The sequence below is a fragment of the Vibrio sp. 10N.261.46.A3 genome (assembly GCF_041472995.1).
Classification (GTDB): Bacteria; Pseudomonadota; Gammaproteobacteria; order Enterobacterales; family Vibrionaceae; genus Vibrio; species Vibrio coralliirubri.
This window is the reverse complement of sequence record NZ_JBFRRH010000094.1, coordinates 1-57671: the sequence shown is the minus strand read 5'-3', so window position 1 is coordinate 57671 and position 57671 is coordinate 1. Positions and strand designations below refer to the sequence as shown.

57 protein-coding genes and 1 pseudogene (1 of these 58 running past the window's edge) are annotated in these 57671 nt (G+C 44.1%); 45 read left to right on the top strand and 13 right to left on the bottom strand.

The window, feature by feature from the left end:
- A protein-coding gene (locus AB4484_RS20200; RefSeq protein WP_048608210.1) for an energy transducer TonB crosses the window boundary here: on the top strand, positions 1-389 show its 3' portion. 232 nt of this gene lie to the left of the window's left edge; 389 of the gene's 621 nt are visible here — the last part of the coding sequence; the start codon falls outside the window, past its left edge; the stop codon is at positions 387-389.
- The gene (locus tag AB4484_RS20195; RefSeq protein ID WP_372080047.1) at positions 386-1564 is read left to right on the top strand and encodes a tetratricopeptide repeat protein; all 1179 of its coding nucleotides are present in this window, start codon (positions 386-388) and stop codon (positions 1562-1564) included. The genes AB4484_RS20200 and AB4484_RS20195 overlap by 4 nt, the downstream gene beginning before the upstream one ends.
- A gap of 152 nt (positions 1565-1716) precedes the next feature.
- Here the strand turns inward: AB4484_RS20195 and AB4484_RS20190 are convergent, their stop codons facing one another.
- A complete protein-coding gene (locus tag AB4484_RS20190; RefSeq protein ID WP_017064552.1) occupies positions 1717-2037 on the bottom strand; it encodes a hypothetical protein in 321 nt (106 codons plus the stop codon).
- A 450-nt stretch (positions 2038-2487) separates the two neighbouring features.
- Between AB4484_RS20190 and AB4484_RS20185 the strand changes: the two genes are divergently transcribed.
- From AB4484_RS20185 to AB4484_RS20145, 9 genes are all read left to right on the top strand, one after another.
- A complete protein-coding gene (locus tag AB4484_RS20185) occupies positions 2488-3117 on the top strand; it encodes a PepSY-associated TM helix domain-containing protein (RefSeq protein WP_048612630.1) in 630 nt (209 codons plus the stop codon).
- A gap of 71 nt (positions 3118-3188) precedes the next feature.
- Complete coding sequence (locus tag AB4484_RS20180; RefSeq protein ID WP_372080045.1) at positions 3189-3707, top strand: DUF2271 domain-containing protein; 519 nt, start codon at positions 3189-3191, stop codon at positions 3705-3707.
- 111 nt (positions 3708-3818) lie between these two features.
- Positions 3819-4655, top strand: coding sequence for a DUF4198 domain-containing protein (locus tag AB4484_RS20175; protein WP_372080043.1), 837 nt, complete (start codon positions 3819-3821; stop codon positions 4653-4655).
- A 116-nt stretch (positions 4656-4771) separates the two neighbouring features.
- On the top strand, positions 4772-5107 hold the full coding sequence (locus AB4484_RS20170) for a hypothetical protein (protein ID WP_017079279.1): 336 nt from the start codon (positions 4772-4774) through the stop codon (positions 5105-5107).
- Positions 5104-5697 (top strand): DUF6162 family protein, encoded by a 594-nt coding sequence (locus tag AB4484_RS20165; RefSeq protein ID WP_372080041.1) that lies wholly within the window; start codon positions 5104-5106, stop codon positions 5695-5697. The genes AB4484_RS20170 and AB4484_RS20165 overlap by 4 nt, the downstream gene beginning before the upstream one ends.
- A 45-nt stretch (positions 5698-5742) precedes the next feature.
- Positions 5743-6678 carry a metal ABC transporter solute-binding protein, Zn/Mn family gene (locus tag AB4484_RS20160; RefSeq protein ID WP_050622351.1) on the top strand — a complete coding sequence of 312 codons (936 nt, stop codon included), beginning with the start codon at positions 5743-5745 and terminating at the stop codon, positions 6676-6678.
- Complete coding sequence (locus AB4484_RS20155) at positions 6678-7412, top strand: metal ABC transporter ATP-binding protein (protein WP_372080039.1); 735 nt, start codon at positions 6678-6680, stop codon at positions 7410-7412. The genes AB4484_RS20160 and AB4484_RS20155 overlap by 1 nt, the downstream gene beginning before the upstream one ends.
- Positions 7412-8287, top strand: coding sequence for a metal ABC transporter permease (locus AB4484_RS20150; protein ID WP_372080037.1), 876 nt, complete (start codon positions 7412-7414; stop codon positions 8285-8287). Before AB4484_RS20155 ends, AB4484_RS20150 begins: the two co-directional genes overlap by 1 nt.
- Before the next feature lie 2 nt (positions 8288-8289).
- Positions 8290-9213: an ABC transporter substrate-binding protein gene (locus tag AB4484_RS20145; RefSeq protein ID WP_372080035.1), complete on the top strand. Its 924-nt coding sequence runs from the start codon at positions 8290-8292 to the stop codon at positions 9211-9213.
- A gap of 115 nt (positions 9214-9328) precedes the next feature.
- Here the strand turns inward: AB4484_RS20145 and AB4484_RS20140 are convergent, their stop codons facing one another.
- The gene (locus tag AB4484_RS20140; protein ID WP_048608234.1) at positions 9329-9538 is read right to left on the bottom strand and encodes a DUF2986 domain-containing protein; all 210 of its coding nucleotides are present in this window, start codon (positions 9536-9538) and stop codon (positions 9329-9331) included.
- A 97-nt stretch (positions 9539-9635) separates the two neighbouring features.
- Between AB4484_RS20140 and AB4484_RS20135 the strand changes: the two genes are divergently transcribed.
- On the top strand, positions 9636-10151 hold the full coding sequence (locus AB4484_RS20135; protein ID WP_372080033.1) for a GNAT family N-acetyltransferase: 516 nt from the start codon (positions 9636-9638) through the stop codon (positions 10149-10151).
- A 2-nt stretch (positions 10152-10153) separates the two neighbouring features.
- Positions 10154-10549, top strand: coding sequence for a nitrous oxide-stimulated promoter family protein (locus AB4484_RS20130; protein WP_048612640.1), 396 nt, complete (start codon positions 10154-10156; stop codon positions 10547-10549).
- A gap of 127 nt (positions 10550-10676) precedes the next feature.
- On the opposite strand, the gene AB4484_RS20125 is transcribed toward AB4484_RS20130, so the two are convergent.
- Positions 10677-12074: an MATE family efflux transporter gene (locus AB4484_RS20125; protein WP_372080031.1), complete on the bottom strand. Its 1398-nt coding sequence runs from the start codon at positions 12072-12074 to the stop codon at positions 10677-10679.
- Positions 12075-12124: 50 nt separating this feature from the next.
- Here AB4484_RS20125 and AB4484_RS20120 point away from each other — a divergent pair, with 50 nt between their 5' ends.
- The 3 genes and pseudogenes from AB4484_RS20120 (at position 12125) to AB4484_RS20110 (ending at position 14008) form a co-directional block, all read left to right on the top strand.
- Entirely contained in the window at positions 12125-13018 is an 894-nt protein-coding gene (locus AB4484_RS20120) for a helix-turn-helix transcriptional regulator (RefSeq protein ID WP_372080029.1), read from the top strand.
- 84 nt (positions 13019-13102) lie between these two features.
- Positions 13103-13525: pseudogene (locus tag AB4484_RS20115) on the top strand (transcriptional regulator).
- Between the two features lie 147 nt (positions 13526-13672).
- Complete coding sequence (locus AB4484_RS20110; protein WP_048608244.1) at positions 13673-14008, top strand: winged helix-turn-helix domain-containing protein; 336 nt, start codon at positions 13673-13675, stop codon at positions 14006-14008.
- A 151-nt stretch (positions 14009-14159) separates the two neighbouring features.
- On the opposite strand, the gene AB4484_RS20105 is transcribed toward AB4484_RS20110, so the two are convergent.
- A complete protein-coding gene (locus AB4484_RS20105; protein ID WP_372080026.1) occupies positions 14160-15311 on the bottom strand; it encodes an MFS transporter in 1152 nt (383 codons plus the stop codon).
- On the opposite strand from AB4484_RS20105, the gene AB4484_RS20100 reads away from it, so the two are divergent.
- Positions 15283-15522 (top strand): hypothetical protein, encoded by a 240-nt coding sequence (locus AB4484_RS20100; RefSeq protein ID WP_050712709.1) that lies wholly within the window; start codon positions 15283-15285, stop codon positions 15520-15522. The two genes, AB4484_RS20105 and AB4484_RS20100, sit on opposite strands and share 29 nt — an antisense overlap.
- 57 nt (positions 15523-15579) lie before the next feature.
- On the opposite strand, the gene AB4484_RS20095 is transcribed toward AB4484_RS20100, so the two are convergent.
- Complete coding sequence (locus AB4484_RS20095) at positions 15580-16605, bottom strand: AraC family transcriptional regulator (RefSeq protein ID WP_048608247.1); 1026 nt, start codon at positions 16603-16605, stop codon at positions 15580-15582.
- A gap of 369 nt (positions 16606-16974) precedes the next feature.
- Here AB4484_RS20095 and AB4484_RS20090 point away from each other — a divergent pair, with 369 nt between their 5' ends.
- Together AB4484_RS20090 and AB4484_RS20085 are read left to right on the top strand one after the other, a co-directional pair.
- Positions 16975-18579 carry a long-chain fatty acid--CoA ligase gene (locus tag AB4484_RS20090; protein WP_372080024.1) on the top strand — a complete coding sequence of 535 codons (1605 nt, stop codon included), beginning with the start codon at positions 16975-16977 and terminating at the stop codon, positions 18577-18579.
- On the top strand, positions 18572-20221 hold the full coding sequence (locus AB4484_RS20085) for a GMC family oxidoreductase (RefSeq protein WP_372080022.1): 1650 nt from the start codon (positions 18572-18574) through the stop codon (positions 20219-20221). The genes AB4484_RS20090 and AB4484_RS20085 overlap by 8 nt, the downstream gene beginning before the upstream one ends.
- Positions 20222-20353: 132 nt before the next feature.
- Here the strand turns inward: AB4484_RS20085 and trxC are convergent, their stop codons facing one another.
- Complete coding sequence (gene trxC, locus AB4484_RS20080) at positions 20354-20788, bottom strand: thioredoxin TrxC (protein ID WP_004731082.1); 435 nt, start codon at positions 20786-20788, stop codon at positions 20354-20356.
- Between the two features lie 122 nt (positions 20789-20910).
- Here trxC and AB4484_RS20075 point away from each other — a divergent pair, with 122 nt between their 5' ends.
- From AB4484_RS20075 to AB4484_RS20055, 5 genes are all read left to right on the top strand, one after another.
- Entirely contained in the window at positions 20911-22008 is a 1098-nt protein-coding gene (locus tag AB4484_RS20075) for a ketoacyl-ACP synthase III (protein ID WP_372080063.1), read from the top strand.
- A gap of 22 nt (positions 22009-22030) precedes the next feature.
- The gene (locus AB4484_RS20070; RefSeq protein ID WP_372080062.1) at positions 22031-22495 is read left to right on the top strand and encodes a GNAT family N-acetyltransferase; all 465 of its coding nucleotides are present in this window, start codon (positions 22031-22033) and stop codon (positions 22493-22495) included.
- A 99-nt stretch (positions 22496-22594) separates the two neighbouring features.
- Positions 22595-23827 (top strand): glycosyltransferase family 4 protein, encoded by a 1233-nt coding sequence (locus AB4484_RS20065; RefSeq protein ID WP_372080020.1) that lies wholly within the window; start codon positions 22595-22597, stop codon positions 23825-23827.
- Between the two features lie 210 nt (positions 23828-24037).
- Positions 24038-24514, top strand: coding sequence for a YeeE/YedE family protein (locus tag AB4484_RS20060; RefSeq protein WP_372080061.1), 477 nt, complete (start codon positions 24038-24040; stop codon positions 24512-24514).
- Entirely contained in the window at positions 24514-24945 is a 432-nt protein-coding gene (locus AB4484_RS20055; protein WP_372080018.1) for a DUF6691 family protein, read from the top strand. The genes AB4484_RS20060 and AB4484_RS20055 overlap by 1 nt, the downstream gene beginning before the upstream one ends.
- Before the next feature lie 103 nt (positions 24946-25048).
- On the opposite strand, the gene AB4484_RS20050 is transcribed toward AB4484_RS20055, so the two are convergent.
- Positions 25049-25930 carry an endonuclease/exonuclease/phosphatase family protein gene (locus tag AB4484_RS20050; protein WP_372080016.1) on the bottom strand — a complete coding sequence of 294 codons (882 nt, stop codon included), beginning with the start codon at positions 25928-25930 and terminating at the stop codon, positions 25049-25051.
- Positions 25931-26233: 303 nt separating this feature from the next.
- On the opposite strand from AB4484_RS20050, the gene nrdD reads away from it, so the two are divergent.
- Positions 26234-28354, top strand: a complete 2121-nt coding sequence (gene nrdD, locus AB4484_RS20045; protein ID WP_048613547.1) for an anaerobic ribonucleoside-triphosphate reductase — start codon at positions 26234-26236, stop codon at positions 28352-28354.
- Between the two features lie 159 nt (positions 28355-28513).
- Positions 28514-28984, top strand: a complete 471-nt coding sequence (nrdG, locus tag AB4484_RS20040) for an anaerobic ribonucleoside-triphosphate reductase-activating protein (protein WP_050053060.1) — start codon at positions 28514-28516, stop codon at positions 28982-28984.
- 161 nt (positions 28985-29145) lie between these two features.
- Here the strand turns inward: nrdG and AB4484_RS20035 are convergent, their stop codons facing one another.
- Positions 29146-30573, bottom strand: a complete 1428-nt coding sequence (locus AB4484_RS20035; protein ID WP_372080014.1) for an MATE family efflux transporter — start codon at positions 30571-30573, stop codon at positions 29146-29148.
- A gap of 138 nt (positions 30574-30711) precedes the next feature.
- Here AB4484_RS20035 and AB4484_RS20030 point away from each other — a divergent pair, with 138 nt between their 5' ends.
- The 4 genes from AB4484_RS20030 (at position 30712) to AB4484_RS20015 (ending at position 35573) form a co-directional block, all read left to right on the top strand.
- Positions 30712-31548 (top strand): AraC family transcriptional regulator, encoded by an 837-nt coding sequence (locus AB4484_RS20030; RefSeq protein WP_050712720.1) that lies wholly within the window; start codon positions 30712-30714, stop codon positions 31546-31548.
- A 210-nt stretch (positions 31549-31758) separates the two neighbouring features.
- Positions 31759-32943, top strand: a complete 1185-nt coding sequence (locus AB4484_RS20025) for an amino acid aminotransferase (protein ID WP_372080011.1) — start codon at positions 31759-31761, stop codon at positions 32941-32943.
- A gap of 11 nt (positions 32944-32954) precedes the next feature.
- The gene (locus tag AB4484_RS20020) at positions 32955-33641 is read left to right on the top strand and encodes a RimK/LysX family protein (protein ID WP_050622371.1); all 687 of its coding nucleotides are present in this window, start codon (positions 32955-32957) and stop codon (positions 33639-33641) included.
- A 324-nt stretch (positions 33642-33965) separates the two neighbouring features.
- Positions 33966-35573 carry an ABC-F family ATPase gene (locus AB4484_RS20015; protein ID WP_372080009.1) on the top strand — a complete coding sequence of 536 codons (1608 nt, stop codon included), beginning with the start codon at positions 33966-33968 and terminating at the stop codon, positions 35571-35573.
- Positions 35574-35741: 168 nt separating this feature from the next.
- On the opposite strand, the gene AB4484_RS20010 is transcribed toward AB4484_RS20015, so the two are convergent.
- Both AB4484_RS20010 and AB4484_RS20005 read right to left on the bottom strand, forming a co-directional pair.
- The gene (locus AB4484_RS20010) at positions 35742-36266 is read right to left on the bottom strand and encodes a hypothetical protein (protein WP_048608275.1); all 525 of its coding nucleotides are present in this window, start codon (positions 36264-36266) and stop codon (positions 35742-35744) included.
- A 98-nt stretch (positions 36267-36364) separates the two neighbouring features.
- A complete protein-coding gene (locus AB4484_RS20005) occupies positions 36365-36742 on the bottom strand; it encodes a YgiW/YdeI family stress tolerance OB fold protein (RefSeq protein ID WP_048608277.1) in 378 nt (125 codons plus the stop codon).
- Positions 36743-37013: 271 nt separating this feature from the next.
- Here AB4484_RS20005 and AB4484_RS20000 point away from each other — a divergent pair, with 271 nt between their 5' ends.
- From AB4484_RS20000 to modC, 4 genes are read left to right on the top strand one after another with little or no spacing between them, the layout of a single operon-like run.
- Positions 37014-38480 carry a cobyric acid synthase gene (locus tag AB4484_RS20000; protein WP_372080007.1) on the top strand — a complete coding sequence of 489 codons (1467 nt, stop codon included), beginning with the start codon at positions 37014-37016 and terminating at the stop codon, positions 38478-38480.
- Between the two features lie 56 nt (positions 38481-38536).
- Entirely contained in the window at positions 38537-39295 is a 759-nt protein-coding gene (gene modA / locus AB4484_RS19995) for a molybdate ABC transporter substrate-binding protein (protein WP_372080005.1), read from the top strand.
- Positions 39296-39994: a molybdate ABC transporter permease subunit gene (gene modB, locus AB4484_RS19990; protein ID WP_372080003.1), complete on the top strand. Its 699-nt coding sequence runs from the start codon at positions 39296-39298 to the stop codon at positions 39992-39994.
- Complete coding sequence (gene modC / locus AB4484_RS19985) at positions 39991-41097, top strand: molybdenum ABC transporter ATP-binding protein ModC (RefSeq protein WP_372080001.1); 1107 nt, start codon at positions 39991-39993, stop codon at positions 41095-41097. The genes modB and modC overlap by 4 nt, the downstream gene beginning before the upstream one ends.
- A 312-nt stretch (positions 41098-41409) precedes the next feature.
- On the opposite strand, the gene AB4484_RS19980 is transcribed toward modC, so the two are convergent.
- Positions 41410-41847, bottom strand: a complete 438-nt coding sequence (locus AB4484_RS19980) for a DUF3069 domain-containing protein (RefSeq protein ID WP_017069091.1) — start codon at positions 41845-41847, stop codon at positions 41410-41412.
- A 152-nt stretch (positions 41848-41999) separates the two neighbouring features.
- On the opposite strand from AB4484_RS19980, the gene AB4484_RS19975 reads away from it, so the two are divergent.
- A complete protein-coding gene (locus tag AB4484_RS19975; protein WP_372079999.1) occupies positions 42000-42950 on the top strand; it encodes a diguanylate cyclase in 951 nt (316 codons plus the stop codon).
- Positions 42951-43028: 78 nt separating this feature from the next.
- Entirely contained in the window at positions 43029-44039 is a 1011-nt protein-coding gene (locus AB4484_RS19970; protein WP_048608286.1) for a Solitary outer membrane autotransporter beta-barrel domain, read from the top strand.
- A gap of 145 nt (positions 44040-44184) precedes the next feature.
- Here AB4484_RS19970 and AB4484_RS19965 read toward each other — a convergent pair whose 3' ends face one another.
- Positions 44185-45426, bottom strand: coding sequence for a GGDEF domain-containing protein (locus AB4484_RS19965; RefSeq protein WP_372079997.1), 1242 nt, complete (start codon positions 45424-45426; stop codon positions 44185-44187).
- Between the two features lie 477 nt (positions 45427-45903).
- Here AB4484_RS19965 and AB4484_RS19960 point away from each other — a divergent pair, with 477 nt between their 5' ends.
- The 9 genes from AB4484_RS19960 to AB4484_RS19920 all read left to right on the top strand — a co-directional run bounded on the left by AB4484_RS19960 (position 45904) and on the right by AB4484_RS19920 (position 54524).
- The gene (locus tag AB4484_RS19960; RefSeq protein WP_017060104.1) at positions 45904-46272 is read left to right on the top strand and encodes a late competence development ComFB family protein; all 369 of its coding nucleotides are present in this window, start codon (positions 45904-45906) and stop codon (positions 46270-46272) included.
- 39 nt (positions 46273-46311) lie between these two features.
- Entirely contained in the window at positions 46312-46593 is a 282-nt protein-coding gene (locus AB4484_RS19955; RefSeq protein WP_004731023.1) for an HlyU family transcriptional regulator, read from the top strand.
- Positions 46594-46893: 300 nt separating this feature from the next.
- Positions 46894-48441, top strand: coding sequence for a Re/Si-specific NAD(P)(+) transhydrogenase subunit alpha (pntA, locus tag AB4484_RS19950; RefSeq protein WP_048608291.1), 1548 nt, complete (start codon positions 46894-46896; stop codon positions 48439-48441).
- Positions 48442-48451: 10 nt separating this feature from the next.
- The gene (gene pntB, locus AB4484_RS19945) at positions 48452-49849 is read left to right on the top strand and encodes a Re/Si-specific NAD(P)(+) transhydrogenase subunit beta (RefSeq protein WP_372079994.1); all 1398 of its coding nucleotides are present in this window, start codon (positions 48452-48454) and stop codon (positions 49847-49849) included.
- 288 nt (positions 49850-50137) lie between these two features.
- Entirely contained in the window at positions 50138-51610 is a 1473-nt protein-coding gene (gene vxrA / locus AB4484_RS19940) for a sensor histidine kinase VxrA (RefSeq protein ID WP_048608294.1), read from the top strand.
- On the top strand, positions 51585-52244 hold the full coding sequence (vxrB, locus tag AB4484_RS19935) for a response regulator transcription factor VxrB (RefSeq protein ID WP_017060099.1): 660 nt from the start codon (positions 51585-51587) through the stop codon (positions 52242-52244). Before vxrA ends, vxrB begins: the two co-directional genes overlap by 26 nt.
- On the top strand, positions 52244-53131 hold the full coding sequence (locus tag AB4484_RS19930; RefSeq protein ID WP_048608296.1) for a DUF2861 family protein: 888 nt from the start codon (positions 52244-52246) through the stop codon (positions 53129-53131). Before vxrB ends, AB4484_RS19930 begins: the two co-directional genes overlap by 1 nt.
- Before the next feature lie 50 nt (positions 53132-53181).
- Positions 53182-54330, top strand: a complete 1149-nt coding sequence (locus AB4484_RS19925) for a conjugal transfer protein TraF (protein ID WP_050622381.1) — start codon at positions 53182-53184, stop codon at positions 54328-54330.
- A 41-nt stretch (positions 54331-54371) separates the two neighbouring features.
- Positions 54372-54524: a YoaH family protein gene (locus tag AB4484_RS19920; RefSeq protein ID WP_004731009.1), complete on the top strand. Its 153-nt coding sequence runs from the start codon at positions 54372-54374 to the stop codon at positions 54522-54524.
- A 750-nt stretch (positions 54525-55274) separates the two neighbouring features.
- Here the strand turns inward: AB4484_RS19920 and AB4484_RS19915 are convergent.
- Positions 55275-56543 (bottom strand): GGDEF domain-containing protein, encoded by a 1269-nt coding sequence (locus AB4484_RS19915; protein WP_248400809.1) that lies wholly within the window; start codon positions 56541-56543, stop codon positions 55275-55277.
- Positions 56544-57671 lie beyond the last annotated feature (1128 nt).

Genomic DNA, 57671 nt, shown 5'->3' with positions numbered 1-57671 from the left:
CACAAGCTGAAGTTACGCCTCTGAATTCGATGTCTTCACTGCCTTCTTTGGATTTGAATACATCGATTGACGGCCTAGCGATTAACGCTCCGACATTTTCTGATTTTGGGTCAAACCAACAGGCAATGCCTCTGTATCGAGTAGAACCTCGTTACCCAGCTAAAGCGCTGAAGCGTGGCGCTGAAGGTCATGTGATTATGTCTTTTACCATCGACGAAACGGGACGCCCAATTGACATTCAAGTCACTGAAGCAAACCCACGTCGTATGTTTGAACGTGAAGCGATGAGAGCACTTAAAAAATGGAAATATCAACCAAAAGTCGTCGATGGAAAAGCGATAGCTCAGGTTGGTCAAACCGTGAAACTAGAGTTTAAGTTGGCAAAATGATGAAACAGATATGGATATTAGTGGGCTTGTTGTTAATGCCCCTTACAACACAAGCGCAAGAGCTATCTCAATATACTGCCATTCGTGTTCAAAAGGCGCATAAGCTTGCTCAAGATGAACAGGTTAAACAGGCGATTGACGTACTTGCAAGCTTGGAGCTTTCGAAAGGCTACGACAAAGCATACGTAGCTCGTATGCTGGGTGTGTTTTACTGGCAAGATGGCAAAACTGACGAGGCGATTAAGCAGCTAACTTATGCCGTCGATACGAATTTGTTAGTCGATGAGCAAGCTTGGATAACGAAGCGCATGCTGGCTGATTTATTGTTGAACGATCAGCAGTTCAAAAACGCGCTTCCGCACTATTACGAGTTAGTGAAAACAGCGCCAGAAAAGGAAAAGAAAGACACGCTTTGGATGCGAATTGCACAAGCTGAATACCAAATTGAAAACTGGTCGAAAGTCCTAGTTGCCATCGGTAATCGTGACAAATTCAATTCAAAAGCAGAGTTGTCGCCTCTATCGCTAAAACTGGGCGCACAGCTTCAGTTAAAGCAGTGGAAACAGTCGATTCCTACACTGGAAAGCCTGATTGAACTTCAACCAGAGAAAGATAACTGGTGGCGTCAACTTGTGGGTATTCAGTTAAGACTAGAACGTAACCGCGATGCATTGAACACGTTAGCACTGGCAGATCTACAAGGTGTTGAGCTGAAAAACTCAGACCGCAGATTACTGGCTCAGCTTTATGCTAAACGTGGTATTCCAGAGCGCGCAGCACAAGAAATTAGTAAGCTAGATGATGCGAACAGCGACGTTCAACTTCTAGCAGAGCAAGCAACCTACTGGCAGCTAGCGAAAGAGTGGGACAACGCGATTGAAGTGTGGACGTTAGCGTCTAAAAAAGACACTCAGTATCATTGGAATGTGGCTCAGCTATTGGTTCAGCAAGGTTACTACGACCGAGCTCTGGTTGTTTTAGATAAAGTGAAAGACAAAAACAAACAAGCCGATGTTGCGTTAGCGAAAGTGCGTTCATGGTACAAGTTAAAGAATCTTGATAACGCCCTTGCTCAAGCCAAGCGTGCGAACAACATTGAGCCATCTTCTGAGGCAAAAGGCTGGATTAAATACCTGACTCAGCTAAGAACAGTGAGTGATAACGGCAACGTTTAACTGCTAATAGCACGACAGAAGACAAGAGAAAGTAATATAGAGAAAAGGGTGTCATTTGATGGTTCAAATGACACCCTTTTTAATTTAGGCGACTTAAGCCCATCTTGGGACTTTAGCTCATCTAGCGTTATTGTTCGATTGGAATGGATTGATTAAGGCTCGCACATCGTGCCACTAAGCGTTGCACTTTGAATTGCGCCACTGGTGTTAGCGACCCAGTTAATGGTGCAGTCACGATAAGGGTTCTTAAAGGCATGTAAAGTGTAACCATTATCTAGTGGTTTCTTCGTCTCAACCCAAGCATAGTTTCGAGATGCCCAAAAGCTGATAGGACGTGAGCGTTCGGTTAGATACTGCTCTTGTGCATCGGTTATGTCTGAACCGATGTATTCTTGGACGTGCTCTTCTGTACTGCTCATTTGGCTACTGCACGCTGTTACAAGCGCGGTAAAAGCCAAAACAATAATACGCATTTCAAAATCCCTTTAAGCCTTATTAGCTATCGTTAAATCGGTTATTAGTCTGTATTTAACAAACCGCATCAACCGAAGAGTCCGCCGTTTGTGTATGACCTTCAAAATGATCCAAAGATCAAATAGCTCCGAAGGTTAATAGTCACGAAGGTAAATAGTCCCAACTTTCATTCCTTAAAGCCACAACTGCTACCTTAAACCAACCTCAATCAAGCATGTTGATATTGAGATTTTTTGAGGTTTGACCTTACTATCGATGACCTCAAATACAAGCTATCCATTCCCTTTAGTACAAGTTAGCAAGAATATGCATACAGTTCGATTACTTCCCATGTAATGTTATGTAAATTTCCTTACGCCGCTCGGCAAACGTAAACAATGTAAATTGAATGCCAATACGAATGATTATCAACTAAATTGACGCCATAAAATTTATAGGTATTGGTTTGTATGTCGTTAAAAAGTAGGGCGGTTCAATCGTGGGCTCGTCGACTTCATGTTTATATTTCAATGGCACTTCTGTTCGTTGTTCTTTTCTTCTCAGTGACAGGTATCACCCTGAATCGACCTGAGTTATTTGAGTCAAGCCAACCTAATATCCAACGCTCTACTTTAGAGCTTCCTACGAGTTTGTTCACGATCCAAGATGGGCGATTAAAAGCCGATGAAAATGCCTTCGAAGCATTTCTGTTTGAAGAGGCTAATTTATCCGGTGTTCCTTCTGGTTTAGACATCTACGCCGAAATTGAAGACGGTGAGTTGCTGATCGGTGAAGTGTCCATGGACTTCAAAGGACCAGGTTACAACGCTTCAGTGTTTGTTGACGTGACCTCTGAAATGGTCGAAGTCGAAACCACGAATTACGGTGTGATTGCCCTGTTGAACGACCTACACAAAGGTCGTAACAGCGGTGAGGTCTGGAAATGGTTCATCGATATCACTGCACTACTGATGGTCTTCTTTGTACTTACCGGCGTGTGCTTACTGTTACCTAAGAAAAAAACACTCAATACCTCCATTAAATGGACGGTGTTTGGGTCTGCAATCTCACTTGCTATCTATTTTGTCGCCGTACCTTAACCCTTAATTAGCTTGATGAATCAGCTTGAATAACGAATTAAAGGTTAAACGGATTTAAAAGGTTGTTAAACATGAAAAAAATGAACTGGAGCAAGGCGCTTCTTGCTTTATCTCTTTTGCCAAGTCTAGGTATGGCACAAGCGATTCCTGATACGGCAAAACTTGATGTGACTTTCGAGCTTCCAAAGATTGATACCTCTATGTATGCGCGTCCTTATGTGGCGGTGTGGGTCGAGAACAGCGAACGAAAATCAGTGAAAACCATTGAACTTTGGGTCGGTAAAGATGAATGGCTGAAAGATCTACGCAGCTGGTGGAGAAAAGTTGGACGTTACGATCGTGAGCTCGTTGACGCTGTGACATCCGCAACACGCCCAGCTGGTAAGTACCGTTTCGTTTGGGATGGCAAGAGTGATGATGGCCAAGCACTAGAGCAAGGCGAATACACGGTTCATATCGAAGTTGTTCGTGAACACGGCGGCCGTAACTATCTTCGTCAGAAAGTATCACTCACAGATTCAAACGCTTCTTATGAGCTAAAGGCAACAGAAGAGACGGGTGAAATCACACTGAATTACGTCGCTAAATAGACAACGCAGCAGTGAACACCGATTGGTTTAAGAATCAGAACAGAATCGATAATAGTCATCGTAGGCTCAGATTGAGCGACACGGCTAAAAATTATAAATAATGGAATGAACATGATGAAACAGACAAAAATGAAGGCACTTGCTCTAGCGGGTGTTATGGCGTTAGGCCTAGCGGCTACTACAACAGCACAAGCTCACCCACGCTGGATTTTGCCATCACACTTTACCGTATCGAAAGAAGGTGGTGATTGGCTAACGTTCGACGTGACTGCGTCTCACGGTACGTTTGTTTTTGATAAGCCTGCAGGCAGCGAAAATGCACATGTCATCATGCCTGATGGCCGTAGCGAGCGTCCTAACTTTGTTGTTCGCGGCAAACGTCGCTCAATCTTCGATTTTTACTTTGAAGAAGAAGGCACACACAAAGTTGCGATTAACAACCAGCCATCTTACTACACACAGTACAAAGCGGGCCGTCGTGACACTGTGAAATGGATCAAAGCAAATAAAGCGGAACGTGACTCTGTTCTGCCTGAAAAGTCACGTGACGTGGTAACACAAATCAGCTTCACTCGCGCTGAAAGCTACATCACAGTAGGTAAGCCAACGGATTCAGTATTCAAAATCGAAGGGAAGCTTCTAGAAATGAAGCCTGTGACACACCCTTCAGACATCGTTGAAGGCGAACCAGTCACGTTCCAATTCTTCTACAACGGTGAAATTCAAAAAGACGTGAAAGCTGAGATCACTCGTGAAGGCACGCTTTACCGCAACCACCAAGAACAGATTGATGTAGTGAGCGACGAGAACGGCGAAATCACGTTCACTCCAGATGTAGCGGGTCGTTACGTAATGAAAGCGAACTACAAAGGTGAGTTGATTGACAACCCACTGGCAGACAAAGCAAGCGCGAACGTTCACCTAACGTTCGAAGCACTGCTTCAATAATCTGTGATGTCGGGGCTAGCTCCCTGATTAAGCAACCAAAAAACTTAAGGGCTCATTTGAGCCCTTTATCGCTGAGTTTACTACTGAGAATTTGCACTGTGGCTAGGGTACGAACCATGACAATAAAAACAAAACTAAAATCGATAATCACTCCATGCTTGGCTCTGGGACTTGGTTTCGCTGCATTACCTGCGCAAGCACACTTTCCATTGATGAGCTGCTGGTTTGAAGGCAAAACTGTGGCTTGCGAAGCGGGCTATTCAGACGGTAGTAAAGCGATTGATTACGCGGTTGAGATGTATGACTACGAAGATAACTTGATTGCAAAAGAGATGACGGATAAGCGCTCTATTGTTGAGTTTCCAAACCCTGACACTGAGTTCTACCTTGTGTTTGATTCAGGCCACGAGTTTCCTGTTGAAGTAGACGTTGTTGAGATCAGCGAAAAATGATGATTCAAGGCGTACGTGCCGATACGGGCGGCAGAGAAGGCAAATGGGTAGGGCTGATCATTGTGTTCATTCTGAGCTTTGCCACGGTTGCTATCCCATTTCACCAAGCAGAATCGCATATCGAAGCGGTACTTGATCATCAAATCTTAGTGACCGATGTCGAGCAAGAAAACTTGGCGATGTTATCAGAGCTACGTTTAGCGCATGAAGAGATTCGTGACCTACGTATGGACTCAGACGGCGAATGGCCAAGTGTTGCGTCACTTAAAGAAGAATGGGTCGCGCCATTTGTAGAAGACCAGAGTTGGAAGCGCAAAGGTTCTCATACTTGGTTATTGGACGAGCGTGGTTATTACTTTTCTACACCAAGTGAAGATACTGCACCAAGTGAACAAGCTACGCCAACCGATCATGGCTTCGCTGACTCCTTTATTTTGAACGCCAACAGTGTCTCTCCTGAAATCTGGATTTACCTGGGTGGCGTAGCAAGTCAACCGACTAATTTTGATGAGAACACACTTGAATCTGCTGGCTGGAAAATGGTCGTCAATGAATCAGAAGTTGACCAGCATGACGCTTCTTCTCATTAAACAATCCGGCTTACAAAAATGCTCACTAATTATAAGAGATTTACTATGCGAATTATGACTCTATTGATGTCGTTATTGGCGGTGTTAATGACACCCAATGCATTGGCAAAAGAATACAAGGTCGACAGCGATAAGCTGACGATTGGCATAACCCTTCAGCCTTACTACAGCTACGTAAAAGCCGTGGTGGGTGACAAAGTGAACATCCTTCCTTTGGTTGATGCTGGCTTTAATCCGCATAATTACTTGCCACAACCGAACGACTTGAAGCGATTGAGCCAGATGGACGCCATCGTGGTAAACGGTATTGGCCATGACGACTTCGCACTAAAAGTAATCTCAGCCGCGCAACGTGATGACTTAGTCGTGATTGAAGCGAACAAAGAAGTGCCTTTACTTCCAGCATTAGGCCAGTCTGTGGGTCAAGGCGCGGTGAATCCGCACACGTTTGTTGGACTCTCGACAACAATTCAAAAGGTTTACACCATCGCGAGTGAAGTATCTAAGCTCGACCCAGACAACGCGGCTTTTTATCGTAAGAATGCACGTAAATACGCAAAGCAATTTCGCTTTATGAAGCGCGATGCGATGTTGTCATTAGGTGAGTTAGATACTTCAGGTATGAAGGTGGCGACCACGCACAATGCGTATGGCTACATCCTTCAAGAGTTTGGTGTGGATGTTGCGGCGGTGATTGAGCCTGCACACGGTGTTGAACCAAGTGCGAGCCAGCTGCAAGAGACGATCGAAAAGATCCGCGCATCGGGCATTGATGTGTTGTTCTACGAGCTAAACATGCCAAACCGTTTTGTTGACACGATTGAAGCGGAAACGGGTGTTCAGCTTTACCGTTTCTCTCACATGACGCATGGCGAATATGAAGACGACAAAGTTGAAGTTGAGATGAAGAAAAACCTAGAAACGCTGATCGAAGCAATGAAATTTGCAGCGGCGAATCAAGCTAAAAGCGGGAACGCATAATGTTAGGTCCATCGATTTCAATCAATCAACTTGGTCTGCAATACGACAACAACGTCATTCTTGATGATATCTCACTAGAACTTAAAGCGGGTGAGTGCCATGTAATCATGGGGCCAAACGGCGGTGGTAAAACTTCTCTGCTGCGCTCTGTTCTAGGCCTTACGCCTTTCTCTGGGCAAATCAATATTCATTGGCCAGAAAAGCCGAGTATTGGTTACGTTCCACAAAAAGCGACTTTCGAATCGAGCTTACCCCTGACGGTAATGGATTTCGTACTGCTTAACCAAACTCGAATCCCGCTATTTTGGCGTCGTAAGTCTAAGCAGTTGGATCTCGCACTCGCGCAATTGGATCGTGTGGGTATGGCGACACGTAGCGATCGCCGAATGGGACAGTTGTCGGGTGGTGAGCAGCAACGTGTGTTGTTTGCTCAAGCGTTATTGGATAACCCAAGCCTACTGGTGTTGGATGAACCAACGACCGGTATGGATGAACAGGGCGTTCGTTATCTTGAATCGCTGATTCGTGAATGTGTTAATGAAGGTCGCACGATTCTTGCGGTTCATCACGATGTAACCGCAGTTCGTCGCCTTGAAGCCAATGTACATGTCGTGAATCGATTCTTGGTGGATAGTGGTCCACATGAACAGGTGTTACATCCAAGTAAGATTGAAAGCTTGTTCCAACATTACAGCAGTGGTGCAGCGATGAACAAACCGAAGGAGGTTGCGTAATGGATTGGTTACGACAACTTGCCATAAGTGGAGTCGAAGCGGGTTGGTTATCAGACAGCTTCATGTATGCCTTCATGGTGAATGCACTGGTTGCCGCGTTGTTACTGGGCCCGTTATTAGGCGGCCTTGGTACTTTGGTGATTGCTAAGCGTCTGGCGTTCTTCTCTGAAGCGGTAGGCCACGCGGCATTAACCGGCATCGCCATTGGTGTGTTGCTTGGTGAGCCACCAGAAAACCCAATTATTGGTCTGTTTAGCTTCTGTATGATCTTCGCGTTGCTTCTTCATTTTGTAAGAAATAGAACCAATGTGCCATACGATACCTTAGTTGGTGTTTTCCTTGCGCTAGCGTTAGCGGTGGGTGCGGCATTGCTGATGTACGTAGCGCGCAAGATCAACATCCACATGCTTGAGAACGTACTGTTTGGTTCTATTTTGACGGTAACAGACCAAGACTTAGCAATTCTCGCAGGCAGCTGCGCGATCATTATTTTGCTCTTGATACCGACGTTCAATCGTATTCTTTTGACCTGTATCAGCCCTGATATTGCCAAGGTTCGTGGTTATAACACCAGTTTCTATGACTACTTGTTTGTCATGATGATCACCTTAGTGACGATTGCAGCGGTGAAGATCGTAGGTGCTGTTCTGGTTGGCGCATTATTGCTGATTCCCGGTGCGACAGCTCGATTACTAACTAAGCGCATGGGCAGCTTTGTATTGTTGTCGGCATTACTGGCAACGGTCGCGTGTTTAGTTGGAACCGTCTTACCTATGGAGTTGAAACTGCCAGTACCTTCGGGCGCTTCAATCATCATCGTTTCTGCGACATTTTTCCTAGCGGCAACGCTATACCAAATTGTAAGAAAGGCATAATCATGACCTCTTTAATGAATCGAATCTCAAGTTCAGTGAAGGCAACGACTCAAGTAGGCGCGTTAACTAGCTTATTGGTGGCTGGCTCAATGGTGCCTATCAGTGCTAATGCCGAGGATATCCTCACCAGCACGCCTGTGACTTATGCCTTGGCGACAGAGCTAACCAAAGGCACTGACATTACCACCGAATATCTGCCACCAAAACGCTACGGCATTGATCGTCTGCCAAATTGGTTTGGTACAAAGGGCGCAAGCAAAGTGCTTCAATCCGGTAAAAAGGCGACCGTAGCATTAACGTTGTCATCAATCTGGCAAGCTGACCCAACTTTTGTTTACGCAAGACAGGGTAATATCCGTTTGGTTGAGGTAGATGCTGCTCAAGCGATCACACCGCGCGCGCAAGGTGTTGCTGCGCTGACGTTATCAAATGGCGATGTGTCTAAATACGCATGGTTAAACCCAACCAACTTGACGCGCATGGCAGCGATTGTTGCTGACGACTTTAAGTTATTGTGGCCAGCGCAAGCAGAGACCATTGATAGCAACCTACAGCGTGTAATGCTTGATGTGCGTGAGCTGATTAACAAACAACAAGCGGTGTTATTGGATAACGACGTAGATTCAGTCTTGTTGCTTTCAGAAAGCTTGGAAGATTTCGCTTCAGGTACTCAACTGTTTGTTGAAGAACGTATGTTCAAAGCGGAACTTGAATGGACAGAGCAAGACAAAGCCAAACTCAAAGCGATGTTTTCAGAAGACGATGCACTCTGGTTAGTCACAGCGAAAAAGCCAACTAACTTAATTAAGTCTCTAGTACCCAACGAGCGTATCTTAGTAGTTGATTCAGTTGACCGTTGGGGACGAGTGGGGATTAATGCAAAAGCGCCGTTTGCACGCTGGGAAGTTCGGCCTTTTAAAAGCTAATCAGCGCGATTAAAAATGGTAAGATCAAAAAAGCAGCCTAATTAGAGGCTGCTTTTTTTGTTCTTGTCTGTTGGCTCTGGGAGAGTATCAGACAAGAGAACTGCGAGTTTACAACTTACTCTGCAGCTTTTGTCTCTTCGGCTTCAACAGTCGCTTCAACTGTGCCTTCAGCTTGCTCTTGAGCGGCTTTAGCCTGTTCTTCAGCTTCCATTTTTGCACGGTCAGCTTTAGAAATGTAGCGAGGCTTGTTGCTACTATGCAGTTTAGAATTCGCCTGTTTCTGCTTCTTTTTTAGAATTTGATTGATTTTTTTCTTACGGTTCATTGCTGCATAGCCTTGTATTTAGTTTAGGCGGTGGAGGATAATCATTTTAGCTCTAGAACTCAATATTTACATGGTATTCAGCAAGGAAAATATCACTATGCAGGCCGTCGAGACCGAACGTTTACGATTAAGAATGATCACGCCTCAAGATGCGGCGTTTATTCAGCGATTATACAGCTCAGAAGATTTCCTGCGTTACATTGGAGACAAAGAAATCAACGACACTGACAAGGCCGTTGAATACATCAAAAACAACATTCTTAAGATGCATGAAGAGAAGGGTGTTTGCCTATTGATGGTCGAAATGAAGGGCTCATTAACCCCAATTGGTATTTGCGGGTTAATTAAAAGAGATACCTTAGATTCTCATGATATTGGCTATGGCTTTGTTCCAGAGGTGTATGGGCAAGGTTTTGCTCAAGAAGCGGCACAAGCAATAATTGAACAAGCTAAGCAGAATGCTGATATCGATCATTTAGTTGCCATCACCACCTCTGATAACATTCGAAGTATCGCACTGCTAACTAAGTTGGGTTTTGTGTTTGAGCGAATCGAAGACGTATTAAGTGAAAGCGTCAATCTCAACCTGTACGGTTTATCTCTGGGCAATTAATCATGTTTCAACATAACAACATTCTACAAGGCGAACTCGCAACGGAGTACAAAACCGTTATAGCTATGGTGCACATCTACTGTAAAGATCACCACGGTGCAGTGCGTCAGAATGGCGCGTTATGTGAAGAGTGTGATCAACTGTTACGCTATGCCGAAACACGACTTGACCGTTGCCCTTATGGTGAAGCCAAACCGACCTGCAATAAGTGTCCGATCCATTGCTATAAGCCCGATCCGAAAGAGCAGATGCGTTTAGTCATGCGCTATGCTGGGCCAAGAATGTTACTCAAGCATCCGATTTTAGCGATCAGACATTTGATACATGAAAAGCGAAAAGTGCCTGAGAAGCCGCTGCCGAATGTGTCGAACCGCCATATCCGAATGAATAAGAAGTAACTGGCGTTTTAAAGTGGTTGCTGAAGAAACTAAAAAGGTCTGATTGCTCAGACCTTTTTGATATAGATACGCTTCTATCTCAGCTTGAATCTAGCCAAGTAGCCAAGTAGCCAAGTAGCCAAATAGCTTATGCCGCTTGAGGCTCGTCGTAGGTCACTGTGAGGTTGTTGATCCAGCGTCGGCTTAGGTAGCGATGAGAACAAATTGCCAGTTTCACCACTTCTTCTACCAACATCAAACCATAGATGTATTTGAAATCCCATCCAGCGACAAACGCGCCGTAAACACATACTGGAATACCCACCATCCACATCGCGATGAAGTCCATACGCAGGCAGAAAGCATTATCGCCACCAGCGCGAATGATACCGTTGATGATCACCATGTTCAGCATACGAATCACCACAGCAAAACACATAATGCTCATTGCAGGTGAAGCGAGTGGGTAAAGTCCATCTGTAGAAAGATTCAGCCATGTTAGAACATGCTCTTTGCCCATAAACAGTAGCAATCCAACAACTGCGCCAAATCCAACGACGGCTTTAATGAAGGTCAGCCCCATACTCATTGCGTCATCAAATTCATCACGGCCTAATGAATGACCAAGCAGCACTGAACACGCTACCGAAATACCAAAGAAAATCGAGTAACAGAGCGATTCAAACGGCGCGAGCATAGAGAACACGGCAAGTTCGGTTGTGCCCATGTGGCCGAAGATCATTTGGTACGCCATAGTACCCATTGCCCATAACACGGCATTCATCGTTAGTGGCAAAGCGATACGACGGTAAGATAGCCACAATGATGGACGGTGTGGTGAGCTAGGCGTGGTTAACAACCAGTGTTTACGCATGCGCATGTAGCCATACATCAAGCCGACTTGAATTGCGCGAGCGAGTGTCGTCGCCAATGCTGCACCTGCTACGCCCATAGCGGGAATACCAAAGGCACCTTTGATTAGAACGAAGTTAAGCGCAATGTTGAGTGCAATGGTCATCGCGCCCAATAGTAGCGGGGTTACGGTGTCACCTGAAGAGCGCATACTTGCTTCTACTACGACAACAATGTGAGTCAGCAGTAGAACAGGGAAGCCATACCATAGGTAAGTCGCGCCAAGTTCAATCACGGTTTGATCGCTGGTTTGCAACATCATTAAAAACTGAGAACCAAGAGTGATGATTGCAGTAACAGGCAACAGAACTTTTAAGCCAAACACCATCGCGATAGATGATACCGTTCGCGCGCTTTTTCGGTCGTTCTTTCCCCAGTATTGAGCGACTAATGTTCCGTTTGCTGAGGCCAACCCTGCCATAATCATAATAGCAACGAAGTGCCATTTTGATGCAATTCCCACAGCCGCAGCTGCTTCCATACCATAATCACTGACCATTAGTACGTCAGCAAGGGCAAGAATAGCGACAAGCGCACTTTGCAAAGCAACAGGCAAACCAAGTTTAACGATACGAGGTAAGATGCTCTCTGGCTTGTTATTCATAGATGAGTTAGGGTTGATGTTAGTTGTCATAAGCTCTCCGATTTATGGCAGAACTATAGTGATTTGAGCGAAGTAACAACATGTTTAAAAAACAACAAAACCTGTGCGAATCCGTCATGGATTCAATGAGACCAAAATCAACTTGGCATGATGATGTTTTTCTCGCCGAACAGTGCAAAGAACGTTTTTTGACCGTTGAAGATATTCCAGAGATGAAAAGCTTTGGTGTCTATATGGGCGGCATGGCGAAGCTATATGATGGTTATTGGGTTGAGCGCGAATCCGTTAATGTTCATACGTTGATTTTCACTATGGAAGGTGGCGGCATTCTAACAACCGCAACATCGGTCCAAGCGATTACACCTTATACACTCGTGGTGCTTCCTGCTGAAACCCCATTTCGTTTTGAACTCGATCCTCAATATAATTATTGGAAAATGGCGTGGATGTTGACGCCTGACACTAAGCAATGGCAGCACATAGCAAGTTTAGGACTGGGGATTGTGCCTTTTGGAGAGTGTGAGCAGATCTGGTCATTAATGAACTTGGTTTACTTTGAGATAGGCGGTAGAGCCAGTTACCGGAAGTTACTCTTGAGCGAAATTATCCGAACATTAACAGGGTTTGAGCCTAAGTCGACCAGCACCACTGCACGTGTTCAAGCGCTCTATAACGAAATTGAAAGTAGTCTGCATCAGCCATGGACAGTGGCAGGGATGGCTGAAAGAGTGTTCATCAGTGAAGAACAACTCAATCGAGTCACCAAGACGTTATTCAACCTCTCACCACGCAGTAAATTGATTCAATTACGCATGGATAAAGCCACCAGCTTGCTGAAATATCAAGATTGGTCAGTCTCTATGATTGCTAATCGCTTGGGCTACAAAGATCCTTATAACTTTTCGCATCGTTTCAAAAAGCATTTCGGTTTGTCACCCAGTCAATATCGAAAGAGCCATCGACTTCCTGGTTAGCCTTGCATGTTTCCTCGATCAATTACGCAAGATCAAACTTTTCAGTAATATTACTGTATTGAGCTATCTATCAATTTAGTATTTTTGCTCTATTCGATAGTATTGGAAATATCTCGGAAGACGACTGCTTATGCAACATGAGGAATTAATGCAACAAGATATCAGTGAGACGGATGATTTAAATCTCCCTTCAAAGCTCATTTTAAACAACAAAGAGTTTCAATCAGGCACTAAAATCGTACGCAAGCATAGCTGCGGTTCGATTGTAGGAACGCTTTCAGGGCCTCACCGTAAAGTACTTTTTTATCTTCACCAGAACAAAGGCCAAGTAGTCAGTAAGCAAATTTTGAAGCGTGTAGGTTGGGCTGGTAAAGCGGTGACATGTGCGTCTGTATTGGTGGCTATTTACGAGATCAGAAGAGTTCTTGACTGCCGTTGTATTCAAACTGTTTCCAACGAAGGGTATGTTATGGCGGACTAAATAATCCTCTATTTATATCCTGTTAATATCTTAATAATAAAAATTTAATCTCTTTACCGTACGAATTCCATTGATTATCGTCAAATCTAAAACGTCCAGTTATAAGCGACGTTATATAAATACGACTGAATCTGACTTTGTCGCTGGCTATATAGTAAGGGAATGATACAAAAATGGACTCTTATCCTGTAATAGAAACGAACCACTCTGAAAATAACGTAATACTTGAATTAAACGGAAAAATTGTTGAACTCAACACCAAACTTATTCGCAATGTAGAGAATGGCTACGTACTGGCTACCATGCCTTTGGCGTACCGAAAGATCATTTTATTTATGAATCGACATCGAGGTGAATTGTTCAGTGTTGGTCAGTTAAAGAAGATTGGCTGGGAAAGTGAAAAAGTAACTAACTCTTCGGTGATTGTGGCTATATCTGAAATAAGATCATTATTCGGAGATGGACTAATCATTACCATTACTGGTGAAGGTTATGTATTTCAACCTTAACGTTCAGAGGTAATAGATTTTATCTTCTGATCGTTGATGTTTATTGTCGTTCTTTCCTCCAGACGACATAAACAAAAAGGGCCCTTCGTTTAGACATAAAATCTTAACTCGGAGCCCTAATGACACGTATCTGGTGTCTGTCTATTGAAGCTTACTCGCCTGCAATCTGTAGGTGAGAGCGCTTTAAGCTAGCAATCAACATGTAGATCGTTGTAGCAAGTAGAGACGCAAACAGGTATGTGAACAATCCTGCTTGTGAATCCATGAAGCTGTCTGCAACGATTGGTCCCGCAACAGAACCGATGCTGTAGCAAAGTAGCATAATTTGAGTCACTGACACCAAGTAACTTGGGTCAAGGTTACGGCAACCCAAGTTAATCGCGATTGGGTATAGCGCAAATGTCGCCATGCCTAATACGAACAAGCTCATGCCTAGTACGTAGAAATCGTGATTGATCGTCAGCACACCAATGCTTGCAACCCCTAGCAGGCAGAACAAAGCCATTAATAGCACTTGTCCTACGTGGTGAGATAACCAAGTCACCATCGGCTGTACAGCCATGCCACCCATGATAACCAAAGCCATCAAACCACCAATGTCTTCGTGTACAATGTTACGTTGAGCAAGTTCAACTGGCATCAAGCCGTAAATCGCACCTAGCGTTAATCCAGACACAATGCAGCCAATTAGCGCGCTGTGGCTTAATTTGCTGATCTGCTTTAAAGACAAAGATTGCGCATCGTGGATCTGTGGTGGTGTTGCTTGTCCGTACATCAACACAATGATCGCACCAAACAGAAGAGTGAACATTGCGATGAAAGGTACACCACCAGTAATACCTAGGTAACCGATACCAAGCTGACCAACTGCAGACCCGCCGTACAGTGAACACATGTAGATAGCGAGACGTTTTGCGCGTTGTGACTCGTCACCGCTCATTAGCCAAGACTCTACAATCACGAAGATACCTGCAACCGCTACACCAGCCACAAAGCGAGCTAATAGCCATACTGCTTGATGTGGGATTAATGGCAATACAAGGATCGTTGCGATGAACACACTCAATGCGATAACGAAAGCGTCTTTGTGACCAACACGCGCAATGGCACGTTCAATCAATAATGTACCAGCCAGTAGACCTGCATAGAATGCACTCGCCAACCAACTCGATAGATCTTTGTCTAAGCCATACTCAGACAGCATTAATGGTAATGAACTCATTAAGTAGCCTGAAGCGATCGCGTAAAAAGACAATGCAATAACAGGAACCGTTATGCGAGTTGTTGGTTGGATGTTGTCCAATGCAGGAGCCTCTGATAGTAAAAGAAACGATGAATTTTCCGCGACTATGGGGGAGAAACTGAATTGGGTAAAACGAATAAAAATGGTCGTTAAGATAAAAGAAATTTATCGACCAACTAAACTAAAATACGGTTGCGATATTTTACGATTTGGCGAGATTTTATGCGGTCAAAAAGTCGTTAAGCCGTTGTTCATTAGTGGTTTAAATTAGAAAAAGATTGCAGCGTGATTGTCTGTTTCTGATTTGGATTGAATGGGAGTTTAAGTGTTAGGCCGTTTCTTTACGGTATTGGCGTGGAGAGTTACCACTCCACTTACGAAAGGCATGACGAAAGTTAGCGCTATCAGAAAAACCAACGCGTTCAGATATCTCTTCAATACTCATTCGAGTTGAAGAAAGGTAGTGCCGGGAAAGGTGAAAACGCACATGATCCAGTATCTTCTGATAGCTCGTATCCGCTGCTTTCAGGTGACGACGCAGTGTTCGAGAAGACATGCCCAGTTCTGAAGAAATGGATTCTATCGATGGGTAACATCCTGGCCTTTCTATCAGCATCTGAGAGACTTTCTCTTTGAGGCTAGTCGGAGCACTTACTTTTGCCAACATGTCATCACACGATTTTAAACACATCTGTAAAGTGATGGGGTTGGCGGTAGGAAGAGACGAATACAAGGTGGTTGCGTCGAACTCCCATTCAAGACGGTCACTATTGAATTCAACCGGGCAGCGGAAAATCTCTGTGTATAGATCGCCGTATTCAGGTTTTGGGTAAGGGAAGCGGATCACTTGAGAGGGAAAGGGCTGTTGCAAAACTTCTTCACATAAACTGTGTATCGCCGCAAACCAGTATTCACAACAAAAGGGCAGTAAAGAATCGAGTTCGATCAGTTGCTCTGCGCGAAAGTAACCAATGTTGTCTTCTACAGACATGGTTTTCCTGAGGACAGGGCCAGCAAGTTGCAGGTACTTGAACCCGATTAAAAAGGCATCGAGTAGTGTCTCGCTGCTAAACACCGCATAACCGAGCACGCCGAAGTCGCTGAACCTCGCTTGTTGGCCGACTTTAAGCCCCAAACCGTCTTCGTTGGAATTCGCTAACGCATTACTGAACACAGCAAGCTTTTGCGCCAAAGTGATGTGCGTATCGGGCGTGTTGAGTTGGAGTGCATCGATGTTACTGCCTTCGAGCAACTCCTCGATACTGAGAACAGGCGACAAATAACGATGCAGCAACTGAAGATCCAGAATGCCGAATGCTTGCATATCGGGTTCGTAAACTGCGGTGTATTCCATAAGTTGCCTCTTGTTGAATATCGGTATCTTAACCGAACTTTTAACATTTGTGCCTGTTGCTTGTTCTCACTTTCGCAAGCTTGTTCCAAATTTTGGTTTATGTGTGCAAGGTTTTATTGGGCTTGCGCAGGTCATGTCCGAATATCATCGGTTTTTGTCTTTTTGAAACCTGTTCGGAATGTTATCAAAATGTTGTAATTTGTTGGGTTGCACATTGGAGCGTCACCAACATTTTGCTCAATAACGACTCTTATCTACATGACACACCAATGTGCAGGCTCGTGATGACAAGAAAGACACTTATTACAACGATTAGAACGTCTACGGTGACCGTCTCAAACAGGTCTAAGCCGCATAAGGAGATCATGGATGCACAATCTTGCTGTTAATTTGGAGCGTAGCGCTTCGCTTTTTCCAACTAAAGCCGCTCTGCGTATGGGATCAGATGAAATCAGTTTTTCTCAGTTAGAACAACTTTCTGGAAATGTGGCTGCTAACTTGAAGAGACTTGGGTTGCAGAAGGGAGATAAGGTCGCATTGTCATGCCCGAACGTGACTTACTTTCCGATAGCCTATTACGGGATTCTAAAAGCGGGCTGTGTAGTCGTGCCTTTGAACGTGCTATTTAAGGCCAGAGAGATCGCTTATCACCTTAATGACTCTGACGCGAAAGCCTATTTATGTTTTGAAGGCAGTGAAGAGCTTCCAATTGGTCGCTATGGTTTACAAGGTTTTGAGCAGGCAAACCACTGTGAACACTTTGTCGAGATGCCTATTCCAACAAGTGCAGACACTACTTTAGAAAGTAATGAGCAGCATGAATCAATAGCTGATTGGTTGGCACAACCTTTTACTCCGTTTGAATCTCTGGCTTGCCATGGTGATGATACCGCTGTGATCCTTTATACCTCTGGCACGACGGGTCAACCCAAAGGAGCTGAGCTTTCCCACACCAACATGCAGACCAATGCGATGTCGTCACAATATCTAATGAGATTGGAATACAGCGATACGACGATGGCTACGCTTCCTTTGTTCCACAGTTTCGGCCAGACAGTGATGATGAACGCGAGTGTATTGACGGGTTCAACCATGGTGTTGATTCCTCGTTTTGAACCGTCATTGGTTATTGAACAGATCATTAGCCATAAAGTCAGTGTCTTTGCTGGCGTTCCTACTATGTATATCGCGCTATTAAAGGCGGGAGAAGAGTCTGCTGATACTTCAGAAAAAACAAGCAAACGCTCTGAACAGGTAAAACACAGCTTGAGATTGGGTGTTTCTGGCGGTGCTTCTATGCCGCTTGAGGTCATACGACAGTTTGAGTCTCGTTTTGAGTTACCGGTACTTGAAGGATACGGGCTATCTGAAACAGCTCCGGTTGCGACTTTTAACCATATTGATGGCGATCGCTTATCGGGTAGTGTCGGTCAGCCTTTATGTGGCCACCTCATCAAGATTACTGATATACAAGGCAACTCTGTCGCCATGGGTGAACTGGGCGAAGTCTGCATTAAAAGCCCAAGTGTCATGAAAGGCTATTATCAAAGGCCAGAGGCGACAGCTGAATCCATTCGTGATGGTTGGTTCTTAACGGGAGATATCGGACGCGTCGATGAGCACGGTAATTTGTTCATTGTTGACCGTGTGAAAGACATGATTATTCGTGGCGGTTACAACGTTTATCCACGTGAGGTTGAAGAAGTCTTGATGTGTCATCCCGATGTTGAAATGGTTGCGGTGGTAGGTGAGCATCATGATCATTTAGGCGAGGAGATCCACGCGCATGTGGTGCTTCACGAACATACGCAATGTGATAGTGCCGCCTTGATAGCATGGTGTCGTGAGCAACTCGCCGACTACAAATACCCGCGTAAGGTATTCATTCGTAAAGCCTTACCCATGACAGCAACCGGAAAAATCTTGAAGCGCGAGTTACACCCACTAGAAATAGCGGAGATGGCAAATGGATAGTTATGATTTTATTATTGTTGGCGGTGGTTCTGCGGGTTGTGTCATGGCTTCGAGGCTGTCGGAAGATCCTAATGTGTCGGTTTGCTTGTTAGAAGCGGGTGGTAAAGACACGAGCCCATTCATTCATACACCTGTTGGCGTGGTCGCGATGATGCCAACTAAACTCAACAATTGGGCATTCGAAACGGTTGAACAGCCGGGTTTGAACGGTCGTAAAGGCTACCAACCAAGAGGTAAGACACTTGGCGGCTCTAGCTCTATCAATGCCATGATGTACGCACGTGGGCACCGCTACGACTACGATACATGGGAAAGCTTGGGTAACACAGGTTGGAACTATGATTCGTGTCTGCCTTACTTTAAGAAAGCAGAAAACAACGAAGTTCATCAAGATGAGTTTCATGGCCAAGGTGGGCCTCTAAATGTGGCAAACCTTAGATCGCCAAGCCCTATGTTGGAACGCTACTTAACAGCCTGTGAATCGATAGGTGTGCCTCGCAATGAAGATATTAACGGTGCTGCTCAGTTTGGGGCGATGCCGACGCAGGTAACACAGTTGAATGGCGAACGATGCAGTGCTGCCAAGGCTTACTTAACGCCAAACCTTTCGCGTCCAAATCTTACGGTCGTGACTAAAGCAACCACCCATAAGGTATTGTTTGAAGACAAGAAGGCGGTTGGCGTCGAATACGGATCGAGCGGCAAACGTTATCAGATTCGATGTAACAAGGAAGTGATTCTATCCGCTGGCGCGTTTGGTTCGCCCCAATTGCTATTACTGTCTGGTGTCGGTGCTCAAACTGAACTAGAGACGCATGGCATCAAACAAGTTCATGAATTACCTGGAGTGGGAAAGAACCTTCAAGACCATATCGACTTAGTGCACTCGTACAAATGCAGTGAAAAGCGTGAAACCTTCGGCATCTCGCTGCAAATGGCCTCTGAAATGACCAAAGCCTTACCGCTATGGCACAAAGAACGCCGCGGTAAGATGAGCAGCAATTTTGCAGAGGGGATAGGCTTTCTCTGCTCCGAAGATCGTATCGCTGTACCGGATTTAGAGTTTGTATTTGTGGTCGCTGTTGTCGATGACCATGCAAGAAAAATCCATACTAGTCATGGCTTTACCTCTCATGTCACCTTATTGCGACCGAAGAGCCACGGCACCGTAACGCTCAATAGTAATGATCCCTATGATCCGCCTAAGATCGATCCTGCGTTTTTCAGTCATCCTGAAGATATGGAGATAATGATTAAGGGCTGGAAGAAGCAGTATCAAATGTTAGAGAGTTCCGCGTTTGATGATATCCGTGGCAATGCTTTTTACCCTGTGGACGCCTGTGATAACAAGGCTATCGAGCAAGATATTCGCAATCGTGCAGACACCCAGTATCACCCGGTCGGGACCTGTAAAATGGGACCTAACAGTGATTCTTTAGCTGTGGTGGATAAAGATCTCAAAGTTTATGGATTGGATAATTTGAGAGTCATTGATGCTTCTGTGATGCCGACACTGATTGGGGCAAACACCAATGCACCTACCATTATGATTGCTGAGAAAGTTGCAGACCAGATCAAACAGGAATACGGGTTATACAAGCAAGAAGCTGACATTCAAGCGAAAGGCGAAGCTGTGGTCTAATTCAAGAAGTTAAGTGATAACCATAAATAAAACAGTAGGTTAGAAAGTCTTTCTTTAATAAGACTCTCTAACCTATTTTTGTATGCTTACTTAGAATTAAGTAAGGCTAGATCAATAGTTTAACTAATAGTGTTACTTAGTTAGTGCTTGATTAAGCCACTGATCAAATTGACCTTTTGGCAGTGCACCGTTAATCGTATCGACACGTTTACCGTCTTTAAACACCATCACGGTCGGAATGCTTCTGATTTGATACATTGCTGCGAGCTGCTGCTGAGCTTCAGTATCAATCTTAACGAATCGAACATCTCCAGAGCGTTCCTTTGCAACGTCGCTGAACACGGGTGCGAAGCCCACACATGGGTTACACCATGTTGCCCAGAAATCGACAACTACAGGTTGTGAACTGTTCAAGATAGATTGGAAATTAAGTGACGTTCCCTCGATAGGAGCGCCATCGAGCAGTGCTGTTTTGCACTTACCACAAGTTGGGCTTTCTGAAATTCTTTCTGAAGGAACTCGGTTTACGCCATTACATGAAGGGCAGCGTGTGTTGAATGTAGACATAACTTTCTCTTTTTATTGCAACTCCGTGGCTAACGCGATTTACGAATCACGCACAGAGCGCTTATACTGTTTAAAACAAGAATACGATACTTAAATAAAAACAAACAATAAACAGGTAAATGATGACAAAATTTTACGCCGAAATTACTGGCTGGGGAAAGTGTCTGCCACCAGCCGTGCTGTCCAATGATGATCTAAGCACTTTCATTGATACGTCTGACGAGTGGATTCGAACTCGAACTGGTATCGAAAACCGTCGTATCAGTCATGTAAATACCTCTGAGCTAGCGACTGTTGCTGCGAAACATGCCATGGCGTGTGCTGGTCTAACGGCTGAAGACATCGACCTCGTTATCATCGCAACGTGCAGCCCAGATTCTCTTATCCCAAATACCGCGTCTAAGGTTCAGCAGAACTTAGGCATTAAAAGTGCAGCGGCTTTCGACCTTAACGCAGCGTGTACTGGCTTCATCTACGGTGTTGAAACAGCAACTCGACTGATTCAAGCGGGCAACTACCGCAATGCAATCGTTGTGGGTGCAGAACGTCTTTCATTCTTCATCGACTGGACCAAGCGTGATACTGCGGTTCTTTTCGGTGACGGCGCTGGCGCTGTGGTTTTGTCGCGTACTGAAGAGCAAGTGGGTTTACAAGAAGCTCAAATCGGTTGTGACGCAGAGGGCCGTGACATTCTAGCAGTACCAAAATTCGGTACTTCTATGGACCGCTTTGCTGCTGATAACGGTTACTGGGACTTTGATTTCATAGGCAAAGAGATCTTCAAGCGAGCAGTAAAAGGCATGGGCGCTGCAGCACATACAGTATTGAGTCGCACTGGCATCTCAACCGACAACATCGATGTTGTGATTCCGCATCAAGCGAACATCCGAATCATTCAAACTTTGTGTGATATGGCGGGTATTGAGCGCGAGAAAGCATTTGTTAACATCCAAAACTACGGCAACACATCGGCTGCAACCGTACCAATTGCACTGTGTGAATCGCTAGAGCAGGGTTTCGTTAAACCTAATTCAAATATTCTTGTTGCAGCATTTGGCGCTGGTTTAACTTGGGGTGCTGGCCATATTAAGTGGGGCAGCCGCGTTGAACCGCTAAGTCAATCGGATGCTAAGCTTCCAGAGGCTGATAAATCGGCGTTAGAGCTTCTAGAAAGAGCCATTTTACACTGTAAAACGCGTCCTAATTCTGAGAGCGAGTAGCTGCATGACTCAAGTTCGTTTTATGACTGAAGCCGACCTCGATGGGGCGGCTTTGGTTCATCAATCTGCCTTTATTCGACAGAAAAACTCACGCGAATGGTTACAATGTAACTTAAATGCTTCACCACGTTTTCTTAGCTTTGTTGTTGAAAGCGAAGGTGAAGTTATTGGCTACATTATTTGGGTTCAAAAGAGCGGGTTTAGACCTGAAGCTGTTTTAGAACTAGAGCAACTTGCCGTGCTATCAACTGCGCAGGGTAAAGGATTGGGTAAAAAGCTGATTCTTGATTCCTTACCGCAAGTGAAACAGAAGCTAGCAGAGCAAGACTCGACACTAAAACATGTGCTAGTAACGACCAGAGCGGATAATTTTGCACAAAAGCTCTATCAGTCGACATTAGGCGCTGAAGTCGAAACTACGATTTCAAACCTGTACTCTGCTGATGAAGTGCTTATGATAGCTCGCAATGTAGGTGAGCGAATCTGATCGCTGAGTTCTTAGAACCAATTATAATCAGCGGTATAAATTGATTTACGTTTAATTAGGGACTTCTACAGTCCCTTTTGTTATTTCTTAGGAAGTGTTTTGAAGAAAGTTTTAGCAATTGGCTACGTTTGGCCAGAACCGAATTCATCGGCGGCTGGCAGCCACATGATGTCTCTTTTACGTCTATTTAAGAGACAAGGTTGGTCAGTTGAATTTGCAACACCCGCTCAAGAAACCGAGCATATGATTGATCTCTCTGAAGAGGGCATCACAAGTCAATCTATACAGTTGAATTGCGATAGCTTTGATCAGTACATCGAAGAGCTGCAGCCTGATGTCGTGATGTTTGACCGTTTTATGATGGAAGAGCAGTTTGGTTGGCGCGTTGAGAAGGTATGTCCGAACGCGTTTAAGCTGTTGGATACTGAAGACTTGCAGTTCCTGCGTAACGCCCGCCATGAAGCCGTTAAGAAAGAAACTGAACTGACCAAAGCACACTTATACAGTGACTTAGCCAAACGTGAAATTGCCGCGATCCTGCGCTGTGATCTTTCGTTGATCATTTCAAGTTACGAGATGGAGCTGCTTCAATCTGAGTTCAATATCGACCCCAAACTGCTTCATCATCTGCCTTTCATGGTTGATCTTAATACGCTGCCTGAAAGCACGAGAAGCTTTGAAGAACGTAAGCATTTCATGACGATAGGTAACTTTAGACATGCGCCTAACTGGGATGCTGTGCTTCAGTTACAAAAGATTTGGCCGAAGATTCGCAAACAGCTGCCTGACACCGAACTTCATATTTATGGATCGTATCCGCCCCCAAAAGCGACCGCATTACACAACCCTAAAACCGGTTTCCATATCAAAGGTTGGGCAAAAGACGCTCAAGAAGTGATGGAGCAAGCACGTGTGTGTGTCGCGCCACTGCGTTTTGGTGCGGGCATTAAAGGTAAGTTGCTTGATGCAATGAAGCTTCAAACTCCAAACGTGACCAGCGAAATTGGTAGTGAAGGCATGTTGCCGCAAGGTGAGTTGCAATGGCCGGGTGCGGTTGCAGACGATATCGACGCGTTTGTTGAACAAGCTGTTGCTCTTTATAAAGATGAAGAGAAGTGGCTCAAGGCTCAAAGTCAGTGTCATTCAATTCTTGAAGCGCACTACGAACAGAATCAACTGGGCGACAAATTGATCGAGCGATTGATTGCGCTAGAGTCTGAGCTTGAGTCTCATCGACTGGATAATTTCTTTGGCTCTATGCTGAAGCACCACAGCATGGCAAGCACTAAGTACATGTCGCAGTGGATTGCTGAGAAGAACAAGATCAAATAGCTGTTCTTTACCACCAAAGACAGAATAAATCTTAAGCCCTTAGGTTAACGCCTAGGGGCTTTTTCATGGGGGAAGTTTTTTGGCTTTTGTCTTTAGACACTAGACTTTCAAACCGAAACACATTAGCATTGACTAATTTATATTTATTAGTAAACTCTAATTTAAATGGTGGTGAGTTAGATTTGAGTTTGTGGATAGGAGAGGTCGGTGATTAGTTTTATACCTTGGGATGCGTTTTTCGGTGGCATGCTGCTAGGCGCGTCGGCAATTATTCTGATGTTGGGCATCGGACGAGTAGCAGGAATCAGCGGAATCGTTAGCCGCTTATTGCCGTCTAGAAAGAATAAAAGCTTAGAATCAGGATTTGAATCCAGCTCGGACTTCCGTATTGAGAAAACCGAGAAACATTGGCGACTTGCCTTTGTTGTCGGAATGGTTGTCAGCGGTTGGTTGTTGATTCCAACTGGTTATCAACTTCCTCAGTTAGAAGAGATCAACTTCGCAGTGGTTATCATAGCTGGCCTTTTGGTGGGCTTCGGCACTAAGGTTGCGAATGGCTGTACAAGTGGCCATGGCATTGTGGGAATGGCGCGTTTGTCTAAACGTTCAATTGTCGCGACTTGTGTGTTTATGGGTGTGGCAATGGCAACTGTGTTGGTTAAGAATCTGATTGGTTTGGGGGCGTAATGAAAAACTCTTCGTTTGCTATCGTTATTGGCTTGCTCGCAGGTCTTCTTTTCGGCTCTGGCATGATCATTTCAGGCATGGTTGATCCAAACAAAGTACTTGGCTTTTTAGACATTACTGGCGACTGGGATATCAGCTTGGCATTCGTGATGGGTGGCGCGTTATTGGTCTTCGCACCGTTTTATCACTTAGTCATAAAAAAGCGCGCTCAAGCCATCAATGGCGAGCCTTTAGACAGCCGTAACAACCCGATAATCGACAGAAAGCTGATTCTAGGTTCAACTGCCTTTGGTTTAGGCTGGGGGCTTGCAGGCTTTTGCCCGGGCCCAGCGGTAACCAGCCTTAGTGGCGGCAACCCAACGGTTTGGCTGTTCGTCTTAAGTATGCTGGTGGGAATGTGGCTGGCGGGACGAGCGAATAAAACCTGTTAGTAGAAAGCTTAACGTTGATTAAAGTGGCTTTGACGTCATTCGTTCTGAGCTGACCAAGTCTAGAGGTTGACTCGCTTTCAGAAAAAAGCCAGTCACCTCTTTTTTATATCTTTCTGATAGTCGTTGAAACTGGGCAGTGGTCACTGAGTTTGTAATCAAGCACATCTTGCGTTTCAAAGACCTTTTGCTTAGCAAGAGAAGCATTTAACGATTTGCTCACTACAATATGATCAATGACAGAACGGAACTGATGCGTGCGATGGTTATTGTGGTTAGAGCGTACCTTACAATCTGCTCGAGTTTTTCTTGTTGCCAACTGAGCATCGGTATTTTGCGTCATATCTTTCCACATCCAATCTCTTGAGTAGGATAGGTTGTGGTTGAAATCACCTAGGATCGCGTAATCCTGTCCGTTTCTTTCTCTCTGCTGGATCCACTTATTAAGTTGTTGTGCTTGGTCTTTGAGTCTTGAACAATCGCGGTTCGACTTGTAAGCGCCGCTGCAACCCGCCTTTAAATGCACAGACAACATGTGAATAGGCTTGGTTTCCGTTTCTACAACCATGTAACTGGCAAACCTAAGCTTGCTGTTAGCACTCGACTCCAGTGGGAAGTCAGCGTAGTCGGTGAGTGTGATTCCTCTACGAACGGCGAACCCTGTGTATTGGTTCACTTCTTTGAACTGATGGTTACTGTTTTCTGGCAATGCTCGGTCAGACATCAATATCTTGTATTGATCGCCAGCGATGCGCTGAATGGCATTTACGTCGTCGACTTCTTGAAAAGCGACCACATCCGCATCTAAGGATTGAAAGTATTCTTCAAGTTTGTCGAAATCAGCTTGATCACGTTGGGCAGAAAACTTATTCACAGCCTCGTTGGTTGATAACCATTCGATATTCCAACTGGATATGGTCAAAGGTTCAGCAAATGTCTGGCTACTGAGTAAGCAACCTAACATTATCCAGTTTTGAAGTCGTTTCATCCCAAATATCCCTAATTTTGTCGTCCAATATAGTTGAGCCGTTATCCTACAACACTTACCAAAAATTCAACTCTTTTTAGCAGTTTTTTTATTGTTACATTGTTTCTTTTCGACTTGAGAACTAGCGTAATAATATTGAATTGATCTTAGTCAGCGTGAGAGTTTTATTGATCCAAATCAATACTCGAAGTTGGTGGTTCTCGTTAAATACGCCACAATATCTAGTGTTAGTTAAACGATAAATCGCTCTATATAGTGTGTTTGTGGATAAGTCTGTGAATACCTCAAGAGTAAGGAGAAGTGGTGAAATCAATCGTAATCAAGCGTGATGGCTCAAGAGCTCCATTCAGTAGAGATCGCATCCAAGCTGCAGTGGAAGCAGCATCAGACAAAGCCGATAAGGAAATTGCTATTTATGCACTGAATGTGGCATTAGCAGTTGAGTTGAAGCTCGAAGACTACGATGAAGTTCATATCTCTGAAATTCAAACCATGGTCGAGAACGAGCTAATGCAGGGGCCATACAAGTCTCTGGCTCGTGCCTACATTGAATATCGTCATGACCGCGACATCGCCCGTGAGAAGCAAAGCGCTTTAACTCGTGAGATCGAAGGTTTGATCGAAGAAAGCAATGTTGATCTGATCAATGAGAATGCCAACAAAGACGGTAAAGTTATCCCAACTCAGCGTGACTTGCTGGCGGGTATCGTGGCTAAACACTATGCAAAAACTCACATTTTGCCGCGTGACATCGTACAAGCTCACGAGTGTGGTGACATTCACTACCACGATCTAGATTACGCACCGTTCTTCCCAATGTTTAACTGTATGCTTATCGACTTGAAAGGCATGTTAACGCATGGCTTCAAGATGGGTAACGCGGAAATCGACACACCTAAGTCGATTTCTACAGCGACAGCGGTAACCGCGCAAATTATCGCGCAAGTGGCGAGCCACATTTACGGCGGTACAACAATCAACCGTATCGACGAGGTACTAGAACCTTACGTGATGGCGAGCTACGAGAAGCATTTATCGTTAGCGAAAGAGTGGGACATTCATAGCCCAGAAGCTTTTGCTATCTCTCGTACCGAGAAAGAGTGTTACGACGCGTTCCAATCTTTGGAGTACGAAGTAAACACGCTACACACGGCTAACGGTCAAACACCATTCGTTACGTTTGGTTTTGGTCTAGGCGAAAGCTGGGGTTCAAAACTTATTCAGCAATCTATCTTGAAAAACCGCATCGCAGGTTTGGGTAAGAACCGCAAAACAGCGGTATTCCCTAAACTGGTGTTTGCAATCAAAGATGGTTTGAACCACCAGAAGCAAGATCCAAACTACGACATCAAGCAATTAGCGCTTGAATGTGCGTCTAAGCGTATGTACCCAGACATTCTTAACTACGACAAAGTAGTAGAAGTGACAGGGTCGTTTAAAACGCCTATGGGCTGCCGTAGCTTCTTGAATACTTACGAAGAAAACGGTGAGTTGATTCATGAAGGCCGTAACAACTTAGGTGTTGTTAGTTTGAACTTGCCACGTATTGCGATTAACGCAAAACAAGATATGACTAAGTTCTATGAGCTGCTTGATGAAAAACTGAAGCTGGCTCGTCGTGCGTTAGAAACTCGTATTTCTCGTCTAGAAAACGTGAAAGCGCGTGTTGCTCCAATCCTATACATGGAAGGTGCGTGTGGCGTTCGCTTGAAAGCAGATGACTCTATTGCAGATATCTTCAAGAATGGTCGTGCATCTGTTTCTCTTGGTTACATTGGTATCCACGAAGCAATGACTGCGCTTTACGGCACAGACGTTCACTTGTACGACGACGGCGAAATGCGTGCTAAAGCGCTTGAGCTGGTGGAGTACATGAAGCGTGAAGTGGAATCTTGGACGAAAGAGACAGGTTACGCATTCAGCCTATATGGCACTCCAAGTGAAAACCTATGTAGCCGTTTCTGCAGCATCGATACCAAAGAGTTTGGTGTGATTGATGGTGTAACAGACCGTGGTTACTACACCAACAGCTTCCACCTAGATGTGCAGAAGAAGGTGAACCCATACGACAAGATCGATTTTGAGATGCCTTATCCAGAAATCTCTAGCGGTGGTTTCATCTGTTACGGCGAATTCCCGAACATGCAGAAGAACATCGAAGCGCTAGAAAACGTCTGGGATTACAGCTATACACGCGTTCCTTACTACGGTACGAATACACCGATTGATGAGTGTTACGAGTGTGGTTACAACGGTGAGTTTGACTGTACCAGTAAGGGCTTTACGTGTCCTAAGTGTGGCAACCATGACTCAACCAAAGTATCGGTAACACGCCGTGTTTGTGGTTACCTTGGTAGCCCAGATGCACGACCATTTAACTTCGGTAAGCAAGAAGAAGTTAAACGTCGCGTGAAGCATCTTTAGTAAGCTCTAAGATTATTAGCTAGCTTACTTACTTAGAAGAGCTACGTTTCAAGAAATAGGATTGGTATCGGCGCTATGTCGATACCAATTCATTTGTTTCAACTCTCGCTACTTTTCGAGTTAAACCATTAAGCCATCACGAGTTCTCAATACTGCCTTATGAATTATCACCAATATCACCCAATCGACGTTGTCAATGGCCCAGGAACACGCTGCACTTTGTTTGTGTCGGGTTGTGTGCATCAGTGTCGCGGGTGTTATAACCAATCGACGCAAAGGTTGGACTCAGGGCATTTGTTTACTCAAGAACTGCAAGACCACATTATCGCTGATCTCAATGACCCACGAATCAAGCGTCGTGGCTTGTCGCTTTCTGGTGGTGATCCTCTGCACCCTGCAAACGTGTCTGAAGTGCTTAAGCTTGTTCAGCGTGTAAAAGCAGAATGTGAAGGCAAAGACATCTGGATGTGGACGGGTTACGAACTCGACGAACTCGATGATAAGCAGAAGCAAGTGCTTGAATACGTTGATACCTTAATTGATGGTCGCTTCGAACAAGATAAAGCGGATCCAATGTTAGATTGGCGTGGTAGCTCAAACCAAATCATTCATAGATTTACCGACTTATAAGATTTGTTCTGATTCAGTATTCTCGTAAACAGAAACAGAAACAGAAACAGAAACAGAAACAGAAAAAAGGGCTTCATCGTTAGCGCAATGCTACAAATCAGCCCTTGGGTGTGAGTTCTTTGAATCTATCGCCTGCACGTCAGTGTCAGTTTGGCGCTTACTTAAATAGGAATGTGCTCAGGCTCGTCGATTAGGTTGTTTATCCATTTCTTAGATTGAATCCTATGACTGGTCAGAACTATTTTGGCGAGCTCTTCCAGCAGTACAATCATCAAAACCCATTCTAGCGGCCAACCCAACACCAGCGCAGTAAAGTAGGCAAGGGGAATACCAATCGCCCATTGGCCAAACAGGTCGATGAAGATGCTGTAGTTGATGTCTCCACCGCTTTTCAGTACACCACCAATGCCTACCATATTGAAGACTCTTAGTATCATGCCGAGTGCCATAACTAAGGTGACGTTAACGGCCGTGTCTTTGAGCTCTAAGTGAGTAAGGCCGATCATGTATTCGATCGCGGGTTTAGCAAACCAGCACATCAAGGCTAGCAGAGCCGCAAGCCCACAGCTGACCAATACATACCCCCAAGCAGTATTCTCAACACGTTGATAGTTCTTCGCGCCTATCTCGTTGCCTAAAATGATCGAAGCCGCGACTGCAAACCCCATGAACGCCGAGATCAAGATGCTTTCTACTGGCGATAACAGTGAGATTATCGCAAGCTCGCCAACACCCATCTGACCAACAATAACGTTATAAATCAGTATTCCACCCGCCCAAGCCGTATCATGAACCAACATCGGAATTGCTACCTTGAAATACTTCTTTCTATGCTTCGGCAATATCGCATCTCGCCAATTAATCAGTGTTGGGAACAGCTGAGCGTAGTGTCTCTTCGCCATAACAAGCAGGGCTATTGTTTGAAAGAATCGAGAGACAGTGGTGCCAATTGCCGCGCCAACCACCCCCAGCTCTGGGAAGCCAAATAAACCGAATATCAGCAATGCATTGAGAATCGCATTGACGATGATCGCCCAAATACTGATTTTGGTTGGTAGTTTAGCTTCGCCCACTGAGCGTAGTGCACTTTCTAGCGGCACAACTATAGCGGTACCAATAAGGCTGGCTCCTGTTATCCAAAGGTAATCCGTTGCCAAGCGGACGTAATCAGGGTCTGAGGCCACCACAGACACGACTGATTCAGGAGCCAATGTATAAATCAACACAAAGGGGATGATGGCAAAGACAGACAATGCCCATGATTGCGCTAATGTGCGTCTAATTCCGTTGAAATCTCCCGCACCGAAATATTGCGAAGCTAGCACACTGACGGCACCGCTAATCCCGGATACCATGATCAAGTTGAAGAAAAATATGCGGTTACCTACACCAACCGCAGCGGTAGCTGAGTCACCCAGTTGGTTAACCATAAAAATGTCGACCACGCCGAGTAATGAAAACAACATAGTTTGCAGCGATACAGGCAAACCGATGTGTAACAGCTTTTGCCAAAAATCTTTGTCTAGATGACGATATGTCGAGCGCATCGCATTTCCCCTGTGGTTAATATGCGAGAAGTTTATCGGCATTTGTTTTGGCTGTATTGTTCAGGTTCATCACAAACTTTTGCCAAACTATCTATTTTCAAAAGCTGTCTATTTGTCAAAACTATCGAATGACTAAAGTGGTGATTTAATTGCGGGCAAACCTAATGAGCGACCAGTGAAATGAGTGAGAAACACGAACGCTACGAGATCTCAGATAAGACACATCAAGAGTTTGTCGATCAAAGCCATGTATTGGCATTCGAAGAATTGGGTATCGTTCAGTGTGGGACGGCGTCGTGCCGAGATTTCTTTTCGGTACATCGGAAGAACCCCCAGAAACACATGCTGCTATACACGGTTAGGGGCAAAGGGTGGTTAGAAAGTGGGGCGTGTCGCTATCTTCTAGAGCCAGGGTCATGCATTACAGTTCCCGCGGGCACTGAGAATGGCTTTGGGATTGAAGAAGAAACATGGCAAATCGCATGGATCTTTCTCTCGCCAGATAAGCAATGGGATAAAGTAGTGAGTGATGAAGTGAGTTACACGTTGTCTCCGGCCGCAGAAGTCGTCTCGTCGTGCATTCACACTCTATTGAGAAGCATTGCTCTGCCCATCGATTTGGGGGGAGCGATCGCCAATCACAGTGTAGCTCAAATAGAGTTCATGATTAATGCGCCAGTCCCGCAGCAGCAATCACGTAATTTAATTCGTTTAAGACGCGTGTTCGACAACGTACAAAAGCAGCTCCATAAAGAGTGGAATGTTCATGAGCTTGCGAGCTTGTTCCCGTGCTCAGAGCCGCATTTCCATCGTTTGTGCCAGCGCTATTATTCACATAGCCCAATGACTCATATTATGCGTATGAGAATGGAATACGCTGCTCGTTTGTTGAAATCGAGTGATTGGTCGATTCAACACATTGGCGAGATCGTGGGTTACCCGAATGCAGCTAACTTTAGTACTCGATTTAAAGCTTGGTCGGGCATGACACCAAGGCAATTCAAACAAGGCATTTAGCTGAGAATCAACAAGGTACTTCTTAAACAAGCTACTGATCGTTTGATAAAGCACAAAAGTGTTCGAAATTTGCGCTGTTTTGTGACGTAAAATGACCAATCTCTGATTACTTATTCTAACTAAGCGCTTCTATTAAAAAATGTTTCTGATTTGTCTACGATAATGTTAACGTGAAACTCATTACTTGAATTTCAAAGGGTTGTGACTTTCATGTTTTCACATCTACCAAAACCAACTTTAGATCCAATTCTATCTCTTTCTGTTGCTTACCGCGGCGATACTCGAACTGATAAAGTCGACTTAGGCATTGGCGTTTACAAAAATGACCAAGCCGAAACTCCGATCATGAAAGCCGTTTCTATGGCTCAAGATATCGTTGTTGAAACGCAGAAAACCAAAGCTTACGTTGGCCTAGCAGGCTGTGAAGAATTCAACCAGAGCATGGTTGATCTGCTGCTTAAAGGGACTTCTGCAATGGATCGCGTTGCTGCGATTCAAACACCGGGTGCAAGTGGTGCACTTCGCATGTTGGGTGACTTAATGAAAGTTTCTCAACCCGACACCACAGTTTGGATTTCAAACCCAAGCTACGTTAACCACAAACCGGTGATGGAAGCGGCAGGCTTAAAAGTTCGATACTACAATTACTTCAGTCCTGAAACGAAGCAAGTTGATACTGCAAGAATGTTGGATGACCTTTCAAAAGCGGGTCCATCAGACGTGGTACTACTGCACGGTTGCTGTCATAACCCAACGGGTGCGGATATCAACTTTGAAGCGTGGCAGGAAATCACCAAATTATCTCAGAAGAATGGTTTCTTACCGTTCGTTGATATTGCCTACCAAGGTTTTGGTGATGGCCTAGAAGAAGACGCAAAAGGCCTTCAACACATGGCTAACAACGTAGAAGAGATGTTGATTACGACATCTTGCTCGAAGAACTTCGGTTTATACCGTGAAAGAACGGGCGCTGCTATCGTGATTGGCAAGAACAGCGAACACGTTGGCAATGCCAAAGGTAAGCTTCTTACTCTTGCTCGTTCAACTTACACTATGCCGCCAGATCATGGTGCAGCTTTGGTTAAAACAATTCTTCAGAATCAAGAGCTAACCTCGATTTGGAAGCAAGAATTGAGTGAAATGCAGCAACGTTTGTTAAATCTGCGCCAAAGTTTATGTGATGAATTGCGAAATACTTATAACACGTCACAATTTGACTTCATTGAAAGCCATAAAGGCATGTTTAGTGTACTAGGCTTTAAAGAAACTCAAATGAATCAATTACGTGAAGAATATGGAGTCTATGGTGTTGGTGACGGACGCATCAATATCGCAGGCCTTTCCGAATCTCATATTCCTTATGTAGCTAAAGCGATAGCCAACGTTTCAAAATAGAAGGTGACTGAATGTATAACTGGAAAGCGATTGTAGTTTTAATGCTAAGTGGTGGCCTGTTTGCTTGTTCGACGACGACTCAAGTTCCTGTCGAGCCAGAGCAAAAGCCTCAAGTAGAACAACCTGTTGTGGATGACTCTTCAAAGACTGACGCAACTGAAGGCGAGAAAGTAACGGAACCTACGGAAAAGCCTGAAGAAGTAAAACCGACTGAGCCAGAAGCGAAACCAAAGCCTGAAGAAAAGCCAGCTCCAAAGCCGACTAAAACAAGCGATGGCAAACTGATTCTTGGTGAAGAAGAGTGGGTGTTTGTTCCTGGTTTGAAAGAAGCGTTTAAAGCACGTGTAGATACAGGTGCAACAACATCTTCAATCAGCGCGGTTGATATTGTTGATTTTGAACGTGACGGAAAAGACTGGGTTAAGTTCAAAATCGAACATGACGGCATCACAACGGAAGAGATCAGCTTACCGGTAGAGCGTTGGGTTAAGATCAAGCAGTCGAGCGCGGAAGGTACACAACGACGTGCTGTGGTTGTCGCTTCAATTCAAATCGGTGATCTGAAAGACAAAACTGAGTTTACTCTAGCGGACCGAACGCATCTTTCTTTCCCACTACTGTTGGGTAGAAGCTTCTTTAGAGATGTTGCGGTAGTAGATGTAAGCCAAAAATACGTTCAAAAGAAAATTACTAAATAACATTTCTGCTCGTCATCAAAGCTTTTCGTTTTGAAGAGCTATAGTTTCAAAAGTGACGAGATTGAAAGACTTTTAGTGTTGATAAATGAAATCCCTACCAGTTCTGCTGGTGGGGATTTTTCTATTTACACCCCAATAACGTATGAAAAGCATCTAAATGGTCTATGTTTACTATTCGTTTACTGTTTAGCCTCGACAACGTGATCGAGATCTCTATATAATCCGCGCTTCGATTTTTGTTTAATCCATACTTTCGTACTTCTTATTTAGGTTCTTGAAATAGCCTAATAATTATCTGTCAGTACACGCTTAGGAATTAGTTCTTTGATATCTACCGCGAACATCACAATGCAATTTGGCGCAGAGCCGCTGTTTGAAAACATCTCTGCTAAATTTGGTAACGGCAACCGTTATGGTTTGATCGGCGCTAATGGTTGCGGCAAATCAACGTTCATGAAAATCCTAAGTGGCGCATTAACGCCAAGCTCGGGCAACGTTTCTATCACTCCAGGAGAAAAACTGGGTGTGCTAAGCCAAGATCAGTTCGCTTTCGAACAGTACAGCGTTATCGACGTTGTGATCATGGGCGACAGAAAACTGTGGGAAGTAAAACAAGAACGTGACCGCATTTACTCTTTGCCAGAAATGAGCGAAGACGACGGCATGAAAGTCGCAGAACTTGAAAGCGAATTCGCGGAAATGGATGGCTACACAGCAGAAAGCCGCGCTGGCGATATCCTAATTCAAGCGGGTATTGAAGAAGAGTTCCACTTCGGCTTGATGCAGCAAGTAGCTCCAGGTTGGAAACTGCGTGTGTTATTGGCACAAGCTCTGTTTGCAAACCCAGACATCCTACTTCTTGATGAACCAACCAACAACTTGGACATTCACACGATCAACTGGCTTGCTGAAGAGCTAAATCAGCGTAAATGTACAATGATCATCATTTCGCACGATAGACACTTCCTGAACTCTGTGTGTACTCACATGGCAGATATCGACTACGGTGAGCTACGTGTTTACCCTGGTAACTACGAGTACTTCCTAGAAGCATCTGGCTTGATTCGTGAACAGCTTCTGGCAAGCAACGCTAAGAAAGCGGCTGAAATCAGCGAGCTTCAAGATTTCGTAAACCGTTTTGGTGCTAATGCATCTAAAGCAAAACAAGCAAGCTCTCGCGCTAAGAAAATGGACAAAATCACGCTTGATGAAGTGAAATCATCGAGCCGTATGAGCCCATCTATTGATTTTGGCGAAGGTAAGAAACTGCACCGTCAAGCGCTTGAACTTCAAGACCTTGGTCACGGCTTCGATGGCGAAACATTGTTTGCTGGTGGTAACTTGCTACTTGAAGCAGGTACTCGCCTTGCGGTTATCGGTGAGAACGGTGTGGGTAAAACCACGCTGTTACGCTGTTTAGTTCAAGAGCTAGAGCAAAACGAAGGCATCGTAAAATGGTCTGAAAATGCTTCTGTAGGTTACTGCCCACAAGACAGCACTAAGGATTTTGACAACGACCTGAGCATCTTCGATTGGATCTCACAATGGCGCACAGTGAAGCACGATGACCTTATGGTACGTGGCATTCTCGGTCGTCTATTGTTTACTGCTGACGATGCGAACAAAAAAGCGCGCAACTGTTCTGGTGGTGAGAAGAACCGCCTGTTATTCGGCAAGCTAATGATGCAAGACATCAACGTGCTGGTAATGGACGAACCAACTAACCACATGGACATGGAAGCAATCCAAGCCCTGAACGACGCGTTGAAGGTTTACACGGGCACGCTTATCTTCGTAAGTCATGACCGTGAGTTCGTTTCTTCACTGGCAACACACATCATCGATGTAAAAAATCAACAGCTAGTGAGCTTCCAAGGTACTTATGAAGAGTACTTAGATCACCAGAAAAAGATGCTGATGGTTAATTTATAAAGCAAGTCGCTGGCTCAGGTCGTGAACGACTAAAAGCCAGCGAAACTAACAAACAAAAAAGCCCCGAACATTAATATGTTCGGGGCTTTTCTATGTAATATGTCCAGCTATTTATTACTCAGTAACCAAACATAAGCTTATCAATAAAACCTAGATACGAAATCTAGATTAGAATCCGAATCGAGCTGACATTAAGATTTGGTGGCCGTATGTGCCGTTATTGCGCATATCAAGACCAACAGACAGTTGATCAGTTGAATGGAAACGAGCACCGATACCAACAATAGAACGAGTGTCATCGTTGTCGATCAGTTGACCAAGGCGTGCGTTAACTTCAACGTTTGCCATTAACCAAGCTCTCAAGCCAAGGTTAATTTCTGTTTTGATGTGGTTGTCGTCATTACGTTCAATGTTGTGCAGCAACATTTGGCCAGTAACGTCAGCAAATTGACTGATTGGACCGTTGAATCCCATACCTACCGCTGCATCCCAATCACTTTCAAATTCTGAATCGATACGCGCAACAAAGTGAGAGTTCTGAGTGAACATTGTTGTGACTTCACCACCGAAAGTACTTGGGCTAGTACCCATGCGCAGCTCGAATGTGTTGTAGTTAAAGTTGTTTGCAGACGCAGAGAATGAACACAGTGCAGCGAGTCCTAAAAGGACAGTCTTATTCGTGCAACCTAGCATGGTGACTCCATATAAATTGTATTTTTCGGCAGTATAATACAAAAAAGCCTGCAATATGCAGGCCAATTATTTGAAGTCAGTATTTTTATATTAATCGCTTATAGAACCTGGATGTGGTCCACTTCGATTTCCGGTGTCTTGCCGCCTTCATATTCGCCGAAGATACGAACTTTTGTATCAGCGGTCAGTGGTTGTGCTAGGCGGATATCATCATCCAGTTCGATTTGAATCTCACTCTGGCCATCAGAGAAGACAAACGTGTCATTCTTTAGTTGACGAACAATCTTGCCATCCACAATTGCTTCTTGCTCTGCGAACATGCTTGTGTCGGCAAGTAGTGTCGCAACAGAAACGGTTTCAATCGGTCCAGTGTAAGCAATCGCGCTTTCGTGCTTGTTGCTGTTGTGATCACTAGCCATTGCGAAAGTAGGAGCAAGGATAATAGTAGATGCGATAGCTAATACAGTCTTTTTCATGGTGAATCCCTTAATGTTGTTTTTAGTAGAAACGTTTTTCTAAATTTGAAGCGTTTCTTTTCGTTAGTACGTTTTTTGTTGAGTCGCCTGTTATCGTTCACAAGCTTCGTTTCGATGGAGCTATTAAACAACACTGGGGTTGAATCCAGAGTGAGTAACACATTCATTTTCCATTCATTTTATTGAGCATCTACTCGGCAATGACGTTAAGATGGTCGCAGAGTGAGATTGCCCATAGCTTTAAATTAAGAAATTAAGGATTTAAGTACAAATGCGAGCACCATTAAGTGCCCTTATGGTTCAAGGGACAACGTCAGATGCCGGAAAAAGTGTTTTGGTGGCAGGTTTATGCCGTGTTTTGGCAAGAAAAGGAATCAAAGTGGCACCTTTTAAGCCACAGAACATGGCGTTAAACAGTGCTGTGACAAAAGATGGTGGCGAAATTGGCCGTGCTCAAGCGGTTCAGGCGCAAGCTTGTAATATAGAGCCAACTGTTCACATGAACCCTGTATTGCTAAAGCCTAATTCAGATACCGGCGCGCAAGTGATTCTGCAAGGCCGAGCGCTGAGTAACATGGAAGCTACGGGGTATCATGATTATAAGAAAGTCGCGATGGATACGGTTATCGATTCGTTTGACCGACTAACTGAAGAATATGAAAGTGTAATGATTGAAGGTGCGGGTAGCCCAGCCGAAATCAATCTTCGCGAAAATGATATCGCTAACATGGGATTTGCTGAGAAAGCGGACATCCCAGTGATCATCGTTGCTGATATTGACCGTGGTGGCGTTTTTGCGCACCTCTACGGCACATTGGCTTTGTTGTCTGAATCTGAGCAAGCTCGCGTAAAAGGTTTTGTGATAAACCGTTTTAGAGGCGATATCGCACTGCTTCAATCTGGCCTAGATTGGCTAGAGGAAAAAACCGGCAAGCCAGTTATTGGTGTCTTGCCATATCTGCATGGTTTTAACTTAGAAGCGGAAGATGCCATTACCTCTGCTCAAGAGTCTGACGGAGAAGCTAAGCTTAAGGTGGTGGTGCCAGTGTTAACCCGAATCAGCAACCATACAGACTTTGACGCGTTAAGATTGAATCCTTCAATTGATTTACGTTATGTCGGTAAAGGTGAACGTGTAAACAACGCTGATTTAATTATCTTGCCGGGTACAAAATCGGTAAGGGCAGATTTGGATTACCTAAAACAGCAAGGCTGGGATAAAGATATTCAACGCCACCTGCGCTTAGGCGGCAAAGTAATGGGTATCTGCGGCGGCTATCAAATGTTAGGTAACATTATTCACGATCCTGATGGCGTTGAAGGGGAGCCCGGCAGCAGCGAAGGGTTAGGGTATCTGGATACTGAAACGACCCTTACACAGCAGAAAACCTTAACTAACGTACGCGGCACCATGACGCTGGATGGCAAAACAGCACAAGTAAAAGGGTATGAAATCCACGTAGGCAAGACTGATGTCAAAGAAACAGCCTTACCGGTTCAGTTAGAATCTGGCAGCCTAGATGGCGCTGTGAATCAAGATAACTCGATTTTTGGTACTTACCTGCATGGCGTATTCGACAACAGTGATGCGTTATCGCTTATTTGCGAATGGGCAGGAGCCAACGATGTGACCGCGATTGACCATGAACAGCTTAAAGAGCTGGGTATTAATCGAATCGCTGATGCCATCGAAGAGTACTTAAATCTTGACCTGCTTTGGCCTGAATTAACTGCTTAAGCCGCCATCTAGAAGTTAGCTAAAGAACCTAAACGAACAATAGATAAGTGATAACAATGAAAAAGCGAGTCTTCCTTTTAACCATGGCCTTAACTTCGGCACTGACTTCTACTCATCTTTTTGCCGCCGAAAAGCTACGAGTTTACGCTGCATCGTCGATGACGAATGCGGTTAATCTGTTGGTTGAAGAGTTTGAGAAAGACCATTCTGTCGATGTGATTCCTGTGTATGCAAGTACGTCGTCTTTGGTGCGACAAATCGAAAGAGGAGCACCAGCAGACATTTTTATCTCGGCAAATGAAAAATGGATGACGCATTTAGTCGATCGTAAATTGGTTTCTAGTGACAATGTCACAAACCTATGTGAAAACGAACTGGTGCTGATTGCTCCTAAAGAGACATCGGTAACGTTAGACCTATCAAAAGGTGAACAATGGGCTGAACTGCTTACTAATGAAAGGCTTGCAGTGGGTAACACCATGTCGGTTCCTGCTGGTATCTATGCAAAAGAAGCGTTAGAAACGTTAGGTGTATGGGACGATGTGAAAACTCGATTGGCACCAAGTAACAATGTTCGTATGGCCTTAGCCTTAGTCGAGCGCAGTGAAGCTAAGCTTGGCATTGTCTACAAAACGGATGCGTTGCTTTCTAAAGAAGTAAACCTAGTGTCGACCTTTCCATCAGATCTGCACACACCAATACGTTACCCTGTAGCGAAGTTGAGTGATAAAGTTGTGGCAGAAGAGTTCTATACTTTCCTGAAGAGCGAAAAAGCGAAAGACACCTTGAATAGTTTTGGATTTGAAGTGCGTTAAATGATGTATTTATCGGAATACGAATACCAAGCCTTAATGCTGAGCTTAAAAGTCGCTGGGTTTGCAATCTTATGGCTTATCCCTATCGGTATTGGCTTAGCATGGCTACTTGCTAAGAAACAATTTGTAGGTAAGAGCATTGTTGAGAGTATTGTCCATTTACCTTTGGTACTTCCACCTGTGGTCATCGGCTATTTACTGTTAGTTATGATGGGCAGGCAAGGCATCATCGGCTCGTGGCTTAATGACGTGTTTGGTATTGTATTCAGCTTTAGCTGGAAGGGCGCAGCACTCGCTTGCGTGGTTGTGGCGCTGCCATTGATGGTTCGCTCTATTAGATTGAGCCTAGAAACCGTAGACAGTAAGCTTGAAGAGGCGGCTGCCACATTAGGCGCTTCACCTCTTCGTGTGTTTTTCACGATCACTTTACCCATGATGATCCCTGGGATCATTACCGGCACCATGCTTTCATTCGCAAGAAGCCTAGGGGAGTTTGGCGCGACCATCAGCTTCGTTTCAAATATTCCCGGTGAAACGCAAACCATTCCATTGGCTATGTATACCTTTATTGAAACCCCGGGCGCTGAAATGGAAGCGGCGCGTTTGTGTGTTATTTCTATTTTGATAGCGCTGGGTTCATTGATGCTATCCGAGTGGCTCAACAAAAAGTCAGCACAACGCTTGGGAGGCAATGCATGAGTGCTTTGATCCTCCAATATCAACAACAACTTGGCGAAACCTTCTTTGATATCGACTTGGAATTACCAAGTAGTGGCATTACGGCAATTTTTGGTCGTTCTGGCGCGGGTAAAACCTCACTTATCAATGCGATCAGTGGCCTTAAACAGCCCGATAAAGGTTTGATCAGCGTATCTGGCACGACACTGTTCGATAGTGAAAATGGCATTAATTTGCCGACTCACAAACGCAACGTCGGTTACGTGTTCCAAGAGTCGCGATTGTTTCCACACATGAAGGTGGCGGCGAACCTTAAATACGGCATGAAAAGCGTCGATAAAGCGCACTTTGAGCAAATAGTCTCTCTGCTGTCTTTGGGTTCATTGCTTAACCGATACCCAGCTCGTTTGTCTGGCGGTGAGAAGCAACGTGTGGCGATTGGCCGCGCGTTGTTATCCAAGCCGAGCATTTTGTTGATGGATGAGCCTTTAGCGTCTCTCGACTTGCCCCGTAAGCGCGAAGTGATGCCATTTCTGGAAAACTTAGCCGAAACCGTTCAGATACCGATCATCTATGTCACTCATAGCCTCAATGAAATTTTACGCTTGGCAAATCACCTTGTGATTATTGACCAAGGCAAAGTGATTTCATCGGGTGTGACGGAAGAGGTGTGGGCATCGAGAGCTATGCAACCTTGGCAATCTTTCTCAGAGCAAAGCTCGTTGTTTGAAGCGACATTAGCGGAACACAATGACGATTATGCGCTGTCTCGCTTGATGCTAGGAAAGTCGACGTCATTGTGGGTTCAGAAAGTGTCGAGTGAGCTTGGTACGACAGTGAGGCTACAAGTTAGGGCAAATGACGTCTCTATCACGCTAGAACAGCCGGAAGGGACTTCGATACGTAACATCCTTCCTGTTACCATTAAAAGCGTAGAGACGCACCAACAGGGCACAAATAAGCAGAGTGTCGCTGTCGAGCTAGAATTAGAGTCTGGGTGCTACCTAAGGGCAACCATTACTTTGTGGGCGCTGGATGAGTTGAATCTAGAAATCGGGCAGCGTGTTTACGCGCAAATTAAGGGTGTGAGTGTCGCTCAAAGAGATATCGCGGTAACGCATTAAACCTGACAAGGTCAGCTTTTCGATATTGTCGTGATACTGCCTGTTCTAGGTTCTGAAAATACGATCTTGATTCCATGAATGGATACATGCGTCATTTTTATACGGTATAACTGCCAGTTTTGCGCCACACTGTATGAGTGTTAAGGCATATTATTTGTCGAATAATATGAACGTTCGCAACAAGAACATACAGACTTAACGATCGAACTACAGAAAATAGCGGATATAAAAAAGCCGCGTGTTTAAAGCAACATGCGGCTTAATCTTAAGTATTACTGTTAGCGCTCTGCCTAGATTTAGGCGACTAGCGACTTACTTAGTAAAAACTTCTTTGAAATCACGCTTCAAGATAGCATCACGACGCGCTTTCTTGATTTGTTTAACCATGTCTTTTACACAGTTGTGTAGAACTTGGTCTAGCAGTTGAGCACGGTATTCTTCTTTTTCTTCGTCAGTCATGTCTTCTGGAAGTTTAAGAGTAGGGAACTCTTCCATCACGTTAACACCAGCGAAAGCTTGGCTAACTGAGATTAGAGCGTGGAACTGCTCGAAGTTGTCTAAAACATTTTGTGCGCTTGCTGGAAGGCTGTCCCAAGCTTCGCGTACTGCTTCTTCAGACACTTCGTGAATAGAAGTAACCATAAAGTGCATCTCTTTTGGCACGCCATCAAATTCGATAACTTGACGAAGTTCTGGTGAGATGGTGGTTAAATCGATTTCTTGTTGTTCGTTGTTTGTAGCGTCTGACATAGTATTTCTCTTTAAAAAGAAACAATGCTAAAAAGATCTGTAAAAAAGTCAATATAATATAGAGATTAGGGCATGATTTAAGCCCAAATTTGAGCTACTTTGAATATTCAACACTAGATAAAGGTGATGTGATGATAGAAAAGGGATCTTCGATGCGCATATTGCTGGTTGATGACGTTCAACTAGATAGGATGCAACTTGCTATCCGACTCAAGCAACTGGGTCATATTGTAGAAGCTGTCGGTAGCGGAAAAGAAGCCCTGAGTGTTTATTCTGATTTTGATCCTGAACTCGTGTTACTTGATATCAGCATGCCAGAGATGGATGGTTTTGAAGTGGCTAATGAGGTTCGAAGCCGATTTCCAGAATGGGTTCCCATCATCTTTCTTAGTGGTCACGAAGAACCTGAGATGATCGCAAAAGCGATTGACGCTGGTGGCGACGATTACCTGATCAAACCGGTAAACAAGGTCGTTTTAAATTCTAAGTTGATTGCGATGCAACGTATCGCGCATATGAGACGAGAGTTAAAACAAAGCACAGCCAAACTCGAAGAACTGAACATCCTTCTGCAGCAACAAGCCAACGAAGATGGCCTGACCAAATTGTATAACCGTCGATATATGGATACTAAGCTTGAAGAGAGCATAGCGTGGCACGGAAGACGTAATATATCCATGACAGTCATACTTCTAGATGTAGACTTCTTTAAGCCTTACAATGATAATTATGGACATATTCAAGGGGATAAGTGCTTACAAGGGCTTGCTAATACCTTGAAACAGCTGTTTGTTCGTGCGGGAGAATTTGTCGGTCGTTATGGCGGTGAAGAGTTTGTTCTGATTCTTAGCGATACAGACAGTGAAGGCGCTAAGGTACACGCAACACGAATTAAAGAGGCATTGCATGAGATGAACTACGCTCATGACCACTCAACGGTATCGGATAGAGTGACAGCGTCACAAGGTGTGTTGTCATTTGTGCCAGAAGGTGGTGAATCTATTGCGTCTATTTACGAAAAGGTCGATCAAGCGCTTTATCAAGCGAAGCAAAGTGGTAGAAATACCTTTGTACAACGCAACATTTTAGAGCTTGCTCGTTAGTTGGCGAGCTCTTTTAGATATTTGAATTTATACTTCTATTAGCGTTTGAGCTAGGAAGTGCTTTAAGTGATAAAAGAAATGCCACATTCGAAGTCATTTTCTATGACTAACACATCTTGGACGCTTGCGGTTCCTCTATTTTTTACCGCTTTGCCGACCACTGTTAATGCCAATACGCTATCTGATCTTTTCCGAAAGGATCTAGAGCAGAGCTTTGCCACCAGTGTATTGCTCAACGATACCGATGTTTTCACTTTTGGCATCAACAACTTTGATCCCAATAAAGTATTTAGTTTGGACAATGAAGACATCGGTTCGAATGATTCGGTGAGTCGTCGACAAAACATTACCTCCCTGAGTTTGCCTTACACATTTGAACTACCAAGTTACATTGAAGACAACCATCAAGAGGTGACGCTGCGCTTGTCTGCATTGCGGATCGAGAACGATGTCGAGTACGCGGCAGCAAATAAAAACGATTTTCAAAAAGAGTCGGTAGTGTCTGGCTACGTCGAATTCGCGAATGTGTCCCAGTTAGACGAATATTGGAGCTTCAGCTCTGCAATCGGTAACCACATCTCTTACTACCGCAATGATTATGAATATCGCGCTTCGTTGCTAAAGCCTATTCAAGACCAACTGGATGGCGTCTATCTCAATACTGATGCTTGGGCTTACATCATCGAGCCTAAAATCAAGCTGATGTACGAAGATAAGAATGACTGGGGAAAGTATAAATTGAGCACCAGTTGGCATTACTTTAATGGCATCGGCTGGGGCGAGGCGAACAACGGCAATGTCGGTCACCCAGAAGGGTGGTATATCGCCAATGAAGCCAAGGTTTTCTATGATCTCGTACGTTGGGATAAGAACATCACATCGATGTACTCGAGTATAAGACGAATTGATATTGGTGGTGACACGGTGGCCTCTATGGGCACCACATCTTACTACGAGGGCAGTGTTGGCTGGCTGCTTAACCCAAACCTGTTTAATGAGTGGGTCGATAATGTGGGAATAGGTTTTACGATTAACTACGGAAGTAGCTTAAAAGGTGGCAGCTTGGTTATATTCTTCAACCAAGATTAAGCTCTCATTATCCAGTTGAGCTAATACTGCCTCAACTAATTGAGGCTTGTTGTACTTGAAAGAGATAGTTATTGAAGCAGAGTGCTATTAACGTCTTAAGCTATTTAGATCTCTAGCACTCAATATTTTTAGCTATCAACCATCGTTAACGGTCTATACACAGCTTGTTTCGACCGGTTTCTTTCGCTTTATACAGCGCTTGGTCAGCAAGCTTCAACACCTCGTCAGGATGTCTGGTGGTTGTGCTATCGGAAAGTCCAATACTCACCGTCACATTCACTACTTCTGATGGTTTGCCGTTCTTGCCACGCTTTTTCATACCAACTTCATGATCGTCAGGGCGCTCGTGACTATTCCGAATCGTCATGTCGTAGTTTTGAACCTCGGAAATCAGAGCTTGAAGGTGCTCTTTAACTTGTTCCGAATGTTTGCCTTTGAAGATAATCGTGAACTCTTCGCCACCATAGCGATAAGCTTTCGCGCCGCCGGTGGTTTCTCTCAGAATGCGTGCCACCAGTTTTAACACATCGTCGCCAATGTCATGTCCGTAGGTGTCGTTGAATTTCTTAAAGTGATCGATATCGACCATCGCCATCGAATACTTACGCCCCAAGTGCTTCATATCGACTTCTAAGGCGTGTCGGCCGGGAATGTTAGTCAGTTGGTCATTAAAGGCCATATCATGACTAGCGGACATTACATAGACGATGATCAACGTGCCTGACAACGAGAACATGGTGCTCGAGATGTACTGAACGTCGAAGAAGATGAACGTACAAGAAGAAAGCAGGATAGCGCTATAAACCACAACATCGATAGAGCGGTTATACACCAACACGAGAATGGCAGTAAGGCCAAGCAAGCAAAGGCTATATAACACTAAAACAAAAGGCAGTTTGGAGAAGTCTCTGACAATAAACAGAAGACCATCACTCCATGATTCAAAACCGCCGGCATGGAAATGAGAGACGATCAATTGCGCCCACACCATAAACAGAACAAGAACGATGGCGTAGAGCAGCATCGATTTTGAGTTTACGCCGTTATCAGGGAAGGCATAAACAAGTAAGCAAGTGACAGGTACTAATGCCGCAAGTAACGAGAGCTCTAATAGTGTTGTGCCAGTATTGAGAGGTGTTTGTAAGCGAACTTGGATGATCAGATAAGCGACAAGCATGGTCACCGATACCATCGCCATTCGACCTTGTCTGAATGTGTGGCATAGCAGAACCGCAACGCTCAATAAAATGTAAGGGAGGTTGCTAGCAAACCCTAAATTTGAGTCCGTCACGAGGATGACGTTGTCCATACCAACGAGCAGGATTGTTAACAGGACTAAAGGGAAGCAAAATCGAAACATGCTCGACGTTACAAAAGATGATGCCATTTATGTGGTGAGCCTAACTATATTGATGATCTTATTATTTAATACTATGCGTAGGATACGGTTAAACAAGCGCTTGCCAAGCTTTTTGCCTAAATTAGAGCAAAAACATAGTCATAGGTCGCTATTGGTGCAATCATTTTTATATGTATTAGAGTTGCTATTAACCTTAGAACGAACTACACAGTATATATGAGAAATTAATTAGTCGTTATAGATACTTAACAAAATCTGCTCTGCTGCTCTTACGTTGGCGCTGTCACTTAAAGGGCTTGATGATCACTTATCATTGAGCGACCTTATCATTAAGCGACGTAAGATCTGTAATGAAGTCAGAGTAAGATTAAATAACGCCTTAGATTTAACTATGGACAGTAAAACCTATAACTGAGTTATAGAAAGCTATTAGGGATTGCATGGTTTCAATTAAATTTAGAAACGACTGCGACTAGAAAGAACCGCTACAAATGGAGGTGTGGTATGCAAATTAGTGTTGATGTACATAACTATATGGAAACTCTGGTAGGTCATGTATTGGCTACCGAGGAATATGTGTCTAGTTATACCAACGAACAGTTGGCCGATCTCGCATGCTTGGCTTTAGGTCAGCTAAAACCTATCTATATTCGTTTTGATATCGATTTCCTGTCAGCACTACCAGAAGACAAATTGGTGCTCTATAAACGCAATAGTGAGATCGCGGTCAAAAATGCTGAAAGTATGATTATTGACGATCGAAGACGCGAACGTGACGACAATGTGCCCGTTATATTTAGTCAACACAATTTTGATGATGACGTAGAATTGCAATGGTATGAAAAGCCGTTGTTGAACCGTAAACAGTCATGATAGTTTAGGGTGAATACGGTCATTTAAGGAGTAAAAAACGTGGGATTCTTTTCTAGATTATTTGGTGGCAAAGAAAAAACCGAACAAAAAGTAGAGATTGAGCCAGTCGAATATAAGGGTTTCAATATCTATCAAGATGCCATTGCAGAATCTGGTCAATACCGTGTTGCTGGGCGAATCGAGAAAGAATTCGATGGTGAAATCAAAACTCACCGTTTTATTCGTTCAGATGTTGTTTCAAACAAACAAGATGCCGATGAATTGATGCTCAAAAAATCGCAGATGTTCATCGACCAAATGGGCGACAATATATTTAGCTAACCAATTAGGGTTAGAATTGATGTTGGTCATAATTTAGAGAGCTTTCAGTGTATATGCTGAAAGCTCTTTTTAGTTTTAGGGACAAAGAACAGCTAGTAGGTTGTTATTAAAAGGATTATTTGCAAGTGGTTTGACCTCTTCGTACGAGACGGTCGTCATTTATCCAAATGAAGCGCTCAAATTCCATCCAAATCGTTATAAGTAATAACTTTTCCTGTTCTTTGAACAAAACGCTTGAAGTATTAGTTGTCGTTAGATACAAACGAATAAGTCATTCGTGCCAATAGTCAAGGAATAGCTATGCAAATTGGTGTACCAAGAGAAACGCTCGCAGGTGAAACGCGAGTCGCTGCTTCGCCAAAATCGGTAGAACAGCTTCTAAAATTAGGGTTTGAAGTTTGTGTTGAATCACAAGCAGGTGCGTTAGCAAGTTTTGAAGATGCAGCTTATGAACAAGCTGGAGCAAAAGTTGTCACCGCAGATGAAGCTTGGAAATCCGATATTATCTTTAAAGTTAACGCTCCGATCGTTGACGAGTCTAAAAATGAAATCGATCTTCTTAAAGATGGCGCAACATTGGTCAGCTTTATTTGGCCTGCTCAAAATCCAGAATTAATGGAACAATTGTCCAGTCGTAACATCAACGTGATGGCGATGGATTCTGTACCACGAATTTCAAGAGCTCAGGCGTTAGATGCATTGAGTTCTATGGCAAACATCGCGGGTTACCGTGCTGTTGTTGAAGCGGCGCATGAATTTGGTCGATTCTTCACGGGGCAGATTACGGCAGCGGGTAAAGTTCCACCAGCAAAAGTACTGGTTGCAGGTGCAGGTGTTGCTGGTCTAGCAGCAATTGGCGCTGCGGGTAGCTTAGGTGCGATCGTTCGTTCATTCGATGTTCGTCCTGAAGTTAAAGAACAAGTTGAGTCGATGGGCGCTGAATTCTTGGAAGTGGATTTCAAGGAAGATACCAGTGCTGGTGACGGCTACGCAAAAGAGATGTCTGAAGCATTCAATAAGAAAGCTGAAGAACTTTATGCAGCTCAGGCAAAAGACGTCGATATCATCATTACAACGGCCCTGATTCCAGGTCGCCCGGCTCCAAAGCTGATTACCAAAGAGATGGTAGACAGTATGAGTGCAGGTAGCGTGATTGTAGACCTTGCGGCGGCCAATGGCGGTAACTGTGAATACACGGTTGCGGATCAAGTCATTACAACGGCTAACGGCGTGAAGGTGGTTGGTTACACTGATATGGTTGGTCGACTGCCGACTCAATCATCTCAACTGTATGCAACGAACCTAGTTAACCTGCTGAAACTGCTTTGCAAAGAGAAAGATGGCAACATCAATATCGACTTTGAAGATGTTGTTCTGCGTGGTGTTACTGTCGTTAAAGAGGGCGAGGTCACTTGGCCAGCTCCACCAATTCAAGTTTCAGCTCAACCACAACAAGCTAAGCCAAAAGCGGCCAAACCAGAGCCTAAAGTTGAAGAACCTGTTTCTCCAATGAAGAAAGCGGCGGGTATGGCGGTAGCTGTTGGTGCATTCGCTTGGGTAGCTTCGGTTGCTCCAGCTGCGTTCTTATCTCACTTTACCGTTTTTGTTCTCGCTTGTGTGGTGGGTTATTACGTAGTTTGGAATGTAAGCCATTCTCTGCATACGCCTTTGATGTCCGTGACTAACGCGATTTCAGGCATCATTGTAGTAGGTGCACTGTTACAAATCGGACAAGGAAGTGGCGTCGTCACGTTCTTATCATTTATTGCTGTATTAATTGCAAGTATCAATATCTTTGGTGGCTTTACCGTGACCAAACGTATGCTTGAAATGTTCCGTAAAGACTAAGGAGTAACAGATGTCTGAAGGATTAGTACAAGCAGCTTATATTGTTGCTGCTGTATTCTTTATTATGAGCTTGGCTGGGTTATCGAAACAGGAATCTGCGCGTGCAGGTAACTATTACGGTATCACGGGTATGGCAACCGCGTTGATCGCAACGATCTTTGGCCCTCACTCTGCAGGTATTGTATGGATCATCATTGCTATGGTGATCGGTGGTGGTATTGGTATCCACTACGCAAGAAAAGTAGAAATGACTGAAATGCCTGAGCTGGTGGCGATTCTGCACAGCTTCGTAGGTATGGCGGCGGTACTTGTAGGTTACAACAGCTACATCGATCCACCTGCTGCTGTTTCTATCAACCCTGCAGATATTCATGCAGAGCACGTGATCCACCTAGTGGAAGTATTCCTTGGCGTGTTTATCGGTGCGGTGACGTTCACGGGTTCTATTGTTGCGTTTGGTAAGCTTCGCGGCGTGATCTCTTCGTCTGCATTGAACATCCCTCATAAGCACAAGTGGAATCTAGCGGCAATCGTAGTTTCCACACTACTGATGATCATGTTCGTTAAAGCGGACGGCAGCATGTTCGCGCTAATGGTGATGACACTTATCGCATTCGCATTCGGTTACCACTTAGTGGCATCGATTGGCGGCGCAGATATGCCAGTAGTTGTCTCTATGCTGAACTCGTACTCTGGTTGGGCAGCAGCAGCGGCAGGTTTCATGCTTGCAAACGATCTGCTTATCGTAACGGGTGCGTTGGTAGGTTCATCAGGTGCGATTCTGTCTTACATTATGTGTAAGGCGATGAACCGCTCTTTCATCAGCGTTATTGCTGGTGGATTCGGCCAAGAAGTGGTTGTGTCTGATGGCGATGAAGAGCAGGGTGAACACCGCGAAACATCAGCTGAAGATGTGGCTGATATGCTGAAAAACTCTAAGTCAGTAATCATCACTCCTGGATACGGCATGGCAGTAGCTCAAGCACAATACCCAGTACATGAAATCACTGAGAAACTACGAGCGCAGGGCATTAATGTTCGATTTGGTATCCACCCTGTAGCGGGTAGGTTACCGGGTCACATGAACGTACTGCTTGCTGAAGCTAAAGTGCCTTACGATATCGTTCTGGAAATGGACGAAATCAACGATGACTTCGATGAGACAGATACTGTATTGGTAATTGGTGCGAATGACACCGTAAACCCTGCAGCACTTGAAGATCCAAACAGCCCAATTGCTGGTATGCCAGTACTTGAAGTTTGGAATGCTCAGAATGTTATCGTATTCAAACGTTCGATGAACACAGGTTACGCCGGTGTGCAAAACCCACTGTTCTTCAAAGAGAACACGCAGATGCTGTTTGGCGATGCTAAAAAGAGCTGTCTAAGCATCTTAGAGCATCTATAGAGATCACCTCTAAGCAATCTGTAATAACTCGATAAGGAGTTCATTTGAGCTCCTTTTTTTATCTTACGAAAGCGATTCTATGTATGAGCTCAGTTGCTACGAAGTTAACGAAGCTTATGCAAAACTTGTCGTAATTGAGGTTGGGCTGGTCAATCAGTCTACTAGTACGTCTGTACAGTATGGCCGTAATATAGCGAACTTTATCTCTGTAACTCGCCATTCTCACTGTTTTTCATGCGGTTAAAAATTTATCTTTGATAGCGAATGGTATATATTTGGTTGATCTATATGAATTTGCGTTGGTTTGTGATCATCAAAAGAACATTTACTCTTCTTATCGCTACGTTGTCTGTGTCTGCAAACGCATTTGCTGACTCTTTACCTGAGCGTATCGATAATTTCACCAAACTCTTTGATCATGAAACGGCAATCGAATCTTACGATATCCGAGTGCTACAGGCTGATTATCCAACACGTTTGATCATGCCGTCTTCTATGCTGCCACAAACAGCAGAGTATCCATTAAAAGACATCCAGCGCTTATACCAGTTATCAAAAACCTGTAGCGGTAAACTGCCGTTAAGCCCGTTGATTACTGAGCCTTTAGTTTTTACTCGTGCAATGTGTAAAGGGACCAAGCTTTCTGACCGTTGGTTTAGCCGCAGTGGTTTGATTCACCCTGGTGGTGGTTCTTATGCTGCACGATACGTTGAGAAGTACCCAGAAAAGTTCGACTCTCTGAAGCGCTTTATGCATATTCAAGAGCGACCAAACACCGAACACGACGAACTGCTGTCTCGCTTGCAACAAATGGATAGCGAAGCCATCACCGCGCTACTAGCGGGGGCGAGCATGTTTGTAGAGCTCGATGAGATGTGGGTAAAACGTGGCGACAGATATTACCTATATAAAGAATCAGTCTGGAACGAAAACGCCACGCTTGCTGGGTTATCGTTTAGCTTGTCTTCAGAAGGCAACAGCTGTTTTGTCCAGCGTGGTAACGTGTGTTGGGAAATAGAAGATCATTCAGAGCTTCTGCAAGTCGCCATGTTTATCTTGGTTATTGCCAACATCATGCTTGTCTTAGGTTGGGCGATTTACCGCTGGAACAGTAAGAAACAAGAGATGAAGAGTCGCATGCTGGTTCTTCAAATCCTAACGCACGAATTAAGAACGCCGATTGCGAGTTTGTCATTGACGGTGGAAGGGTTCAGACGTGAGTTCGAACACTTACCAGAATCGGTATATGATGAGTTCCGTAGGCTGTGTGAAGATACACGCCGTTTAAGACAGTTGGCGGAAGCAAGTAAAGATTACCTGCAGTCAGATAACCAACCGCTCGCAACAGAGTGGGTGCCAAGTGTTGAAGAGTGGCTCCAATACAAAGTTGAAGAAGACTTTGCGCCGGGGATTGAACTCCGTGTAAACAAAGATATAGCTGCAAAAGTGAACGTATATTGGTTAGGAACGTGTATCGATAACCTAATCAGAAATGCCGTGAAATACGGTGTGGCTCCAGTAATTCTAGAACTGAATACTTCTGACAAGAAGCTGACATTCAAAGTTATAGATAATGGAGACTTGTCTCGCAAAGATTGGGGGCAACTAAGAAAGCCATTCGTAAGTAAGAGTGGACTCGGTTTAGGTCTGACGATAGTGGAATCTATGGTCGGAAAAATGGGCGGTCACATGACGCTTATCGGCCCCCCAACAACATTTATTTTGGAGATACCTTGTGAAACAGACATTGCTTCTCGTTGAAGATGATAAAAATTTAGCTGACGGTTTATTAGTTAGCCTTGAGCAAGCTGGATATGAATGTTTGCATGCAGAACTGATCTCTGAAGTTGAAGGCTACTGGGAACAAGCGGATCTAGTGATTCTAGACCGTCAACTTCCTGATGGCGACTCAGTAGATTCACTTCCAGGTTGGAAGAAAAAGAAAGATATCCCAGTTATTTTGCTTACGGCTCTCGTGACAGTCAAAGACAAAGTAGCGGGCCTAGATTCAGGTGCAAACGACTACTTAACAAAGCCATTCGCAGAGGCTGAGCTATTTGCTCGAATTCGTGCTCAACTTCGCCTGCCAGATTCTGAAGAACAAGATGCATCAAAAGTTATCGCTCAGAATCTTGTTATCGATAAAGCGACACGTGAAGTGTTTTTCAATGAACAGGAAGTAACGTTAACGCGCACTGAATTTGACCTTCTATTGTTCTTGGCAAGTAACCTTGGACGTGTGTTTACACGTGATGAACTGCTTGACCATGTATGGGGTTACAACCATTTCCCAACAACACGTACGGTAGACACGCACGTTCTGCAACTAAGACAGAAACTGCCGGGTCTAGAAATTGAAACGCTGCGTGGCGTTGGTTACAAGATGAAAGCGTAATGAGAATAGCCTTACTTCCACTATTACTGTTTTCTTGCGTAGCGAATACCGCGCAAGCAACGGATTGGTTTAAGAGCAGCGATGCCCTGACCCAAGTTCATAAACATCTGCTAGATAATGATTTACCTCAGATGTTTGATTCATTAGTGGAAGTTTGGCAAATCAACTCTTCTCAATCACGAGAAGATCACCTCAATGAACTGTTCGATCAAGCATTGAACAAAGATTGTGGTAAAACTCTCACTAGAAAAACACTCCCAGATTGGATCAGTTCCGTAGTCGTCAAAAGACACATCATTCAAAGCCCTGGCCGAGATACCTTTCGTGTATCGATTAATGTTGAATCCGAAAACAACATTCAAGACATTACCTTCGAGAAGTGGGTCGATAAGATCGTTTCGTCGGACAGTGAGTTAACCAAAGACAGTGAAGTGGTAAACAATGCATCGGTGAGTCTATACCGCAAGCGTTACAATTTAGCCTCTCAACTTGAATCCGGTTTATATCGTTTAAGCGTAAAAGATGATGGCGGAAAGTCTTGGAGCACTTGGGTTGTTCTGGGTGAAGTAGCCATGCGTCAGCAAGTACGCTGGGCATCAAAAGACACGTGGCGAATTGATAAAAAAGAACTACTCAATCCTTATTGTCCGCTCCCTAAGCTCGAAATCGGTTTGTACGATTACGTTGATGAACACTATGAACAAGTGTGGGGCAAGAGCTACGAATCTGATTATCCAATGAACCTCACTGGTGAAGAACTTCCCAATGATCGCTATGTTTTGGCGGTTTCAATGGTGCATTCACGCTGGCAAGGCGACATAGCGATAGAACAAGCACAAACTATCAGCAAAACTTATGATATTTCTAGCGAAGAAGAGTTAAAGTAATTTAAAATCGTGCCGTTAACTATGTAAGGGATCTAACAAAGATAAACGGCATGAAAAAAACTACAAAACTACTCGCAGCGTCAATTGCATTCGCCAGTCTTCCTCTTTCAGCAGCAAACTACGCCATTGAAGCGCGTGGTGATGCGATGGGTGGTGTTGGTGTTGTTTCAGCAAACTTCCTAACAGCTCCATTCTATAACCCAGCACTTGTTGCGATTTATCGTCGTAATGATGACATGGGAATGATCACGCCAAGTTTCGGCGGTAACTATAATGACCCTAACGACATGAAATCGAATATCGATAGTGTCGTTGATGCGTCAAACACCGCAGACTTAGATGCAGCGCTTAATAAACTTGATGGCAACCAAGCTAATGTAGAATTGGGTGGTGTTGTCGCGTTTGCTCTTCCTAATCAGTTTGTCGCGGCAAACCTTTTCGCTAAAGCCTATACAGAATCATTTGCGACTCCTAACGTTTACACGACAGGTTCAGATGAAGACAAAGTAGAATTGTCTACTGTTGAAGCGGTTTCAATCGGTGTAGCAGAAGTTGGCCTTTCTCTAGCAAAATACCAAACCTTTATGGGGCAACATATCTCATTTGGTATCACACCTAAGATCCAACGTATTTACACGTACAACTATGTTGCGTCGGTTAATGATTACGATTTGTCTGACGTTAGAGAAAACAGCGATGGCGACACAGCATTCAACATGGATGCCGGTGCGCTTTGGTTCTTCGGCCCGTTCCGAGTGGGTGTTGCAGCAACTAACTTGATCTCTAGAGATATCGAAACAAAAGACACAACAAGAACACTTACCAGCAGCACAAGTAGTGCGACACACCAAGTTGGTGGTAAATACACTTACCAACTAGAGCCGGTATACACAGTGGGTGCAGGTATCGTTTCTGATTACTTTACGTTGAGTGTTGATTACGACCTAAACGAAACAGAGAAGTTTACTTCGTTCGAAGACAACGAACAGATGATTCGTGTTGGTACTGAAGTCGACCTGTTACGTCAGCTTAAGCTAAGGGGAGGGTATTACAAGAACCTGGCTTACTCTGATTCAGAAGGAACAGTGACCGCTGGTATTGGTATCTCGCCATTGAACTTGTTTCAGCTAGATCTAAGTGCTAACTACACAAATGAAAATGCAATGGGTGCATCAATCAATTTCCTTGCTAGTTACTAACAGTCCTTATATAGTTCTGCTCCTAAATAAAGGAGCAGAGCATGCTAAACGACTTACCAACCCTTTCTCACGAAGAACAACAGAAAGCTGTTGAACGAATTCAAGAAATGATGACCCAAGGCATCAGCACAGCACAAGCTATCAAAATCGTTGCTGAGCAAATTCGCGAAGAAATGAGTAATAAAGAAGAGTAGGGCATCAGCCCTTCTTTTTTAACACTTTAGTGCACTATAACTAAATATTTTACCCTCTAATATATTATCTCGTACATCCCCACTCTTTAGTTACCCTTACCCCCGATCTACCCAAAACCCTTAAATACCATTTATTCAATTAGTTACGTCAGAGTAATCCACTTTTTAGGCCTTTCTTGGTTTTGAGTTGTAATTAAATTACAGTAAGATATGAAAGTAAAACAATCGCCATTATAGGTGTCAGCATTTGTGTCACCACATCTAAGTGGTTAAATATATGGCGTTTTTTATGGCTAGTGACGTTGTGACTTGTATTTTGAACGGATGAGAATCCATGAATATTCAGAAGCAGACAAATGAGGATTTCATCGAAGAACAGGGCCAGACAAGCCACAGCTGTAATGTCTAAAATCGATACCGCGAATGACTTACCACCGCTTAGAGCAAGCTTCGTTGGTACATATGTGCTTTACAGAACAAATATTTAGGTAGCTTACGAGGCGTAAAGGAGTTGTGTAGAAGTCGATTAAGGAACGACGCGTATCAATTTGAGAAAGCTAATGATGGCGGTATTACGGATAGTCTGTGTGCGAATGGATTAGAATTCTGATGAGAGAGCAAAACTTATGGGCTTGTTTAGTCAGCCGTTAAAAATGTAATTGCTGACTAAATAGAGAGTAGATATCGACAGGGTATTGATGCGTGTTGATAGAGCATTGAATATTGAACTGCAGGCCAGTCTGATGAGGCTTAGTCAAACGTAACAACTTGGTTTCGCCCGTTATCTTTAGCTTGATAGAGTGCCTTGTCTGCACGCTTAATGGCTGAACGAATCGATTCATTCTGTGTAAGTTGGGTAAAACCAACGGATGCGGTAATGTGAAGCCCTTTGGGCCAAGTGGTTTCGTCCATTGAAGAGTAGAGTTTGGCAATCGTTTCGTGACACTGTAGCGTTGTTTGTTCTATACAAACTAACAAGAACTCCTCACCGCCCCAACGATACAATAAGTATTGCTCACCAAGGTTGTCGATCACCGTTGAGACAAACAGAATAAGAACTTGATCACCGGTTTCATGACCGTATTGGTCGTTTACCTGCTTAAAATGGTCCAAATCAAACAGAGCAATGTGAATTGTCTTTCCTTGTTGTGCAAGACGCTCAAAGTCATAAAAGGTATCTAACGCTTCGGTTCTGTTACGACAGCCAGTTAGAGGGTCGGTAGTCGCCTTTATTTTTAACTCTTCGATTTCTTGGGCTAACAAACGCTGTTGGTTTACTGAAAACATTCTCGCTCGTCTAGCTACGTATGACGCCCCACAGACATAGCAGACCGCGTAGATTACCCATAAGCTAATTAAGATCTTCCATAGCATAACCTTGTTCATAATCTTACCGTGGAAAACAATGCTCTCGACTGTCAGAGTATGGTGGCCATCGAGCGTGCTAGCTCCCAGCCCCAATTCAACTGAAACAGCGTTAGTAATATCGACCGCGCTGTTGGTTATCGGGTGGTTGTAGTAGTCAATCCACCATAAAGGGACATTGAAGTAATCTAAATCGATATGTTTTCTATCGGGAAATGAGAAGTCTAAGCGATTGAACTTGTTAGAAATAGGGTCGCCTTGGACGCTGTAGTTTTCGTCGTGGTTACGTATGTAGAATCGAAACCTTGGATCCTCTTGACCTTCATATTCCATATTGATGGTGACAGAATCAAATGTGGAGAGATCTAAGCCTTTACCTTCAGTAGAGAGAACAAATTCAACCTCACAGAAAGGTGAACTATAGGTACGATTAAAGTCACACTGTAACTCAATTTTGTCTTTTGACTTGTATAACGACCCTATGGTGCCGCCATCATGGTCTCTGTCTGTATTTACGCGCGTAGGGTATCTGTCTGGTGTGATTATGTAATTCTTATCCATGATGGTATGGAAAGAGATCAGCGACAGCACGGTCATTGCCAGGCAAAAAACAGAGAAGAAGATGTTGAGTTGTCTGAATGCTTTGTCGCTCATAATATATTTCGTACGTAAACCTGTAACATTATGCGTGATGGAGTATGTAGGCGCAACTAGGGATTCGACTTTGGATTGAGTTTGGCTAGTATCGTTTGGTTAACAAGCCAGATACAGTCGTTCTTCACCAAAAAATACGCGCCCAGCGACCGATATATGCCTAAATAGCGTTGCTTTTGTTCGGTATTTATACGAAAGGTGACGTTTTTAAGGGGTTAATAGTTTAACTGTATAAATAAACAGTATTTGTTTGGGTTCTTTATTTTGTGTTCCATACGACCAAGCTTTCACCTGTACAGTAAGCTACAGTGTCACTTTATTTGTTAATTACATGTGTCGATAAACCAATAAACGCTTTCTAAGTTTTCTAATCTCAGGCGGTAAAACTATTGCGACTTCAAAAGCGGGCATATTAGTTAGAGAAAACAGGTAAAGCAAAACAAAGAGCAATGGGTTTAAAACAACTCTTAGGTTTATTACCAAAGCGACCTAAATCCAATTGAACGTAATTTCAGGGTAAACCGTGATTATGGATCTCCCAAGTATCGGTGTTGTTTACCAGCGTATAAGTGTAACGAATCTATGCAAACATGTTTGCGGCAGCTTGGTATGGTGTTTCAAACAACATAGGACAAGCCATTGCCGTTTAATAATCTCGCTAAACACAAAGTACTAGCTCTAGAGAGAATCGTTAGCAAGATTTGCAAAATCTGTGCGCGAATCTACTTAAGACACATGAACTTGATTAGTTGATAGATTTAAACGAGAGCTAGCATGTGCAGCTGATAAAAAACATTGGTCGCGTGTGTGAAATCTGAAAAATAAGCAACAGCAATGCTCACAAGATTCACACACAACGCGGCGGTTCGTTAGTGCAAACAGAGAAGTGGCAAGATAAGTTAAACCAGATGGACAAAGTTTCTCGTCAATTAGATTTGGTGAATGAAGGTTGGATTGTGTAGATGTTGGCCGCACATATAATTATTTGATTTCAAATGCGCTAAGAAAACTCTGAACGGTGCAAGAAGCGTGAGAGTCAGTTGAAACAAGGGTTTTAAGGCGAAACGATGATAATACTATCTTTGAAATTAATCATACGTGACTGCGTATTATGTGTATGGAGTTATG

What these genes read in the sequence shown, in the direction of transcription:
- AB4484_RS20100 (WP_050712709.1), top strand. Translation starts at nt 15,283, where the DNA reads ATGCGAGTTGTTGGTTGGATGTTGTCCAATGCAGGAGCCTCTGATAGT.
- AB4484_RS20075 (WP_372080063.1), top strand. Translation starts at nt 20,911, where the DNA reads ATGACAAAATTTTACGCCGAAATTACTGGCTGGGGAAAGTGTCTGCCA.
- AB4484_RS20175 (WP_372080043.1), top strand. Translation starts at nt 3,819, where the DNA reads ATGATGAAACAGACAAAAATGAAGGCACTTGCTCTAGCGGGTGTTATG.
- AB4484_RS20010 (WP_048608275.1), bottom strand. Translation starts at nt 36,266, where the DNA reads ATGCTAGGTTGCACGAATAAGACTGTCCTTTTAGGACTCGCTGCACTG.
- AB4484_RS20085 (WP_372080022.1), top strand. Translation starts at nt 18,572, where the DNA reads ATGGATAGTTATGATTTTATTATTGTTGGCGGTGGTTCTGCGGGTTGT.
- AB4484_RS20030 (WP_050712720.1), top strand. Translation starts at nt 30,712, where the DNA reads ATGAGTGAGAAACACGAACGCTACGAGATCTCAGATAAGACACATCAA.
- AB4484_RS20190 (WP_017064552.1), bottom strand. Translation starts at nt 2,037, where the DNA reads ATGCGTATTATTGTTTTGGCTTTTACCGCGCTTGTAACAGCGTGCAGT.
- AB4484_RS20130 (WP_048612640.1), top strand. Translation starts at nt 10,154, where the DNA reads ATGTTTCAACATAACAACATTCTACAAGGCGAACTCGCAACGGAGTAC.
- AB4484_RS20050 (WP_372080016.1), bottom strand. Translation starts at nt 25,930, where the DNA reads ATGAAACGACTTCAAAACTGGATAATGTTAGGTTGCTTACTCAGTAGC.
- AB4484_RS20145 (WP_372080035.1), top strand. Translation starts at nt 8,290, where the DNA reads ATGACCTCTTTAATGAATCGAATCTCAAGTTCAGTGAAGGCAACGACT.
- AB4484_RS20000 (WP_372080007.1), top strand. Translation starts at nt 37,014, where the DNA reads ATGCGAGCACCATTAAGTGCCCTTATGGTTCAAGGGACAACGTCAGAT.
- nrdG (WP_050053060.1), top strand. Translation starts at nt 28,514, where the DNA reads ATGAATTATCACCAATATCACCCAATCGACGTTGTCAATGGCCCAGGA.
- AB4484_RS20125 (WP_372080031.1), bottom strand. Translation starts at nt 12,074, where the DNA reads ATGACAACTAACATCAACCCTAACTCATCTATGAATAACAAGCCAGAG.
- AB4484_RS19965 (WP_372079997.1), bottom strand. Translation starts at nt 45,426, where the DNA reads ATGGCATCATCTTTTGTAACGTCGAGCATGTTTCGATTTTGCTTCCCT.
- AB4484_RS20195 (WP_372080047.1), top strand. Translation starts at nt 386, where the DNA reads ATGATGAAACAGATATGGATATTAGTGGGCTTGTTGTTAATGCCCCTT.
- AB4484_RS20025 (WP_372080011.1), top strand. Translation starts at nt 31,759, where the DNA reads ATGTTTTCACATCTACCAAAACCAACTTTAGATCCAATTCTATCTCTT.
- modC (WP_372080001.1), top strand. Translation starts at nt 39,991, where the DNA reads ATGAGTGCTTTGATCCTCCAATATCAACAACAACTTGGCGAAACCTTC.
- AB4484_RS20095 (WP_048608247.1), bottom strand. Translation starts at nt 16,605, where the DNA reads ATGGAATACACCGCAGTTTACGAACCCGATATGCAAGCATTCGGCATT.
- AB4484_RS20120 (WP_372080029.1), top strand. Translation starts at nt 12,125, where the DNA reads ATGTTTAAAAAACAACAAAACCTGTGCGAATCCGTCATGGATTCAATG.
- AB4484_RS20070 (WP_372080062.1), top strand. Translation starts at nt 22,031, where the DNA reads ATGACTGAAGCCGACCTCGATGGGGCGGCTTTGGTTCATCAATCTGCC.
- AB4484_RS19960 (WP_017060104.1), top strand. Translation starts at nt 45,904, where the DNA reads ATGCAAATTAGTGTTGATGTACATAACTATATGGAAACTCTGGTAGGT.
- AB4484_RS20165 (WP_372080041.1), top strand. Translation starts at nt 5,104, where the DNA reads ATGATGATTCAAGGCGTACGTGCCGATACGGGCGGCAGAGAAGGCAAA.
- AB4484_RS20160 (WP_050622351.1), top strand. Translation starts at nt 5,743, where the DNA reads ATGCGAATTATGACTCTATTGATGTCGTTATTGGCGGTGTTAATGACA.
- pntB (WP_372079994.1), top strand. Translation starts at nt 48,452, where the DNA reads ATGTCTGAAGGATTAGTACAAGCAGCTTATATTGTTGCTGCTGTATTC.
- AB4484_RS20055 (WP_372080018.1), top strand. Translation starts at nt 24,514, where the DNA reads ATGAAAAACTCTTCGTTTGCTATCGTTATTGGCTTGCTCGCAGGTCTT.
- modB (WP_372080003.1), top strand. Translation starts at nt 39,296, where the DNA reads ATGATGTATTTATCGGAATACGAATACCAAGCCTTAATGCTGAGCTTA.
- trxC (WP_004731082.1), bottom strand. Translation starts at nt 20,788, where the DNA reads ATGTCTACATTCAACACACGCTGCCCTTCATGTAATGGCGTAAACCGA.
- modA (WP_372080005.1), top strand. Translation starts at nt 38,537, where the DNA reads ATGAAAAAGCGAGTCTTCCTTTTAACCATGGCCTTAACTTCGGCACTG.
- vxrA (WP_048608294.1), top strand. Translation starts at nt 50,138, where the DNA reads ATGAATTTGCGTTGGTTTGTGATCATCAAAAGAACATTTACTCTTCTT.
- AB4484_RS20170 (WP_017079279.1), top strand. Translation starts at nt 4,772, where the DNA reads ATGACAATAAAAACAAAACTAAAATCGATAATCACTCCATGCTTGGCT.
- AB4484_RS20155 (WP_372080039.1), top strand. Translation starts at nt 6,678, where the DNA reads ATGTTAGGTCCATCGATTTCAATCAATCAACTTGGTCTGCAATACGAC.
- AB4484_RS19975 (WP_372079999.1), top strand. Translation starts at nt 42,000, where the DNA reads ATGCGCATATTGCTGGTTGATGACGTTCAACTAGATAGGATGCAACTT.
- AB4484_RS19925 (WP_050622381.1), top strand. Translation starts at nt 53,182, where the DNA reads ATGAAAAAAACTACAAAACTACTCGCAGCGTCAATTGCATTCGCCAGT.
- AB4484_RS20135 (WP_372080033.1), top strand. Translation starts at nt 9,636, where the DNA reads ATGCAGGCCGTCGAGACCGAACGTTTACGATTAAGAATGATCACGCCT.
- AB4484_RS19970 (WP_048608286.1), top strand. Translation starts at nt 43,029, where the DNA reads ATGCCACATTCGAAGTCATTTTCTATGACTAACACATCTTGGACGCTT.
- AB4484_RS20035 (WP_372080014.1), bottom strand. Translation starts at nt 30,573, where the DNA reads ATGCCGATAAACTTCTCGCATATTAACCACAGGGGAAATGCGATGCGC.
- AB4484_RS20090 (WP_372080024.1), top strand. Translation starts at nt 16,975, where the DNA reads ATGCACAATCTTGCTGTTAATTTGGAGCGTAGCGCTTCGCTTTTTCCA.
- AB4484_RS20140 (WP_048608234.1), bottom strand. Translation starts at nt 9,538, where the DNA reads ATGAACCGTAAGAAAAAAATCAATCAAATTCTAAAAAAGAAGCAGAAA.
- AB4484_RS19980 (WP_017069091.1), bottom strand. Translation starts at nt 41,847, where the DNA reads ATGTCAGACGCTACAAACAACGAACAACAAGAAATCGATTTAACCACC.
- AB4484_RS20020 (WP_050622371.1), top strand. Translation starts at nt 32,955, where the DNA reads ATGTATAACTGGAAAGCGATTGTAGTTTTAATGCTAAGTGGTGGCCTG.
- AB4484_RS19930 (WP_048608296.1), top strand. Translation starts at nt 52,244, where the DNA reads ATGAGAATAGCCTTACTTCCACTATTACTGTTTTCTTGCGTAGCGAAT.
- AB4484_RS19915 (WP_248400809.1), bottom strand. Translation starts at nt 56,543, where the DNA reads ATGAGCGACAAAGCATTCAGACAACTCAACATCTTCTTCTCTGTTTTT.
- AB4484_RS20185 (WP_048612630.1), top strand. Translation starts at nt 2,488, where the DNA reads ATGTCGTTAAAAAGTAGGGCGGTTCAATCGTGGGCTCGTCGACTTCAT.
- AB4484_RS20180 (WP_372080045.1), top strand. Translation starts at nt 3,189, where the DNA reads ATGAAAAAAATGAACTGGAGCAAGGCGCTTCTTGCTTTATCTCTTTTG.
- AB4484_RS20005 (WP_048608277.1), bottom strand. Translation starts at nt 36,742, where the DNA reads ATGAAAAAGACTGTATTAGCTATCGCATCTACTATTATCCTTGCTCCT.
- AB4484_RS20150 (WP_372080037.1), top strand. Translation starts at nt 7,412, where the DNA reads ATGGATTGGTTACGACAACTTGCCATAAGTGGAGTCGAAGCGGGTTGG.
- pntA (WP_048608291.1), top strand. Translation starts at nt 46,894, where the DNA reads ATGCAAATTGGTGTACCAAGAGAAACGCTCGCAGGTGAAACGCGAGTC.
- AB4484_RS20110 (WP_048608244.1), top strand. Translation starts at nt 13,673, where the DNA reads ATGGACTCTTATCCTGTAATAGAAACGAACCACTCTGAAAATAACGTA.
- AB4484_RS19920 (WP_004731009.1), top strand. Translation starts at nt 54,372, where the DNA reads ATGCTAAACGACTTACCAACCCTTTCTCACGAAGAACAACAGAAAGCT.